This window comes from Streptomyces sp. NPDC047002 (genome assembly GCF_040704505.1).
Taxonomy (GTDB): domain Bacteria; phylum Actinomycetota; class Actinomycetes; order Streptomycetales; family Streptomycetaceae; genus Streptomyces.
On record NZ_JBEYWC010000001.1, the window covers coordinates 564733 to 621128 of the forward strand.

Sequence of the window (56396 nt, forward strand, 5' to 3'; positions counted from 1 at the left end):
GAAGGTCGTCGGGGTGAACTGCTACGAGCAGACGGAGCCGAGCCCGCTCACCGCCGACCTCGGCACGGCCGTGCTGACGGTGGATCCCGAGACGGAGGCCGGGGTGGTGTCGGCCCTCGCGCGCTGGCGCGCCGGACGGGAAGAGGACCGGGTGCGTGCGGCGCTCGCCGCGCTGGAGAAGGCGGCGGCGGGCACGGAGAACCTGATGGAGGCGAGCCTGCGGTGCGCGCGGGCCGGGGTGACCACAGGCGAGTGGGCGGGGGCGCTGCGCGCGGTGTTCGGCGAGTTCCGCGCGCCCACGGGCGTGGGCGGCGTGCCGGTGGGCGAGGCGGCGCCCGCGGGCTCGCCGCTGGCCGCGGTGCGCGCGCGGGTGGAGCGCACCGCGGCGGACCTGGGCGTGGGCCGGCTGCGGCTGCTGGTCGGCAAGCCGGGCCTCGACGGGCACTCCAACGGCGCGGAGCAGATCGCGGTGCGGGCGCGGGACGCCGGGTTCGAAGTGGTGTACCAGGGCATCAGGCTGACGCCCGAGCAGATCGTGGCGGCCGCGCTCGCCGAGGACGTGCACTGTGTGGGCCTCTCGGTCCTCTCGGGCGCGCACACGGCGCTCGTGCCCGACGTGCTGGAGCGGCTGCGCGCCGCGGGGGCCGACGACATGCCCGTGGTGGTCGGCGGCATCATCCCGGCGGCGGACGCCGACGCCCTGCGGGCGGCCGGGGCGGCCGCCGTCTTCACCCCCAAGGACTTCGGCATCACCGAGATCATCGGCCGTATCGTCACCTGCGTACGGCAGGCGAACAGGCTCGACCCCCAGGAGGTTCCCGCATGACAAGCCCCGCTCCCCACGCCCCGGTGGACCGGCTGCGCCCCCGCCGCTCCTGTCTCGCGGTGCCGGGGTCGAGCCCGCGCTTCCTGGAGAAGGCGCAGGGGCTCCCCGCCGACCAGGTCTTCCTCGACCTGGAGGACGCGGTGGCGCCGCTCGCCAAGGAGGGCGCGCGGCACAGCATCGTGGACGCGCTCAACAAGGGCGACTGGACGGGGAAGACGCGGGTCGTCCGGGTCAACGACTGGACGACGAGCTGGACCTACCGCGACGTCATCACCGTCGTGGAGGGCGCGGGCCAGAACCTGGACTGCGTGATGCTGCCGAAGGTGCAGTCGGCCGAGCAGGTGCGGACGCTGGACCTGCTGCTGACGCAGATCGAGCGGACGATGGGCTTCGAGGTCGGCAGGATCGGCATCGAGGCCCAGATCGAGAACGCCGGGGGCCTGGTGGAGGTGGACGCGATCGCCGCCGCGTCGCCGCGCCTGGAGACGATCGTGTTCGGGCCCGCCGACTTCATGGCGTCCCTCAACATGAAGTCGCTGGTGGTGGGCAAGCAGCCGCCCGGGTACGACGCGGACGCGTACCACTACATCCTGATGCGCATCCTGATGGCGGCCCGCACCCACGGCCTCCAGGCCATCGACGGCCCGTATCTGCAGATCCGCGACGTGGACGGCTTCCGCGAGGTGGCGCGGCGCGCCGCGGCGCTCGGCTACGACGGCAAGTGGGTGCTGCACCCGGGCCAGATCGAGGCGGCCAACGAGGTGTTCTCGCCCTCCCAGGAGGACTACGACCACGCGGAGCTGATCCTCGACGCGTACGAGTACTACACGTCGGAGGCGGGCGGCAGGAAGGGCTCGGCGATGCTCGGCGACGAGATGATCGACGAGGCCAGCAGGAAGATGGCGCTGGTCGTCTCCGGCAAGGGGCGGGCCGCGGGGATGCGGCGCACGTCGTCCTTCGAAGCACCGGAGGTGTGAGCCGATGCGGTTCGGCAGGACGTTCGAGGAGTTCGAGGTCGGCGCCGTGTACAAGCACTGGCCGGGCAAGACGGTCACGGAGTACGACGACCATCTGTTCTGCCTGCTCACGATGAACCACCACCCGCTGCACCTGGACGCACACTACGCGGGGACGACCACCGACTTCGGCCGCAACGTCGTGGTGGGCAACTACGTGTACTCGCTGCTGCTCGGGATGTCGGTGCCCGACGTGTCGGGCAAGGCCATCGCCAACCTGGAGGTGGAGTCGCTGCGCCATGTGGCGCCCACCTTCCACGGCGACACGCTGTACGGCGAGACGGCGGTGCTGGCGAAGACGCCGTCGCGCTCCAGGGACGACCGCGGGGTGGTGCAGGTGGAGACGTGCGGCTACACGCAGGACGGCACGGTGGTGTGCGTCTTCCGCCGCAAGGTGATGGTGCCGACGGCGCGGTACGTGGAGGAGCGGGGCGGCGGGCAGCCGGGCCGCCCCGAGCCCCGGAAGGAGAACTGACATGGCACGGCTCGCCGCCACCGCGGGGCTGACCGATGTGCAGCGCGAGATCGTCGCGACGGTGAGGGACTTCGTCGACAAGGAGATCCTGCCGGTCGCGACCGGGCTCGAACACACCGACACGTACCCGTCGGAGATCGTCGACGGGCTGAAGGACCTGGGCCTGTTCGGGCTGACGATTCCGGAGGAGTACGGCGGGCTCGGCGAGTCCCTGCTGACGTACGCGCTGTGCGTGGAGGAGCTGGCGCGCGGCTGGATGTCGGTGTCGGGGATCGTCAACACCCACTTCATCGTCGCGTACATGCTCGGCAAGTACGGCACGGACGAGCAGAAGGACGCGTTCCTGCCGCGGATGGCGGCAGGGGAGGTGCGGGGCGCGTTCTCGATGTCGGAGCCGGGGCTCGGCTCCGACGTGTCGGCGATCGCCACGAAGGGGGTGCGCGACCCGGCGACCGGCGGCTTCGCGCTGACGGGCCAGAAGATGTGGCTGACCAACGGCGGCACCTCCTCGCTGGTGGCCGTGTTGTGCAGGACGGACGAGGGGCAGCCGGCCGAGGCGCCGCCGCACCGCTCCATGACGACGTTCCTGGTCGAGAAGGAGCCGGGGTTCGGCGAGGTCGCCCCGGGGCTCACCATCCCCGGCAAGATCGAGAAGATGGGATACAAGGGCGTCGACACCACCGAGATGATCCTCGACGGCCTGCGCGTACCGGCCGACCGGGTGCTCGGCGGGACGACCGGCCGAGGGTTTTACCAAATGATGGACGGCGTCGAGGTCGGCCGGGTCAATGTGGCAGCGCGTGGTTGCGGTGTCGCACAGCGCGCCTTTGAACTGGGCATTTCGTACGCGCAGCAGCGCCACACCTTCGGCAGGCCCATCGCGCAGCACCAGGCCGTCCAGTTCCGACTGGCCGAGATGGCCACCAAGGTGGAGGCCGCGCATGCGATGATGGTCAACGCGGCACGCAAAAAGGACTCCGGTGAACGAAACGACCTGGAGGCAGGGATGGCGAAGTACCTCGCCTCCGAGTACTGCAAGGAAGTCGTCGAGGACGCCTTCCGCATCCACGGCGGCTACGGCTTCTCGAAGGAGTACGAGATCGAGCGCCTCTACCGGGAGGCCCCGATGCTGCTCATCGGCGAGGGTACCGCCGAGATCCAGAAAATGATCATCGGCCGCCGACTGCTTGAGGAGTACCGAGTGCAGGGATGAGCGCCAGGGCGCACGCCTCACACCTCCGTCCGGTTGACCCCGCTTCGGACCGGTTTTCGATCGGGCCGGCGGGTGGAAGGGGGCGGCCGAGGGCGGACACACCGCACAGAACACGCCATGGAACGCTCGGAACGAGACGTGCGTCCAAGCTCCCAAGAGCCCACCGGTGCACGCGCGCCCGTGGGGGGACGGGGCCCTCAGGGCCCCCGACTGGGCTGCTGGCTTGCCCAGTTGTGGTTCGCTACCGATAGCATCGGTGGAAGGCCGCCGTCCCCCTGTTGCCAGCGCGGCATCATCCGCTACGAAGGTCATCCATGCCCCACAGCCCATCCGGCCCAACCTCCGCACCCCGCGGCCGCGTCCGCCTCGCCAGGGGAGCATCCCCGTGGCTCCTGCCGACCGTCGCCACGGCGGCGCTCGGCCTGGCGCGCGCCCGCAGATCACGAGGTGCGGCCGCCGTAGCAGTGCCCGCCACCGCGCTCGCCGCGGGCATGCTGTGGTTCTTCCGCGACCCCGAGCGCGAGATCGCGCAGGGCCGTCTGATCTCCCCCGCCGACGGCGTGGTGCAGAGCGTCATGCCGTGGAAGGACGGACGCACCCGGGTCGCCATCTTCATGAGCCCGCTCAACGTGCACGTGAACCGCGCGCCGCTGGCCGGCACCGTGACGTCCGTCGAGCACATTCCCGGCGGCTACGTCCCCGCGTTCAACAAGGAGAGCGAGAACAACGAGCGCGTTGTCTGGCACTTCGACACCGAGCTCGGCGACATCGAGATGGTGCAGATCGCGGGCGCGGTGGCCCGCCGTATCGTGCCGTACGTGCCCGAGGGCACCAAGGTCGAGCAGGGTGAGCGCATCGGTCTCATCCGGTTCGGGTCGCGCGTCGACCTCTACCTCCCCGGCGACATCGACGTCGCGGTCGAGGTGGGCCAGAAGACGACCGCGGGGGTGACTCGAATTGACCGTGATTGACCCGGAGACCGGGACCGGTTGGGTGCCCGAGGCCCAGGAGGCGGCGGACGAGGCGGAGAACATGCCGCTGTCCCTGCGGCTCTCGATAGCCGATGCCCTCACCCTCGGCAACGCCACCTGCGGCTTCATGGCGGTGTACTTCACCACCACCGGCATCCTCATCCCCCATCTGACCGGCAGCGACGAGAGCGGCGGCATGGCCCGCCACTCCGCGGCGACCGCCGTCATCCTGATGCTGTGCGCGGCGGTCTTCGACCTCTTCGACGGCCTGGTGGCGCGCAAGCTGCGCAGCTCGCCGATGGGCGCCGAGCTGGACAACCTCTCCGACCTGATCAGCTTCGGCCTCGCGCCCGCCTACTTCGTCCTGGTCTACGGGCTGGTCGAGAGCGACGCCCACCAGCGGTTCTCCGTGGTGGCCGCGGTCGTGGTGCTCCTCGCCGTGGTGCTGCGGCTCGCGCGGTTCTCCTGCGTCACGGTGCGCGACGGGATGTTCCAGGGGATGCCGAGCCCGTTCGGCGCGCTCACGGTCGTCTCGATCGTCCTGCTCGAGCTGCCGTTCGTGCCGACGCTGCTGGCGATCGTGGGCGTGGCCTGGCTGATGGTGAGCCGGGTCGAGTACCCGAAGCCCCGAGGCGTCCTCGCGGTCGCGATGCTCGCCTGGATCGTCTCGGCGATGGCGCTGCTCGCCGCGTGGGCGTTCGACGCGCCCGGCGGCCAGCTGCTGCTCCAGACGGGCTGTGCGCTCCAGGTGGTCACCGGCGCGGTGATCCCGCTGTTCGCCACGGCGCGCCGGGTGAACACCTTCCGTGGCAACCGCCGCGAGGCGCGGGCGGCGCAGCTGCCGTAGCGGCGCCCGCCGTCCTGATCGATCCCACGGGACAGGCCCCGACCTGCGTCAGGTCGGGGCCTGTCCCGTGCCCGGGGTCAGCGCAGGTGGTCGGCCGCGAGGGCGGCCGCCGCGCGTTCGAGGAGGGGACCAGCCTCGGCGATGCAGCGCTCGGGGTCCGGCTCCAGGTCGGTCAGCGCGTAGGCGCGCAGGATCCCGGCGCCCCGCAGCGCGGCCGGGTCGAGGGCCAGCCGGCCGCAGACCGCGACGACGTCGACGCCGCGCGCCCCTGCGGCCGCCGCGACCCCGGCGGGCGCCTTGCCGTGCAGGGTCTGCGCGTCGAGGGAGCCCTCCCCCGTCACCACCAGCGTCGCGCGCTCCAGGGCGGCGGCGAAGCCCAGCACGTCGAGCATCACCTCGATGCCGGGGCGGAAGGCGGCGCCGAGCCCGACCAGGGCCCCGTAGCCGATCCCGCCCGCAGCGCCGGCGCCCGGCGCTGCGGCCGCCTCGGCGGCACGCGGACCGGCTGCCTCGCCGAGCACCTCGGCGAGGCGGCCGAGCGCCGCGTCGAGCGCGGCGACGTCGGCGGGGCTCGCGCCCTTCTGCGGCCCGTAGACGGCGGCCGCGCCCTTCGGGCCGGTCAGCGGATTGTCGACATCGCTGGCGAGCACGATCCGGGTGTCCGCGAGGCGGGGGTCGAGGCCGCTCAGGTCGGCCGACGCGAGGGCCGCGAGCCCGCCGCCGCCCGGCGGTACGGGCCCGCCCGCCGCGTCGAGGAGGCGGGCGCCCAGCGCCGTGAGCATGCCCGCGCCGCCGTCGGTGGTCGCGCTGCCGCCGACACCCAGGACGACCGTGCGGGCGCCCGCGTCGAGCGCCGCCCGCAGCAGCTCGCCTGTGCCGTACGTGGTCGCCGTCAGCGGCGCGAAGACGCCGGGCGGCAGGTGCTGGAGGCCCGAGGCCTCCGCCATCTCGACCACGGCGGTGCCGCCGCGCAGCGCGTACGCGGCGGTGAGCGGCTCGCCGCGCGGCCCGGTGACCCGCTCGGCACGCCGTTCGAACCCCGCGGCGAGCGCCGCCGCGACCGTGCCGTCGCCGCCGTCCGCCACGGGCAGGGCCTCCACCCGCACCCCGGGGACGACCCGGTGGATGCCGGCCGCGACCCGCTCCGCCACCTCGACCGCCGTCAGCGACCCCTTGAACTTGTCCGCCGCGACCAGCACGCTCGCTCGCGCGCCGCCGTCGCCGCGGCCCCCCTTCGCTGCTCCGTCCGTCACGTGCTTCTTCCTTTGCTGTCGAACAGGCAGTCGCGCCGCCCCGACCCTATCCGGCGGCCCGCGCCCTGCCCAGGCCGCGGCCGCGGCGGTCCCCGTTAGGCTGCGGGGGTGACAGTGAGCGACGACTACAGGGCCTACATCGCGGGGCTGCCCCGGATCCTCGCGGGGGCCGCCGTGCTGTTCCGCGACGCCGGGGGCCGGGTCCTCGCCGTGGAGCCGAACTACCGGGACGGCTGGGCGCTGCCCGGCGGGACCGTCGAGTCCGACGAGGGCGAGAGTCCCCGCCAGGGCGCGCGCCGCGAGACGCTGGAGGAGATCGGCCTGGACATCACGCCCGGCAGGCTGCTCGCCGTCGACTGGGTGCGCGGCCCCGGGCGGCCGCCGATCGCCGCGTACCTCTACGACGGCGGGGTGCTGAGCGACGGACAGCTCGCCGCGATCGTGCTCCAGGAGTCGGAGCTGCTGTCGTGGCGGCTGGTGGACCGGGCCGAGATCCGGGCGTACTTCCCCGGCTCGCTGGGCGGGCGGGTGGCGGCGGCGCTCGCGGCGGCGGAGTCGGGCGGCGGTGCGGTGGAGCTGGAGGACGGCCGCCCGGTCGGCTGAGCCGCGCAGGCCCCTCGCGACCGGGGCCGTGTGCGGCCGCCGCTCCCGGTCCCGTGCGCCGCCGCCTACGCTCGGAGGCATGACACTCGTCGCGATCCTGACCGGCGCGGGCATCTCCACGGACTCCGGCATCCCGGACTACCGCGGTCCGAACGGTGTCTGGCGGCGCGACCCCGGGGCCGAGCGGTATGTGACGTACGAGGCGTACATGAGCGATCCCCAGCTCAGGCGGCGCGCCTGGCGGCGGCGCGCGGACAGCCCGACGCTGCGGGCCGAGCCGAACGCCGCGCACCGGGCCATCGCCGACCTCGACCGCTCGGGCACCCCGGTCAGGGTGCTCACACAGAACGTGGACGGGCTGCACCAGCGGGCCGGCCTGCCCGGCGAGAAGGTGCTCGAACTGCACGGCACCGCGCGGGAGATCATGTGCACGGCGTGCCGCCGCAGGTCGCCGGTCGACCGGGCGCTCGCACGGGTCGCGGCGGGCGAGGAGGACCCGCCCTGCGAGGAGTGCGGCGGCATCCTCAAGTCCGCCACGGTCATGTTCGGCGAGCGGCTCGACCAGGCCGTGCTGCGCGAGGCGCTGGCGATCGCCAAGGGGTGCGAGGTGTTCCTCGCCGTGGGCAGCACGCTCCAGGTCCGGCCTGCCGCGTCGCTCGCGGGCGTGGCGGCCGACCACGGGGCGCGGCTGATCGTGGTGAACGCCGACCCGACGCCGTACGACGCGCGCGCCGAGCGGGTGGTGCGGGAGCCCATCGGGACGTCGCTGCCGCCGCTGCTGCGCGCGCTCCACGCCGCCTGACCGCGCCGCCCGTCCCCCGCTCCCCCTGCACGGCAGCACAGGCAGGCGGCGGGCGGCAGCGCTCAGAACAGCGCGTCCTCGGGCGCAGGCGCGTGCCCTGCCTCCAGGGCGAGGAGGCGCCGCTTGTTCGCGAGGCCGCCGCCGTAGCCGGTCAGGCCGCCGGTGGAGCCGACCACGCGGTGGCAGGGCACGACGATGCTGACCGGGTTCCTGCCGTTGGCGAGGCCCACCGCGCGGGAGGCGCCGGGGCTGCCGAGCGCGGCGGCGAGCTCGCCGTACGAGCGGGTCCCGCCGTACGGGATGCGGGTCAGCTCCGACCAGACGCGGCGCTGGAAGGGCGTGCCCTCCAGGTGCAGCGGCAGGTCGAACTCGTGCAGTTCGCCACTGAAGTACGCCGCCAGCTGGGCGGCGGCCTCGGAGAACGGCTCGGCGGAGCGCGCGCCGAAGGTGTCACGGGGCGGCATGTGGCGGTGCTCGTCCATGTAGACGCCGCTGAGGGCGCCGTCGGTCGCCACCAGAGTGAGGGGCCCGAGCGGGCTGTCGATGACGGTGTGCCTGCGTTCCATGGCTTCTCCTGTGGCGCGGGGGCTGTGGTGCGGTCGGTGCTTCATGCGGGCAGGCGGTTGACGGGGTGGTCGCCGGTGGCCCAGAGGTACTGCGTGGCGTAGGCGCGCCAGGGCCGCCACGGCGCGGCGCGGGTGGTGAGCGCGGCGGGGGCCGCGGGCAGGCCGAGCAGGGAGGCGGCCCTGCGGACGCCGAGGTCGGTGGGGAGGAACGCGTCCGGGTCGCCGAGCGCCCGCATCGCGATCGACTCGACGGTCCACGGGCCGAAGCCCGGCAGGGCGGCGAGCGCGGCCCGCGCCTCGGTCCAGTCGCTGTCGGGGCCGAGGCGCAGCGCCCCCGACGCCAGGGCCTCGACCAGGCCGATGAGCGTGGCGCGCCTGGCCTTCGGCAGGGCGAGCGACGCGGGGTCGAGGCCGGCGAGCGCCTCGGCCGCGGGGAAGAGGTGGGTGAGCCCGCCGTCGGGGTCGTCGACCGGGACGCCGTGGGCCGCGACGAGGCGGGCGGCGTGGGTGCGGGCCGCGGCCGTGGACACCTGCTGCCCGAGCACGGCGCGCACGGCGAACTCCGCCGCGTCCACGGTGCGGGGCACCCTGCGGCCAGGGGCCTCGTGCACCAGCGGCGCGAGCCCGGGGTCGGCGGCGAGTTGCCCGTCGACCGCTACGGGGTCGGCGTCCAGGTCGAGCAGCCTGCGGCAGCTGCTGATGGCGACGGTCAGGTCGCGCGGGTCGGTGAGCGAGAGCCGGCAGGCCACGTGGTCCGGCCGGGGGGAGAGCGACACGATGCCGTGGCCGTACGGGAGCGACAGGGTGCGCCGGTAGGCGCCGTCGCGCCACTCCTCGACGCCGGGCACCGCCGTCGCCGCGAGGTGCCCGAAGAGGTTGCCGGGGGTGAGCGGCGCGCGGAACGGCAGCCGCAGCGCGATCGCCCCCGCGGTCCGCGCGGGCGCGGCGGCCCCGGCCCTGCCGCCGGTCCGCGCCGCGCGCTCCCGCAGTGCGCCGGGGGCGAGCGCGAACACCGTGCGCACGGTGTCGTTGAAGGACCGCACGGACGCGAAGCCTGCGGCGAAGGCGACCTCGGCCATCGGCAGCGCCGTCGTCTCGATCAGGATGCGCGCGGTCTGCGCCCGCTGGGCGCGGGCCAGGGCCAGGGGGCCCGCGCCCAGCTCGGCCCGCAGCTGCCGTTCGAGCTGGCGGGCCGAGTAGCCGAGGCGCGAAGCGAGCCCCGGCACGCCCTCCCGGTCCACCACGCCGTCCTGGATGAGCCGCACGGCGCGGGCCACGCTGTCCGCCCGCGCGTTCCAGGCGGGCGATCCGGGGCTCGCGTCCGGCCTGCACCGCTTGCAGGCGCGGAAGCCCGCCTGCTGGCAGGCGGCGGCGCTCGGATGGAAGACCATGTTCTCGGTCTTCGGCGGCACGACGGGGCAGCTGGGCCTGCAGTAGATGCCGGTGGTCAGGACGGCGGTGAAGAACCAGCCGTCGAACCGGGCGTCCTTGGAGCGCACGGCACGCTCGCAGCGTTCCCTGTCGGTGTGCATGCGTCCAGGATCGGCGAAGGGACCGGGGGAAGCTCGCAGAAAAACGACATCAAGGTCGCGGGGAGCGGCGGGGTAGCATCCTGACGTGACGAAGATGCGGGCAACTGCGGCTCTGCTCCGGCGGCTTGGCGAGAACGTGCGCCCAGGGCGCGCGGCGCCCGTGCGCGCTCCCCGGTTGCGGGGTGGCGCATGACGGCCCCCTCGGGGGAGCCGCGGCTCCTCGCCATCAGCGACCTGCACGCCGCGCACGCCGACAACCGCGCGATCATCGAGTCCCTGCGCCCCGGCACGGACGGCGACTGGCTGCTGGTCGCCGGTGACGTCGGGGAGATCAGCACGGACATCGAGTGGGCGCTGACACTGCTCGCCGACCGGTTCGCCACGGTGGTCTGGGTGCCGGGCAACCACGAGCTGTGGACGCACCCCTCCGACCCGCTGACGCTGCGCGGCCGCTTCCGCTACGAGCACCTGGTGTCGATGTGCCGGGGGCTCGGCGTCGTGACGCCCGAGGACCCGTACCCGGTGTGGCGGGGCGCGGGCGGTCCGGTGACGGTCGTGCCGCTGTTCCTGCTGTACGACTACTCGTTCCACGCGCCCGGCGCCTCCACCAAGGAGGAGTCGCTGCGGGTGGCGCACGAGGCGGGCGTGGTCTGCACGGACGAGTACATGCTGCACCCCGACCCGTACGAGACCCGCGACGCCTGGTGCGCCGCGCGCATCGTGGAGACGGAGAAGCGGCTCGCGGCGCTCGACCCCGATCTGCCGACGCTGCTGGTCAGCCACTGGCCGCTGGTGCGGGAGCCGACGGACGTCATGTACTACCCGGAGTTCGCGCAGTGGTGCGGCACGACGCGCACCGCCGACTGGCACACCACCTACCGGGCCCTGGCCTCGGTCTACGGCCATCTGCACATCCCGCGCAGGACGACGTACGACGGGGTGCCGTTCGTCGAGGTGTCGGTGGGCTATCCGCGCGAGTGGCGCGGGCGCGGCGGGCCGCGGCCCGCCCTGCGCGAGATCCTGCCCGACCTGGCAGGGGAGCCCCGGTGATCGCGGAGCTGCTGCCCGCGGCGGTGACGGCGTACGACACGTTCGCCGACGCCTCGGGTGACGTGCTGTTCCCCGAGGAGCAGGCCGTGGTGGCGCGGGCCGTCGACAAGCGGCGCAGGGAGTTCACGACCGTGCGGGAGCTGGCGCGCACGGCCATGGCCGAGCTGGGTGTCGCGCCCGCTCCGCTGCTGCCCGACCGGCGCGGCGCGCCGCGCTGGCCCGAGGGGCTCGTCGGCAGCATGACGCACTGCGACGGCTACCGCGCCGTGGCGGTCGCGCGGGCCGCTGACATCCACGCGGTGGGCATCGACGCGGAGCCCAACCTGCCGCTGCCCGAGGGGGTCCTCGACGCGGTGACGGTACCCGCGGAGCGCGCCAGGATCGCCGAGCTCGGCGCCTCGCACCCGGAAGTGGCGTGGGACCGGCTGGTGTTCAGTCTCAAGGAGACCATCTTCAAGGCATGGTTCCCGCGGACGCGCTACGAACTCGACTTCTCCGAGGCCGACGTGACGCCCGTGCCGGAGGGCGCGGGCGCCGGTACGTTCGGCTTCGCGCTCGCGCTGGAGCGCGAGGGCCCCGACGCCCGCTGGCTGAGCGCGGCGCGCGGCCGGTGGACGACGGGGGACGGCGTCCTCGTCACGGCACTCGCCGTGCCCAGGACGACGCTGCCCGGCCAGCGGCGCGGCTGAGCCCGGCCGTTCCTCAGGCCGCGGGGCGCCGGGCGATCCAGGTGGCGCGCGTGGAGCGCACCACCAGGTCGCCGCGGTGCCTGACGTCCTGCGGGCCGCCGTCGAGCAGCGTGTCGAGCGCCGCGAGGTCGGCGGGGTCCGCGCGGTCCTCGACCACGGCGCGGATCCGGCCGAGCACCAGGTGCGCGTAGCGGCCTGCGCCCTCGGGCAGCGGCGCGCTCAGCGCGAGCCGGTCCGTGCGCTGTTCCTCGACGGCGAACCCTGCGGCGGCGAGCAGCGCGCTCCAGTCGGCACCGAGGTGCGGCACCTGCTCGGCGTGGACGGCGTCGAGCAGCGCGCGGCAGCGCTCCTCGACGCCCGGCCGCGCGGGCACCGCGTCGTCGGGCAGGAAGCGGGGCAGCCCGTCGAGCTCGGCCACCGCGAGCAGGCCGCCGGGGCGCAGGGCCGCGCGCACCACGGCGAGGGCGGCCGCCGGGTCGGCGACATGGTGCAGGGAGGCGGAGGCCCAGACGAGGTCGGCGTCCTCGACGCCGGGGAGGCCGGCGCCCGCGTCCGCCTCCAGGGTGCGCACGCGTGCGCCGAGCCCGCGGGCGTCTGCCGTGGCGGTGATCCTGGCCAGCATGTCCGGGTCGGTGTCGACGGCGGTCACCCGGGCGCCGGGGAAGCGTTCGAGCAGCGCGAGCGTGCCGGCGCCCGTCCCCGCCCCGAGGTCCACGACGCGGGTGACGGGCCCCCGGGCGAGGCGGGCAATCCGGCCGGTCAGGCCGGCGATGTGCGGGGCGAACAGGCCGGCGTCCAGGTCGAGCATCTCCGCGAGCCCGTCGGGCAGGGCCGCGCCCTGCCCTGGGGCAGGGTGGCCGTGGTTGCCGTGGGCGGTCGGTGCGGCGGGGTGGCTGTGCCCGGTGGGCCGGGGTGCGGGGTGGGTCATGCGGCCGACCCTACGGAGCGCTTGCGCACAACGCATAGGATCATGCGTATGACGCAAGAGCCTGACGGTCTCGACGGCCTCGTACGCAAACGCGTCCGGGCCCTGCGCGCCGCGCAGGGCTGGTCGCTCGACGACCTCGCGCACCGCTGCCACCTGAGCCCTTCGACGCTCAGCAGGATCGAGACCGGCGGGCGCAGGATCGCCCTCGACCAGCTCACCGCGATCGCCAGGGCCCTCGGCACCACGCTCGACCAGCTCGTGGAGACGGCCGCGGACGACGTCGTCATCCGGCCCGTACGCGACCGGTCCCGCGGGCTCACGCACTGGCCGATGCGGGGCGATCCCGGCGTGACGGTGGTCAGGATGCGCGTCACCTCTCCCCCGCAGGACAGCCCGGCCGCGCTGCGGGCGCATCCGGGGCGCGAATGGTTCACGGTGCTCGCGGGCACGGCGGAACTGCTGCTCGGGGAGCGCAGGCTGCGGATCGAGGAGGGCGAGGCGGCCGAGTTCCCCACCATGCTCCCGCACGCCCTCGGCGCGGTCGGCGGCCCCGCCGACGTCCTCGGCGTCTTCGACCGCGAGGGCCGCCGCGCCCACCTGCGCGGGCAGGGACGCCGCGGCTAGGGCCTCTCGGCCAGACGCGGGCCCCGGCGACCGGGGCCCGCGCCGTCCCCGGCGGCTAGCCCTGCTCGTACTCCGCGTGGTCCGAGGGGCGCGGGGGCTCAGGGCCCTCGGCGCCCGTGCGGACCAGCCGCTCGACGCGGCACACGCGGAAGACCGTCTCACCGGCCCGCGCCTCGTCGGCGCGGCGCTCGGCGCGGAAGCGGCGGGCGGCGCGGGCGTACCGGTCGCGCTCGGCGGCGTCGGCCGGCCGCGCCCCGGTGAGCTGCTCGTACAGCAGGCGCCGCGCGTCGTGCGGGGTCGGCATGAGGCGGCCGTGCGGGGCCCAGCCGCGGCCGGTGCGCTGCACCACGCCGAAGCCGGTGGGCAGCAGCACCACCTCGGGGTGGGTGCGCACCGCCCGCCGCGAGTCGGCCCTGACCCGGGCGGGGAAGCGTGTGCCAGTGTAGGCGAACCCCCGCAGCGCCAGCCGCAGCGCACCCGCCATCACGCCCTGGTCCTCCGCTTCCGCGTGCTCGGCGTCGAGCCGGACTCCGAGGTCGCGCAAGGCGGGCTCCCACGCGCCCTTCCAGGACGGGTGCGGCGGCTCCTGGTCGGTGGGGCGCGGCGGTTCGAGTCCTTCGGCGCCGCTGCGGGCCAGCTCCTCGCCCCGTACGACCCGGTGGAGCACACCGAGGACCTCGGCCTCGTCGGTCTCGCCCGCGTCGAGCGCCCCGAGCGCGTCGAGGAGCGCGCGGCGCGCCGCGCTCCCCCGCGTGTCGTCCCGCGCCGACTGACGGAGCAACGAAACCAGTGCCTCCCTGGCCTCCCCCGGCGTGCCGCAGGTGACCGGGTGCGTCACGCGCCAGCCGCCGCCCGCCGCCGGGTCGAGGGCCGCGGTCCCGAACACCGGGCCGCGCACGGCGAGATGGGGGTAGGCGACGGACGCCCTGACCGCGTCCTCCTCGGTCACCCACGCCGCGGGGTCGTCGCGCCGCACCAGCCCGGCGTGGAGCCGGTCGAGCTGCCGCATCCAGTCTCCGGCCATGTGCACATTGTCCATGCACGGCGACGGAGAGTACACCGAACGGCGCAAGATCCCCGCCGGGTGCGGCAGGCGCGCCGCGCCCGCGCCGGACAGCCGACCGGCCCTCCGGCCCGCTGTCCGGCGCGGGCGGCGGTCCCGTCCCTGGCCGCCGCCCGCGCCGCCGCGCCCCGCCTTACGCCCCGGCCTGCTGATAGAGGCTCAGGGCCTCGTTGCCGAGGTACGGGTGGTACTCGTTGCCGCCCGCGCTGACGCTGATGTTGCCGACGAGGTAGCCGCCTCCGGTCGACGTGTCGAAGCCGGAGAGGAAGCCGCCGCCGCTGGAGCCGCCGGTCTGCACGCAGTCGATCCCCCACATCGTGGAGCCGGCGCGGCCGGTGTCGAGGAACTCGGTGCCCTCGCAGTGGTTGAGGCGCTCGCCGCCGCCCTCGGCCGCGGAGCCGCCGTAGCCGAAGGAGTGGACGTGCTGGCCCGTGGGCGAGTTGAAGGCGATGCCCTGCGCGCCCACGGTGTCCGCGAGGGTCCTGCCGTTCAGCGGGGACAGCCGGGCGAAGGCGAAGTCGTAGTTGGCGTTGCCGCCGGTCGAGACGTACTCGTCGCGGTGGAAGAGCGCGGAGGCGGTGAACGTGCCGTAGGGGCGGTTCCCGTTGGCGTAGCCCGGGATGAAGACCCAGTTGCGGTAGACCTCGCCGGTCGAGGCGTCGACCACGCAGTGGCCCGCGGTCAGGACGACGGACTTGTTGTCGCTGTTGGCGACGGTCGCCGAGCAGGCGAAGGTGCCGCCTGAGGCGTTCTGGAAGAAGACCTTGCCCTCGGTGGTGGCGATCAGGCCGCCGCCGGTCCACGCCGTCGGGGAGGAGGCGGCGGGCGCGGCGACGGCGCGGGTGGTGGCGGTCCGGCCCGGGGCGGGCCGCGGGGCCACCGTGACGGTCGGGCCGCCGGGCGCGGCGATCGCGCGTCCCGCGGCGGGGACCGCGGCCGTCACGTCCCGCGCGCCGCGCAGCCTTGCCGTGGTCCAGAAGCCGGCGGCGGTCCGCTGCGCCGCGGCCGGCACCTGCGTGGCCGTGGCGCCGGCGTGGGCGGTCGCCGGGGCGCCGGGCGCCGCGAGGGCGGGAGAGGCGCACGCCAGCGCGGCGGCCGCGAGCAGGGCGGCGGCGAGCCCGGAGGTTCTGCGTCGTGGGGTCATCATCGGCTCCTCTTCATGGGGGTGGAGGGCAGCGCGGACCATGGCGCGACACCGCTGGACAACGTTGTCACGAAGGCATCCGCGCCGAGGTCCGTACCAACTCAGCCTGACACGGGGGCCGTTGACTGTCCATGTCCATGACATCAGGGAAACCCGGCTGCCGGTACGGGCGCACGGCGGCCGGCCAGGCTCCCGGCGAGGCCGCGCCGCGGCGCGCGCGTCGGCGCTGCTAGCGTGCGCGGGACCGGGTGTCCGCCGTAGTGCCGGAGGGTTCTCATGCTGCAAGCCGTCGACCTGCGGGCCCTGGAGAACCTCGTCGCGCGGTACGCGGAGCTGGTCGACGACGGGGACTTCGCCGCGGTCGGCGACCTCTTCGCCGACGGGGTGTTCCTCGCCAGTGGGGGCGCCTTCCGCGGACGCGAGGCCGTGGAGGGGATGCTCAGGGACCGCACGATCCTGTACGGCGACGGGACCCCGCGCACCCACCATGTGACGACCAACAGCGTGATCGAGCAGGGCGAGGGCCCCGACGAGGCCACGGCGCGCTCGTACGTGACGGTCTTCCAGGCGCTGCCCGGGCTGCCGCTGCAGCCCGTGGCCGCGGGGCGCTACCGGGACCGCTTCACCCGCGCCGGCGGGGTCTGGCGCTTCGCCGAGCGCCGGTTCGCCATCCGGCTCGTGGGCGACACCAGCCGCCATCTGCGCCCCTGACGGGGCGGTGCGGCGCGCCCGCTGCGCCGGGCAGTGCACCGGTGCAGGAGACCTCTTCGCCGTGCGAGGATGGGTGCGAAATTTTCCGTCGGGTTTCGCGACGCGGGGACGGGGGTCGAGGCAGTGCAGCAGACGGCGTCGCTCGCCGAGGTGGCCGCCGCGGCGGGCGTCTCGGTCGCCACGGCGTCGAAGGCGCTCAACGACCGCCCCCGGGTGAGCGCGGGGACCCGGGCGCGCGTCGCCGCCGCGGCGCAGCGCCTCGGGTACGTCCCGCGGCACGGCGCGAGCCGGTTCAAGCTGCGGGGCACGGTCGGCATCATCGCGAGCGACCTCGCGGGGCGGTTCGCGCTGCCGATCATGATGGGTGCCGAGGACGCCTTCGGGCTCGGCTCGATCTCCCTGCTCATGTGCGACGCGCGCGGTGACGCCATCCGGGAGCGCCATCACCTGCGCGCGCTCGTCGAGCGGAACGTCGACGGGATCATCGTGCTCGGCAGCCTCTCGTCCGCGCGCCCGAGCCTGAGCGGCCTGTTCGGGGTGCCGCTCGTGTACGCCTACGCGCCCTCCGACGCGGCAGGCGACACGTCGGTCGACGCGAGCCACGAGCGCGCGGGGGCGCTGGCCGCCGACCACCTGGTGCAGTCGGGCGCGGCGAAGGTCGCCGTCATCGCGGGCGATCCGCGCGTCCGCGCCACGGCGGAGCGGTCGAGAGCCGCCCGTCTGCGGCTTGCCGAGGCCGGAGTGGAGATCGCCGGCGGGGCGGTGTACGCGGGCGAGTACTCGGAGCCCTGGGGGCGGGCTGCGGCGCGGGCGGTGATCGAGCGGGACGCGGACGTCGACGGCTTCCTCTGCGGCAACGACCAGATCGCCCGCGGCGTCCTGGACGCGCTCAAGGAACTCGGCCGCGACGTACCGGGGCAGGTCCGGGTGATCGGCCATGACAACTGGGCCGCCATGGTCGAGCCCGCACGGCCCGCGCTGACCTCCGTCGACATGAATCTGGAGGAGATCGGGCGGGTCTCCGCCGACCTGCTCCTGCGCGCGATCGACGGGCGCCCGGAGCCCGGGGTGCACCATGTCGAGCCCCGGCTGGTGGTGCGGGGCTCGACCATGCGGACCCACTGAACGGCCCGTCGGCGCACGCGGCCGGCGCGCGGGGCGCCGGCCTGCCGCCGGCGCAGGGGGCTCGGGAGGGAGGACCGTAGGCGGCGGCCGCTGCGAAACCTGAGCGAAACCTTTCCAGGGGTTTGAACCCGCGCGGGCCGCGTTCCTACGCTCCCCCATGAGGCCCCGCACCGGGGCCGTCCACACCACGGCGACCGGGCACGCACATCCGCCGTCCCCGCACCGCCGCGTCGGCCCCGGCCATCCACCGTCGCGCTCGCGGCCGGGCCGACGCGTGGCGATCGCCGTGCACCCCGCAGTGCACCGCTGCCGACGAGAGGAAGACGCCCCGTGCGCCAGAACCCCCTGCGTGAACGGTTCGCCGACGGCCGGCCGACCATCGCCACCCGTGTCATGCTGCCGGACCCCGCGGTCACGGAGGCGGTGGGCCAGACCGGTGTGTTCGACTATGTGGAGTTCCTCGCCGAGTACAACGCGTTCACGCTCCACGATCTCGACAACATCGGCCGTGCGGCGGAGCTCCACGGGCTGGGCACCATGGTCAAGCTCGACTACGAGCACAACCGCTATCTGGCCCAGCGCGCCGTCGGGTCGGGCTTCGGCGGTGTCCTCTTCGCCGACATGCGCACCCGCGACGACGTCCTGCGCGCCGTCGCCTCGGTCCGCCCCGACACCCCGGGGCACGGCGGCACCTACGGCGCGGCCGCCCGGCGCAACGCGCGGCCGGACTACGGCGGCGGCGCCGCCTATGTCAGGAGCGTCGCGGAGACCGTCGTCGGTGTCATGGTCGAGAAGCGGGAGAGCTTCGACGACCTCGACGCACTGCTCTCCGTACCCGGCGTCGACTTCGTGCAGTGGGGGCCCACCGATTTCGGGATGAGCTCGGGAAAGACCGCGGGGGAGATCGACGCGGTGCGCTCCGAGCTGTTCGCCGCGTGCGCCAGGAACGGCGTGCCCGCCCGCATCGAGCTCGCGGGCCTTGACGAGTTCAACGACCTGTGCGCGCAGGGCTTCCGCCACTTCTCGCTGGGCATCGACATCGACATCCTCTTCCGCTCATGGAAGCGGCTGGGTACCGAGGCCCGCGCGCTCCTGCGCACGCCGAAGGCGGTCACGTCGTGAGCTTCCGGGCCGCCTCCACGGTCGCGCTCCCCGCGCGCCCCGCGGCCACGCTCACGGACCTGGGGGTCGACCTGGTGCCCGCCCGTGGCGTGTCGGGACTGCTGGCGCTGCGGGACCTCGACGCGGTGATCACCACCATCACCGACCCCGTCGACGAGGCCGCCGTCGCCGGGCTGAAGGCCCACGGCGTCCGGCTCGTAGCGAACGTCGGCGTCGGGTACAACAACATCGACATCGCGGCCGCGCGCCGCGCGGGCCTGTCCGTGACCAACACCCCCGACGTCCTCACCGATGCCACGGCCGACCTCGCCATGGCCCTCCTCCTCGACGCGACCCGGCGGGTCTGCGAGGGCGACCGGCTCGTCCGCGGCGGCCGGCCGTGGTCGTGGGCGTTCGACTTCATGTGGGGCAGCTCGCTCGCAGGCAAGCGGCTCGGCATCGTGGGATACGGGCGCATCGGCGCGGCGGTCGCCCGCCGGGCCCGCGCCTTCGGCATGGCGATCGCGTCGTCGTCACGCAGGCCGCGCTCCGAGCAGGACGTCGAGTGGATGCCCCTCGACCGGCTGTTCGCCGAGTCCGACGTGGTCTCGCTGCACTGCCCGCTCACCGCCGGGACGCGGCACCTCGTCGACGCCGACCGGCTGCGCTCGATGAAACGGACCGCCGTGCTCGTCAACACCGCGCGCGGTCCGGTCGTCGACGAGGCCGCGCTCGTCGCGGCCCTGGCCGACGGCACCATCGCGGCGGCCGGCCTCGACGTCTACGAGGCGGAACCGCGCATCGCCCCGGGACTTGCCGACCTCGACAACGTGGTCCTCGCCCCCCATCTCGGGTCGGCCACCCGGGAGACCAGGGAGGCCATGGCCGACCTGGCCGTGCAGAACGTGGCAGCGCTCTGCCGCGGCCGCGGACTGCTGACCCCCGTCACGGCCTGACCGCACCGCACCGTCGCGGCCCGATGGATTCACCCAAGGAAGTGTGAGATCACCATGGCCAACTCCCCTGCCCCCGCCGTCCCCTGGTACCGGGAGGTGAGCCGCCGGCAGTGGAAGATGTTCGCGGCGTCGTGGTTCGGCTACCTGCTCGACGGCTTCGACTTCGTCCTCATCTCGCTGGTGCTCACCGACATCACGAAGGAGTTCGGGCTCTCGGGCGTCCAGGCGGCGAGCCTCGTCTCCGCCGCGTTCATCAGCCGCTGGTTCGGCGGGCTCGCGATCGGCGCGGCAGGAGACCGGTTCGGCCGGCGCCCCGCGATGATCATCAGCATCCTGCTGTTCTCCCTCGGATCGCTCGCCTGCGCACTCGCGCCGTCGTACGGCGTGCTGTTCGCCTCCCGGATCGTCATCGGCCTCGGTATGGCAGGCGAGTACGGGGCGAGCTCCACCTATGTGATCGAGGCCTGGCCGAAGCGCCTGAAGAACAAGGCCAGCGGCTTCCTCATCTCCGGGTCCGCCGTGGGCACCATCCTGGCGGGCCAGGTCTTCCGGCTCGTCGTGCCCGAGTACGGCTGGCGGGCGCTGTTCGCCGTCGGCCTCGTCCCGATCGCGATCACCCTCTGGCTCCGCCGCAGCCTGCCGGAGCCCGAGGACTGGAAGAGGGCCCACCGCCGCGGCGGAGCACCCGACGGCGCCGCCGCGCAGAACGTCTTCGCCGTGCTGTTCACCGGGCGGTTCCGGGTCCTCAACACGGTCGCGTCCTTCGCCGCGATGGCGCTCCTGCTGCTCGTCTTCACCGGTCGGCTGCGGGGGCTCGCGGTCGCCGGAGCCGCCGTGCTGATCGGCGCCGTCTTCGTCTCGTTCATGGTGCAGTTCGGGGGGCGGCGGTGGCCGCTCATCGTCACCGTGACGGTCACCGTCCTGGCCGCCTTCCTCTACTCGTGGCCGATGCAGGCTCTCCTGCCCACCTACGCCGCGACCGAGCTGCACTACAACCCGGCGCAGATCGCCGACGTCGTGTTCTTCGCCGGGTTCGGGAACGCGATCGGCTGCTGCGTCGCCGGCTTCAGCGGTGACAGGTTCGGGACGCGGCGGGCGTACGTGGGCAGCCTCCTGCTGTCGCAGGTGCTCATCTTCCCGGTGTTCGCGATCGGCGGCACCCGGCTTGTCGTGCTCGGGGCGCTGCTCCTGCTCCAGCAGCTGTTCGGGCAGGGCATCTCCGGCCTCCACCCGAAGTGGATCAGCGGCTTCTTCCCGGCCGGGCAGCGGGCGGCCGGCCTGGGGTTCACCTACAACGTCGGCGCCCTCGGCGGCGCGATCGCCCCGGTGCTCGGCGCGTCGATCGCGAGCCGGCTCTCCCTCGGCTTCGCGCTGCCCTTGCTGTCGTTCTCGCTGACGTTCGTCGTGATCCTGCTCATCGGATGCAACGTCCCCGCGCTCGTCCAGCGCCGGATCCACCCGGACGCCTCGCTCCCGACGGACTTCACGCGCAACGGCCTGCTCGGCGACGACGACACCGCGCCGGCCTCCGCCCGCGCCCCCGCCTGATCGCCCGCGAAGCCCGGGGGCCCGCCGGGAAGAACACGCAACACGCCCCGGCCGGGGCTACGTTGGACCGGTCAGCAGGCGATCCCCGCGTGGCTCGCGGTGGTGCCCGGGTGGATCGACCCCGCAGCGCTCGCCGGTCCCCGGGACGGCGCTCCGCTCGGGCCGCTGTACTGGCCGGGACTGCGCGTGGTCGGGGGCAGTCGTGGTGGCAGGTGCGGCGGGCCGACCCCGCGGACGCCGTGGCCTGCGGGCGCGTGTTCGGCACCAACCCGCTGTGCGCGCTGCTCGTGCTCACGGCCGTGCTCGCCGGGCGGGTCGGTACCCTCGGCTGAGGGACACGGACCCTGGAGGTACGGGTGGGACTGCGGGAGAGGATCGCGGCAGAGCTCACTGCGGCGACGCACGGCGGGGATCTCCGGCTCGACCGGTACGCGGAGCCGCCCGGCGACCCCGGTCTCCTCGGGATCGCGCCCGGTGACCCGGTGTGGCGCGTGCACGGGCAGGCCACCGGGATGCTGACCGGCGGGTTCGCCGCGCTCATGCTCCAGTCGCTGCACCCGCTCGCCATGGCGGGCGTCGACCAGCACTCCGACTTCCGCGCCGACCCGGTCGGGCGACTCAACGGTACGGTGCGGTTCGTCACCGCGACCACCTTCGGCTCGTCGGCCGCCGCCCGCGAGGCGATCGACCTGGTCCTGCGGATCCACACCCGGGTGCACGGCACCGCCCCTGACGGCAGGCCGTACCGCGCGGACGACCCCGACCTGCTGACCTGGGTGCACACCGCCGAGGTCCGCTGCTTCCTCGCAGGCCACCAGGCCTACGCGCCCCGGCGGCTCCGGCTCGGCCCCGCGGAGTGCGACGCCTACTACCGCCAGGCGGCCCCCGTGGCCGAGGCGCTGGGCGCGCGGGGCGTGCCGCGCACGTCCCACGAGGTGGAGCGCTGTCTGGCCCGGCTGCGCCCCGAGCTCCGCGCGACCCCCGCCGCGCTCGACTCGGTGCTGTTCCTCCGCGGCTTCGGCCGCACGCGCAGGGAACGGCTGGTCGTCGGCCGGCTCATGAACGCGTCGGTCGGGCTGCTCCCCGGCTGGGCGCGCGCCGAACTCGGCATCCGTCGCCCTGCCCCCGTCCGCGCCGGCTGGGACCGGCCGCTCGCGACGGCCGTGGGACGCGTCCTCCAGTGGGGCCTCGGCCCCTCCCGGATCCAGGCGGCCGCGCGGGGGCGGCTCGCCGGGGCGCGGCGGGAGTCGCCCTAGCGGCTCCTGCGCAGGCTGCGCCACACGGCCTTGGCCGCGTTGTGGCCGCTCATGCCGTGCACGCCGGGGCCCGGCGGGGTGGCGGAGGAGCAGAGGAAGACCGCGGGGCGGGGGGTGGAGTACGGCGAGAGCGAGAGCTTGGGCCGCAGCAGCAGCTGGAGGCCCTGCGCGGCGCCGCACGCGATGTCCCCGCCCACGTAGTTGGCGTTGCGCTGGGCGAGCTGCGGGGGCCCCGCCGTGGCCCGCGCGAGCACCAGGTCGCGGAAGCCGGGGGCGAAGCGGTCGAGTTGGCGCTCGACCGCGTCCGTCAGGTCGCCCTTCCAGCCGTGCGGGACATGGCCGTACGCCCAGAAGACGTGCTTGCCCTCGGGGGCGCGCGAGGGATCGGCAAGGGTGGGCTGCGCGGTGATCAGGAACGGGGTCTCGGGGGCCGTGCCGCCGTACGCCTGCTTCAGGGCGCGGCCGATCTCGCCGCTGGTGGGGCCGATCTGGACGGTTCCCGCGCGGCGCGGCGCCTCGGCCGTCCACGGCATGGGCCCTTCGAGCGCGTAGTCGATCTTGAAGACGCTCGGCCCGTACCGGTACGCGTCGTAGTGGCGGCCGAGGCCCGCGATGCGGGCGAGCGCGGTGGGCGAGGTGTCGAAGACGTAGGCGCGGGCGGGCGGCAGGTCGTCGAGGCGCTTGACCTCGAAGTCGGTGTGGACGGCGCCGCCGCACGCACGCAGGTAGCCGGCGAGGGCGTCCGAGATCGCCTGCGAGCCGCCGCGCGCCACGGGCCAGCCGCCCGCGTGCGCGGCGAGCGCGAACATCAGAGCGACGCCGCCCGTCGCGAGGCCGTTGAGCGGGGAGATGACATGCGCGGTGAGCCCCGCGAACAGCGCCTTCGCCCGCTCGTCGAAGAAGCGCCGCACCAGCCAGCCGTACGGCGGCAGTCCGGCGACGGCGAAGCGGGCGAGGGTGGCGGTGTCCCGGGGCAGCCCGCGCGGCGGCAGGGTGAGGAAGTCGGCGGCGAGCGCGTCCCACCGGCCGAGGAAGGGCGCCACGAGCCGCCGGTAGGCGCCCGCGTCGCGCGGCCCGAACGAGGCGGCCGTCTCGGCGACCGACCTGGCGAGCACGGCGGCGGTGCCGTCGTCGAAGGGGTGGGCCATGGGCAGTTCGGGGTGCAGCCAGGTCAGCCCGTGCCGTTCGAGCGGCATGGCGTTGAAGGCGGGCGACCCGGCGCCCAGCGGGTGCACGGCGGAGCACGGGTCGTGCCGGAAGCCCGGCAGGGTCAGCTCCTCGGTGCGGGCTCCCCCGCCGACCGTGGCGGCGGCCTCGAACACCGCGACGGACATCCCGCGCCTGGCGAGCTCGACAGCGGCGGTCAGCCCGTTGGGGCCCGCGCCCACGACGACGGCATCGAGCATCGACGGCACCTTCGGACTCCTTCGTCAGCCGGCGGCTTGGGTCCTCAGGATATTCCGGCGGCCGGGCGGCGGCGGCAGCGGTACGGCCCGGCGCACCCCGCGCCCGGCCGCGGGGGCGCTCCGGCACCGGGGCGCCTCCCCGTCCCGCAGGGGGCGCCCGCCGCTCAGCCGCCCAGCAGGATCCGCCGCACGTGCCGGGCCGTCGCCTCGGTGCGGGCCGCGGTGAACGGCAGGGCGTTGCCGCCGGTGATGCGGTACGGCTCGCCGCTGAGCGTGAGGTGGGCGCCGCCCGCCTCGGTGACGAGCAGCAGCCCGGCCGCGTGGTCCCACGCGTACTCCCAGCTGTACGCGACGGCGTCGAGGCCGCCGGTGGCGACGGCGAGGTAGTCGAGGCCGGCTGAGCCGCTGCCGCGGGTCGTGGCACCGGAGCGTTCCAGGCCGAGCAGGGCCCGCTTCTGCCCGGGCGAGGTGTAGTCGGGGTGGGACATGGAGACCCGCAGCTGCCGTCCCGGCTCGGGCGGCCCCGGCCGCAGCGCGGCGCCGTCGAGGGTGGCGCCCCGGCCGCGCACCGCGACGGCCATCCGGTCGGTCGCGGGGGCGTACGTCCAGGACGCGAGCACCTCGCCGTAGCGGGCGAGCGAGACGAGCGTGCAGAAGTCCGGCCGCCCGGAGACGAACACCCGGGTGCCGTCGACGGGATCGACGATCCACACGGGCGCGTCGCCCTCCAGCGCGTCGTACGCGGCGGGGTCGGCGTGCACGGTCTCCTCGCCGACCACGGCCGAGCCGGGCAGCAGCGCGGTCAGCTCGCGCGTCAGATAGGCCTCGGCGCCCCGGTCGGCGACGGTGACCAGGTCGTGCGGGCCGTTCTTCTCCGAGATGTCGTCGGCCGACAACTGCCGGTAGCGCGGCATGATCTCGGCGGCCGCCGCGGCCCTGACCACCGCCTCGACTGCGCCGCTCGCGGGGACGCGGAAGCCCGGCACGTCAGCGGCCCACCGCGTAGCCCTGCATGCCGCGCGGGTTCGCGGCGGCGGACAGCACCCCGGTCCCCGGGTCGCGTGCGACGGCGCACAGCCTGCCCTCCGACCAGTCGTCGCCGACCGTCACCTCGTGTCCCCTGCGCCGCAGTTCGGCGACGACCTCCGGGTCGGTGCGGCCCTCGACGGTGAGCGATCCGGGGACCATCCCGCGCGGGTAGAAGGAGCCGGGGAAGGCGTCGGTGTGCCAGTTGGGTGCGTCGATGGCGCCCTGGAGGTCGTATCCGCCGCGCACCCGGCCGCGCAGGACGAGCGCGAGGAAGAAGTGCAGCTGCCACTGGTCCTGCTGGTCGCCGCCCGGGGTACCGAAGGCGAGGGCGGGCACGCCGTCGCGCAGGGCGAGCGAGGGGCTGAGGGTGGTGCGCGGACGGCGGCCCGGCGTCAGGGAGTTGGGCAGTCCCTCGTCGAGCCAGGCCATCTGGAGGCGGGTGCCGAGGGGGAAGCCGAGTTCGGGCACGACCGGGTTGGACTGGAGCCAGCCGCCGCTCGGGGTGGCGGAGACCATGTTGCCCCAGCGGTCCACGATGTCGATGTGGCAGGTGTCGCCGCGGGTGGTGCCGTCCTTCGCGACGGTGGGCTCGCCGACGCCCGCCAGGGGCGGCGGCAGGTGCCCGGCCCCGCCGGCGGCGACGGCGGTGGCGTGCGCGCTGATCGCGGGGGTGCGGCCGTCCGGGCTGCCGGGCCGCAGCTCCCGGGAGGCCGACGCGCCGACAAGGGCGCGGCGGCCCGCGTTGTACTCCTCGGAGAGCAGGGCGTCGAGGGGGACGTCGACGGCGTCGCCGTACCAGGCCTCGCGGTCGGCCATGGCGAGCTTGGTGCCCTCGACGAGGCGGTGCACGAAGTCGGCCGAGCCGTGAGCGGGCAGGTCGGCGGCGCGCGGCGGCAGCAGCGCGAGCTGCTGGAGCAGCACAGGGCCCTGGCTCCAGGGGCCCGCCTTGCAGAGGGTCCAGCCGTCCCACTCGTAGGTGGCGGGCTCCTCGTACGCGGCGGACCAGCCGGCGAGATCGGCGGCGGTGAGGGTGGAGGTGTGGCGCTCGCCCGTGGTGTCCATGGTGGGCCGGGCGGCCTGGGCGACGATCGCCTCGGCGACGAAGCCCTCGCGCCAGATCCGGCGGGCGGCGTCGATCTGGGCCGCGCGGTCGGCGCCGCCCTCGGCCTCGGCCTCGGCGGTCAGCCGCCGCCAGGTGGCGGCGAGCGCCGGATTGCGCCACAGCTCGCCGGGGCGTGGCGCGCGGCCGTGGGGCAGGTAGAGGTCGGCCGAGGTGGTCCACTCCGTCTCGAACAGCTCGCGCACGGTCTCGACGGTGGCGCCCACCCGCTCGACCGGGGCATGGCCGTCCTCGGCGTAGCCGATCGCGAAGCGGAGGACCTCTGCGAGGCTCCGGGTGCCGTGGTCGCGCAGCAGGGTCATCCAGGCGTCGAAGGCGCCGGGCACGGCGGCGGCGAGCGGGCCGGTGCCCGGCACCAGGTCGAGGCCGAGGGAGCGGTAGTGCGCGGCGGTGGCGCCCGCGGGCGCCACCCCCTGGCCGCACACCACGCGCACGGGCCCTTCTGCCGGGGCGAGGATGATGGGCGCCTCGCCGCCGGGGCCGTTGAGGTGCGGCTCGACGACGTGCAGCACGAAGGCGCCGGCGACGGCGGCGTCGTAGGCGTTGCCGCCGCCCTCCAGGACCGCCATCGCGCTCTGGGAGGCCAGCCAGTGGGTGGACGCCACCATGCCGAAGGTGCCCTGCAGGGTCGGCCTGGTCGTGAACATGCGCTGTGCACCTCGCCTCTCGTCGTACGGGCCGCGGACGGACCCGGAGGCCGCGGCCGCGACCCGGCCGTCCCGTCCCTCGGCGGGACGCGAACGGGCCGGTCGGCAGCCTATCGACCCGCAGGGTCCGCCCGGCCCCGCGTCCGTACCGCGGGCGGAAGCGGAACAGCGCGGCCGGGGCTGCCGTCCGAGGCGGCGGCCGGGAGGGTGCGGAACCGGGCGCAGGGGCGGAAGGCAAAGACGTGTCCTCCGCGTGGCACGACCGTGTCCCGATCGAGAGATTGTGCGCCCGGGCCCGGGGCAGAAGCTCCCGGATCATGCGCGGATCCATGGGCGAAAAGGCGCAACCGACCATGAAACCCGCCACGCCGTCCCGAGTCGCCCCATCAGGGAAATCCCAGGTCAGAGACTTGATCCCGACTCGGATGAGTGTGTAGGGATGAGAGCCGCACGCAGGCCAGTCAGGCACAGGGAAAAGAGAAGAACGCATGACCACGATTGAGAAACCGCCGGAGGGGAGCGCGGAACAGCCGCGGCTGCGCCGGGACATGGGCCGGGTCAGCCTGCTGTTCGCCGGCGTGGGATCCATCATCGGCTCCGGCTGGCTCTTCGGTGCCCTGAACGCCGCCAAGCTCGCGGGGCCCTCGTCCATATTCTCGTGGGCGATAGCCGCGGTGATGATCGTCCTGATCGGGCTGTGCTTCGCCGAACTCGGCACGATGTTCCCGCTGTCGGGCGGGGTGGTGCGCTTCCCGCACCTCTCGTTCGGTTCCTTCGCGAGCTACACGATGGGCTGGATCACCTGGATCGCGGCGGCCACGGTGGCGCCGATCGAGGTGGAGGGCGCGCTCCAGTACGCCACGAAGTGGGCCCACTTCACCGACTACCACCCGGCGAACGGCGCCTACACGCTCACCGGCCTCGGCTATGTGATCGCCGTCCTCGCCATGGCGTTCTTCGTCGCGCTGAACTACTACGGCATCCGGTGGTTCGCGCGGGTGAACAACGTCCTGGTGTGGTGGAAGCTCGTGGTCATCCTCGTGGTGATCGTGGCGTTCCTGGTGACCGCGTTCCACGGGCACAACTTCGGCGCCAAGGAGTACGGCGGCTTCGCGCCCGGCGGCGCCAAGGGCATCTTCACCGCCATCTCCACGGCCGGTATCACCTTCTCGTTCCTCGGCTTCCGGCAGGGCGTCGAGCTGGCGGGCGAGACGGACAACCCGAAGCGCAACGTGCCCTTCGCCGTGATCGGCTCCGTGCTGCTGACCGGCGTCATCTACGTGCTCCTCGAAGTCGCCTTCATCGGCGCCGTACCCAAGCACGACCTGACGTCCTCGCACGGCTGGCTCAACCTCGCCTTCGCCAACGACTTCGGCCCGCTCGCGGCCATCTCCAGCGCGATCGGCCTCGGCTGGCTCGCGTACGTGCTGTACGTGGACGCGGTCATCTCCCCCGCGGACACGGGCCTGATCTACACGACGGTGACCGCCCGCATCTCGTACGCGATGGCCCGCAACAAGAACGCGCCCGAGGGGCTGGCGAAGGCGACCAGGCGCGGTGCGCCGCTGGTCAGCCTGATCGTCACGTTCGTCATCGGCCTGATCGTGTTCCTGCCCTTCCCGAGCTGGCAGGAGCTGGTCGGGTTCATCACCTCGGCGACGGTGCTCTCCTTCGGCTCGGGCCCGGTCGTGCTGGCCGCGATGCGGCGCCAGATACCCGAGCACCAGCGGCCGTTCAAGGTGCCCGGCGGGGACGTCATCCCGTTCCTCGCGCTGTACTCGGCGAACCTGATCGTGTACTGGGCCGGCTGGAACACCAACTGGAAGTTGTTCGCCACGATCGGCATCGGCTTCGTCTTCCTCGCCGCGTTCGAGATCCTCGACAAGGGCAGCGCCCCGAAGATGGACTGGAAGGCCGGCGCGACCTGGGTCATGCCGTGGCTGGTGGGGCTCGCGATCATCAGCTGGGTCGGCGACTACGACGGCGGCCTCGGCTGGATCGGGCTCGGCTGGGGCTTCGTGGTCAACCTCGCGCTCGCCGCGATCGTCTACCTGATCGCCCTGCGGGTGAAGCTGCCGCAGAACCGCGTCCTCGAACACATCGAGGAGGCGCGCGAGGAGAGCCGCATCGAGGAGGAGGAGCTGGGCACGGCCCACTGACACCTCCCCCCTCGGCACCACCCCGCCGACCGGACTGTGCGCGGCACCCCCTGCGGGTCGCCGCGCACAGCCATGCGGGGCCGAGCCGGGGCACCTGTCGGATGGTTCACGGTTTCCTGAATTCAAGGTTTCGTGTACCGTCGTTGCCATGCTGACGCTCGCCCCCGAGGTCGAGGTGCTCGCGCGCTTCGGCCGGGCACTCGCCGACCCGATCCGCTGCCAGCTGCTGCTCGCCCTGCGCGAGGCGCCCCGGCACCCCTCCGAACTCGCCGAGGCGATCGGCACCTCGCGCTCCCGGCTCTCCAACCACCTGGCCTGCCTGCGCGACTGCGGCCTCGTGGTGGCCGTGCCCGACGGGCGCCGCACGCGCTACGAGCTGGCCGACGCGCGCCTGGGGCAGGCGCTCGACGCGCTGCGCACAGCCGTCGTCGCCGTCGAGTCCGACCGCACCTGCGCCGCCGCGGAGACCGAGGGCTGCTGCTGATGGCCGCGCCCGCCTCCCCCGCCTCCCCCGCCGCCGTGCCCACCGCCCGCCGCGAGGCGCTGACCCGGCGGGTGCGGCTCCTCGTCACGGCGACGATCGCCTACAACGTCGTGGAAGCGGCCGTCGCGCTCACGGCCGGCGCCGCCGCCTCGTCCGCCGCCCTCGTCGGCTTCGGCCTCGACTCGGTCGTCGAGGTCTCCTCCGCGGCCGCGGTGGCCTGGCAGTTCTCCGCTTCCGAGCACGCCGTGCGCGAGGCGCGCGAACGCACCGCGCTGCGCGTGACGGCGTGGTCGTTCTTCGCGCTCGCCGCCTATGTCGCCTTCGACTCCGTGCGCGCGCTCACCGGCGCGGACACCGCGGGGCACTCCCTGACGGGGACGGTGCTCGCGGCCGTGTCCCTCGTCGTCATGCCGCTGCTCTCCACGGCGCAGCGCAGGGCAGGGCGCGAACTGGGCTCCGCTTCCGCGGTGGCCGACTCCCGGCAGACCCTGCTGTGCACCTGCCTGTCGGCCGTGCTGCTGGTGGGGCTGCTCGCGCACAGCCTCGTCGGCTGGTGGTGGGCCGACCCGGCCGCGGCGCTCGTGATCGCCGCCGTCGCCGTCAAGGAGGGACGCGACGCCTGGCGCGGCGACGCCTGCTGCCCGCCGCTCGGGGCGGTCTCCGCCCCCGCGGCCGGCTGCGGGCCGGGCTGCGCCTGTTGCTGACCCGGCGCACGCGGCCCGCCGCCGCGAGGCCGGCCCGCCGGTGCGGGAGGCGCCGAGGCCGAGATCGTCCTGCGCTCGGTCCTCGCCCGCTTCCCCGGCATCCGGCTCGCCGTGCCGCCGCGTGAGCTGTGCAGGCGCCCGACCCGCCTCGTGCGCGGACTCGTCGCGCTGCCCGTGCTGCTGTGATCCGGGCCGTGTGCGGGGGCCGGGCGGTCGGGCGAGGTCAGGGCGCCTGGCCGCTCTTGTCCTGTCCCTGTCGACCGGATTAAGGTTGCCGCCTTCGCGCCGCGTCCGTCGGCCTCTCCACCCCGTACGGGAGTGCACGTGTCCGCTGTCCGCACCGCCCGCCGCCCGCGCCGCGGCCCCGCGAGGGCCGGCCGCGCCGCCGCCGCGGCCCTGGCGCTCGCCGCGCTCGTCCTGTCGTCGGGCCCGGCCCACGCGGCGGCCCCCGGCCCTGCGGGGGCGCCCGGCCAGGGCGACCCGTACTTCCCGCTGTCGGGCAACGGCGGCTACCGCGTCGGCCACTACGACCTCGGCCTCCGCTACGACCCCGCGACCCGGCACCTCGCCGGCGACGCCGTGGTCACCGCGCGCGCCACGCAGGACCTCGGCAGGTTCGACCTGGACCTGTCGGGCCTCACCGTCAGCCGCATACGGGTGGACGGGCGGACCGCGCACTGGTCGCGGCACGGCCAGGAGCTCGTCGTCACCCCGGCCCGCCGGCTGCGCGCGGGCTCCGCTTTCCGCGTCGAGGTCGGGTACGGCGGCGTGCCGCAGTACGTCACCGATCCGGACGGCTCGGCCGACGGCTGGATCGCGACCGACGACGGCGCGTTCGTCGCCGGGGAGCCGCAGGGCGCCATGTCGTGGTTCCCCTCCGACAACAACCCCAGGGACAAGGCCTCGTACGCGTTCCGTGTCACCGTGCCCGCCGGGTACACCGCGGTCTGCAACGGCGTGCTCCTCGGGCAGCGCACAGCGGGCGGCAGCACGACGTTCCGCTGGCGGCAGGACCAGCCGATGGCGAGCTACCTCGCGACCGCCACCGTGGGGAAGTTCGACGTCACGCGCTCCACCACGCGCTCGGGCATCCCGGTGTACAACGCCGTCGATCCGCGCGAGGCCGCGGACGCGGCGCCCGCGCTCGCGCGGATCCCTGACGTACTGGACTGGGAGAGCAGGCTGTTCGGCCCGTACCCGTTCTCCGCCGCGGGGGCGATCGTGGACGACGCGCACGACGTCGGCTACGCCCTGGAGACGCAGTCGCGGCCCCTGTACGACCGGGCGCCCGACATCGGCACGGTCGTCCACGAGACGGCGCACCAGTGGTTCGGCGACTCCGTCAGCCTGACCAGCTGGCAGGACATCTGGCTGAACGAGGGGTTCGCGACCTACGCCGAGTGGCTCTGGCAGGAGCAGCACGGCGGCCCCACCGCGCAGGCGGCGTTCGACCGCTTCTACGCGCAGCCCGCGACGAGCGGCCTGTGGGCGTTCCCCACGGCCGACCCGGGCGACGGCGCGCACATCTTCGCCTCCCCGGTGTACACGCGCGGCGCGATGGCGCTCCAGGAGCTGCGTACGGCCGTGGGCGACCGCGACTTCTTCGCCATCCTCAAGTCCTGGGCGGGCGAGCACCGTTACGGCCACGGGACGACGGCGCAGTTCGTCGCGCTGAGCGAGCGGGTCTCGAGCAGGCGCCTCGGGCCGCTGCTTCGCACCTGGCTCTACACGGCGGGCAGGCCCGCGGCGCCGTGAACGGTGGTCACGGCAGCAGCGGGAGCCGTTTGACCAGCTTGTCGACGCGGCCCCGCGGGCCGACGACGCTCACCGCGCAGTAGTCGAGCGCGGCGCCGGCGCCGACCTCTTCGAGGTAGTCGGCGTAGACGCGGGTGCGCTGGGCGGCCGCCGGCATGTCGGCGACGAAGGTGCCGGGGGCCGCGGCCGCCTTGTCGCGCACCGCGCGCAGGGTCGCGGCGTCGGCGGCGAGCACGGTGCAGCCTGCCCAGGGCAGCCCCGGGTGCGCGCTGCCGTCGGCGTCGACGGCGGCGTCGCCGAGGAGGCCGCCGACCGCGTCCGCTGTGGCGGCTGCCACGCAGACCGCCGCGTTGACCGCGCGGCCGCCCGGGAGGCTCTCGTCGACCACGACGACCCACTTGAGGCGGGCGGCACGTGTCGGTGCGTTCTGGTCGATCTCGTCAGGGGCGAAGCCGACGGCTTCCGCCTCCGTAATTTCAGCGGGCACGGGCACGACTCCTGCTCGGATGTACGGATTTTCCCCGGCGAGCTTACTGATCGTTTCTGCCCGTGGGACTGCTGCCGTACATCGTCCGGCAGGAGGTTGTGCAGCGGCGGCGGGCCCGTGGTTCGTGCGGCGATCGGCCGCCCCGGCCCGCACATCTGCGGGCGGGCGCCGGCCGGGCCGCACGGCCCCCGTGGCCGGTCAGGCGGTGACCCGGCCGACGAAGGCCGTCAGGTTGCGCCGGATACGGGCGATCTTGGCGTCGAGGGACAGGGTCTCGTCGAGGCCGCGCCCGGCCGCCGTGCGCTTCTTGCCCCGCACGTAGAGCGAGCAGGCCAGGTCGGTGCAGAGGTACTGGCCGACCGTGTTGTTCTGCCGTCCCGCCTCGCCGGTCCTGCGCGCCGTCATCAGCGCGACGCCGCCTCCGGTGTGGGTCGTCACACACAGCGAGCACATGCTGCGCGCGGTGAAGCCGCGTGCGGCGCCGGAGGACGAGCGCAGCGCGAGGCCGAGCAGCCGGCCGTCCAGATCGGCCACCAGACAAGCGCGTTCGGGTGCTCCGGGGTCGCGCCAGCCCAGGAAGTCGAGATCGTCCCACGGGCGCTCGGCAAGGTCCGGCGGCATGTCCATGCGCTTCACCTCGCCCTTGGAGCAATTGACGAACGACGCACGGATCTCGGTTTCTGTCAGGGATCGCATGAGGAGCGAGGCTAACTCGCCTAATATGTCTAGGCAAAATATTTAATCGATTAGGAAGCGGACGGGAGACCCCATGGCACGCGCGGGCATCACCCCCGAGCGCCTCACCCGGGCGGCGGCGGAGCTGGCGGACGAGGAGGGCTTCGAGCACCTGACGGTCTCGGCGGTCGCCAGGCGGCTGGGCGTCCGGGACCCGAGCCTGTACGCGCACATCCGCAACGCCCGGGAGCTGAAGGAGCGGGTGGCGCTGCTCGCCCTGGAGGAGCTTGCGGACGCGGCCGCCGCCGCGGTGGCGGGGCGGGCCGGCAGGGACGCGCTGGTGGCGTTCGCCGACGCCTACCGCAGCTATGCGCTCAGCCACCCGGGCAGGTACGCGGCGGCCCGCTTCGAGCTGGACATCCGCACGGTCGCGGGCAGCGCGGCACCCCGCCACTCCGAGCTGACCCGCGCCGTCCTGCGGGGCTACGGACTGCCGGAGCCCGACGAGACCGACGCGATCCGCTTCCTGCACGGGACCTTCCACGGCTATGTGACGCTGGAGGCGCAGGGCGGTTTCCGGCACACTCCGCGCTCGGCCGACGCCTCCTGGGCGTGGCTGCTCGACACCCTGGACTTCGCCCTCAGGAACCGGCCGCGGCCCTGAGGGGCCGTGCGCGACCGGCCGCGGCGGCGCGGACGGAATGATCCCGGAGGGCGCCTGGTTCGGTTCTGCTGGAACGTGGAGGCATGGCCATGCATGGTGAGTACAAGGTGCCCGGCGGGAAACTCGTCGTCGTGGACCTCGACAGCGCCGAAGGGGCGCTGCGCGGGGTGCGGGTGGCGGGTGACTTCTTCCTCGAACCCGACGAGGCGCTCGACGCGGTCGACGCGGCCCTGGAGGGCGCGCCGGCCGACACCGACGCGGCGGGCCTCGCCGCCAGGATCGACGCCGCGCTCCCGGCAGGCACCCGCATGCTGGGCCTCACCACGGAGGGCGTCGCCGTCGCCGTGCGCCGTGCGCTCGCCCAGGCGACCGAGTGGCGGGACTACGACTGGCAGCTCGTCCACGAGCCGCCGCAGCCGCCCGCCCTGCACATGGCGCTCGACGAGGTCCTCACCGCCGAGGTGGCGGCCGGGCGGCGCCCGCCGACGCTGCGGGTGTGGGAGTGGGCGGCACCCGCCGTCGTCATCGGCAGCTTCCAGTCGCTGCGCAACGAGGTCGACTCCGCGGCCGCGCGCCGGCACGGCATCGCGGTGGTGCGGCGGATCTCGGGCGGCGGTGCCATGTTCGTGGAGCCGGGCAACACCGTCACGTACTCGCTCTCGGTGCCCGAGTCGCTGGTCAAGGGGCTGACGTTCGCAGACAGTTACCGCTATCTGGACGACTGGGTGCTCGGCGCGCTCGACGACATGGGCGTGGCAGCGTGGTACCAGCCGCTCAACGACATCGCCACCGAGGTGGGGAAGGTCGCGGGGGCCGCGCAGAAGCGGATCGTGGACGGGCGGGGCGCCGTGCTGCACCACGTGACGATGGCGTACGACATCGACGCCGACAGGATGACCGAGGTGCTGCGCATCGGCGGCGAGAAGCTCTCGGACAAGGGCACCCGCAGCGCGAAGAAGCGGGTGGACCCGCTGCGCCGGCAGACCGGGCTGCCGCGCGAGGAGGTCATCGACCGCATGATCGGCTCCTTCCGGGACCGGTACGGACTGACCGCGGGCGGAGTCACCGACGCGGAGCGGGCGCGCGCGGAGGGACTCGTCCGCACGAAGTTCGCCACACCGGAGTGGACCGCCCGCGTGCCGTGAAGCGCCGTGACGCCCGCGGTGCCCCGGCCCTTCGCGGGCCGGGGCACCGGTTCACGTCCCGTGGGCTGCGCTGCGGGCCGCGGCCTGCACCTCCGCGTCCGTACCGCCCCACCGGGCCGCCGGGGGTTCAGGCCCCGGTCGTCACGCCGTTCACACGCGGATCGTCGGGTTGTAGGCGGCGAACCACGCGCCGAGGTCGAGCGCGCGCTCCAGGACCGTGCGCTGCCGCTGGGTGATGTCCTCGGGCGCCGCCGCGGTGGCGCCGCGCAGGACCTCGCGGTCCAGCAGCCCGACGGCCGGGTGGTCGTCGGCGAGGAGTTCGGCGGCCTGGTCCTGGATGGCCGTCACATAGTTCGGGTCGAAGGTGCCGGGGTAGCCGCTCTTCTTGCGGTTCGCCACGACGTCCGGCAGCAGTTCGCGGGTCGCCGCGCGCAGCAGGCTTTTCTCCCGGCCGTCGAACGTCTTGATCGACCAGGGGGTGTTGAAGACGTACTGCACCAGACGGTGGTCGCAGAACGGGACCCGGACCTCAAGGCCGACCGCCATGCTCATCCGGTCCTTGCGGTCGAGCAGCAGCTGGACCATGCGGGTCAGGTGGAGGTGGCTGACGACGCGCATGCGGGCGTCGAGCCCGGTCTCGCCGGAGAGCGTGGGGGTCTCGGCGACGGCCGCGTGGTAGGCGTCGGCGACGTACCGGTCGAGTTCGAGCGTCTGCGCCAGTTCGCGGTCGACCTGGCGCGCGTCCCCCATCAGCGAGGGCCCGCCCGCCATCCAGGGGAAGGTGTCGGCCTCGCGGCGCTCGTCGTGGAACCACGGGTAGCCGCCGAAGACCTCGTCGGCCGACTCGCCCGACAGGGCGACGGTCGAGTGCTTCCGTACGGCGGAGAACAGCAGGTAGAGCGAGTTGTCCCGGTCGCCGATGCCGACCGGGAGGTCCCGGGCGCCGACCGCGGCCCGCCGCACGGCGGGCGCGGAGAGCGCGGCGCCGTCCAGGACGATGTCCTGGTGCGCGTTGCCCAGGTGCTCGGCGACGGCGTGCACATAGGGGGTGTCCTGGGTCGGCGAGACGTCCATCGCCTGGAAGTGCTTCTCCTGGTCGGGGAAGTCCACGGCGAAGCTGCGCACCGTCTCCCCCGCCGGTGCCAGGTGGAGTGCGGCGAGCGCGGTCAGCGCCGACGAGTCGAGCCCGCCGGAGAGCAGGGTGCAGCGCGGCACGTCGGCGACGAGCTGCCGCTTGACGATGTCGTCGAGCAGCTCCCGCACATGGGTGACGGTCTGCTCGATGCTGTCGGTGTGGGGTTCCGACCGCAGCCGCCAGTAGGTGCGGCGGTGCAGCCCCTTGCGGTCGAGCGTGATGATCTCGCCCGGCCTGACCTCGGCCATGCCCTCCCAGACGGCGGCGCCGGGTGACTTGAGGAACGAGAACAGCTCGCGCAGCCCGTCGGCGCCGACGACCGGCGACACCAGCGGGTTGGCGAGTATCGCCTTGGGCTCGGAGCCGAAGACGACGCCGTCGTCCGTCGGGTAGTAGTAGAACGGCTTGATGCCCATCCGGTCGCGGATCATCACCAGTCGCTCGGTGCGCGCGTCCCAGATTGCGAACGCATACATTCCGTTGAGCCGGTCGACCAGGGCGTCGCCCCATTCGAGGTAGCCGTGGAGGACGACCTCCGTGTCCGAGTCGGTGTCGAACCGGTGGCCCGCCGCGCGCAGTTCCTCGCGGAGTTCGGTGAAGTTGTACGCCTCGCCCGAGTAGACCATCGTCACGTCGCCCTCGGGCGTCCGGACCGTCATGGGCTGGGCGCCGCCGGGGAGATCGATGACCGCGAGCCGCCGGTGGCCGAGGGCCGCGTGGTGGTCGAGCCAGGTCCCGGAGGCGTCAGGGCCACGGCAGGACATGGTCTGGGTCATCGCGTCGACTTCGGCGCGGTTGAGGGTCAGGTCACGCTGGTACGCGACCCATCCCGTGATGCCGCACATGGTGCACCTCGTTTCCGTCGCAAAGGTTGCCTGAGGGAACCACTTCCCGTGCCGACGGGGTACCCACACTCTTTGCGAGCAGTCGCCTACGTGGCGTTCCTAACAGCAAAGTTCTGGTCAGGCGATATTGACCCGGGCCCCGGCGGGTGCAAGCGCGCAGCCCGCCGAGAGCCTCATGAGGCGTGCGTGGCAGGCGAGTTGGGGCGACCCGTCAGCCGAGCACGGGGACGACCAGGTCGCCGTACGCGTCGATGGTCGCCTCCTTGGCGTCGTGCATCGCGTAGAGCGCGAACTGGTCGACGCCGAGGTCCGCGAGGGCGCGCAGCTTCGCGCGGTGGGCCGCGGCGTCGCCCAGCACGCAGAAGCGGTCCACGACGGCGTCGGGCACGAAGTCGGCCGAGGGGTTGCCCGCCCTGCCGTGGTGCGCGTAGTCGTAGCCCTGCCGCTGCTCGATGTAGTCGGTCAGCTCGGCGGGGACGGCGCCGGAGCGCGCGCCGTACCGTGCGACCAGGTCGGCGACGTGGTTGCCGACCATCCCGCCGAACCAGCGGCACTGCTCGCGCGCGTGCGCCAGGTCGTCGCCGACGTACGCGGGGGCCGCGACGCACACGGTGAGGGCGGCCGGGTCGCGGCCCGCCTCGGCGGCCGCGGCCCTGGCCGCCCCGATCATCCACTCCGCCAGATACGGGTCGGCGAGCTGGAGGATCAGCCCGTCGGCGACGCGCCCCGCGAGCGCCAGCGCCCGCGGCCCGTACGCGGCCATCCACACCGGCAGGCGGCCGTCGCGCACCCAGGGCAGTCGCAGCGCACGCCCGTCCACCCGGGCCTCACGGCCCTCCGCGAGGTCGCGGATGGCGCCGATCGCCTCGCCGAGCCTGGCCAGGGTCTCGGGGGCGCGGCCCGCGACGCGCACCGCCGAGTCGCCGCGGCCGATCCCGCAGACCGTGCGGTTGCCGTACATGTCGTTGAGCGTCGCGAAGGTGGACGCGGTCACCTCCCAGGCCCTGGTCGCCGGGTTGGTCACCATCGGGCCCACCACGAGGTGCCGGGTCTCGGCGAGCACGCGGCTGTGGATGACGAACGGCTCCTGCCACAGCACGGCGGAGTCGAAGGTCCAGCCGTACCGGAAGCCGGCCGACTCGGCCCGGCGCATCAGGTCGACGACGGCGCGGGCCGGCGGGTCCGTCTGAAGGACGAGTCCGAAGTCCATCGGGGTGCCTCCCGGGTCCGGCAGCGGTGGGCTGCGGGCCGGGACCGCGGCGGCCCCGGCCTGCGGAGAGCCTGCCACACGGGACAGCGGACAACCGTCCGGTTTCCGCCGTTTTCCGCCGTTCGGGGCACGGCACGCGTACGGGCGGTGCGGCGGGGCATCCCTCCCCGCCGCACCGCCCGCGGGCGCGGGGCGCGCATCCCGCCCGCACCCCGCGCCGTGAGCCCCTGGGCCGCCGCCCGGAGGGCGGACACGCGCACCCGGGCGGCCTCCTCAGGCCCCGGCGACCACCGCGTTCTCGTCGGGCACGCAGTGGGTCATGACCAGGCCCGCCACGTCGCGGCTGCCGTTGCGGCCGAGGTGCGCGGCGCGCCGCGACTCCTCCTCGCTCAGGGGCCTGCCGGGCAGCGGGCCGAGGTGGCGCACGTCGTCCGCGGTCATGCCGAGCCGCTCGCCGACCCTGCGGCCGTACTCGTCCTCGGCCATGAACAAGTGCCACACCATCCGCTCCCGCACCACCTGGTCGCACTGGGCGAGCGCGTCGGCCAGATTGCGCACGAGGTCGTCGCGCTCCCACTCCTCGCAGAGCAGGAAGCGCTCGCCCGCCTGGCGGTAGTCGTCCGTGCGCTCGATCCTCGCCCGGGTCAGCCTGCCGGCGATCTCGGGCCCCTGCACGTCCTCGTGCGGGGAGGGCGCCTCGCGCAGCCCGCCGCGCACCGAGGGCTCGTAGGTGATCGACAGGTCGCTGCCGCCCCGGTCCACCGCGTAGGCCATGGCGCCGTCGCGCTGGTTGGTGTGCACCGCGGCGTGCGCCGGTGCGTTGACCGGGAGTTGGAGGTAGTTCGGGCCGACCCGGTGGCGCTGCGCGTCGCTGTAGGCGAAGGTCCTGCCCACCAGCATCTTGTCGTCGGAGAAGTCCAGGCCGTCGACGAGCACACCGGTGCCGAACGCGATCTGCTCGCTCTGCGCGAAGAAGTCCTCCGGGGCCCGGTCGAGCACCATGCGCCCCACCGGCAGCGGCGGGTAGTCGTTCTCCGGCCACACCTTGGTGTCGTCCAGCGGGTCCCAGTCGAGCTCGGGGTGGTCGTGGTCGTCCATCAACTGGACCCGCAGCTCCCACTCGGGGTGGTCGCCCCGGGCGATCGCGTCGTACAGGTCCTTGGTGTGGCTGCCCAGTTCGTGCGCCTGGACGCGGGCGGCCTGCTCGGCCGTCAGCGACTTCACACCGGCCTTGGGCACCCAGTGGTACTTGACGAGCTTCGTCGCGCCCTCCGCGTTCACCCACTTGTAGGTGTTCACACCGAAGCCCTGCTGGTGGCGGTAGGAGGCGGGGATGCCCCGGGGTCCGAAGACCAGTGTGTACATGTGCAGGGACTCGGGGGACGCGGCGGCGAAGTCGAACACCCTGTTGGGGATCTGCCGTTCGAAGGTCACGGGGTCGGGCTTCTGGGAGTGGATCACGTCGGGGAACTTGATGGCGTCCCGGATGAAGAACACCCCGAGGTTGTTGCCGACCAGGTCCCAGTTGCCGTCCTCCGTGTAGAACTTGACGGCGAAGCCGCGCGGGTCGCGGGCCACCTCGGAGGAGTCGCGGCCGCCCGCCACCGTCGAGAACCGCACGGCGACATCGGTGCGCCTGCCCGCGGTCTGGAACAGCTTCGCCCGTGTGTACCGGGCGATCGGCTCGCCGCCGACCGTCCCGTACGCCTCGAAGTAGCCGAAGGCCGTCGCGCCGCGCGCGTGCACGACCCGCTCGGGCACCCGCTCACGGTCGAAGTGGGAGATCTTCTCCAGGTACTGGTAGTTCTCCAGCGTCGCCGGGCCGCGGGAGCCGACCGTGCGCTGGTTCTGGTTGTCGTGTACCGGATGCCCCTGCCGGTTCGTCAGGACGGCGCGGGTGTCGCCGTGCGGCGCGTTGGCTGCCATGGGTGGGGGTGCTCCTCGGTTCGTACGGTTCAGGGCCTGCCGGTCACGGGCGTGTTGGCGCGCAGCATCCAGGCGTGCTTCTCCAGCGCCTCGACGGCCGTGGTGACGAGGTCGGCGCTCGCGGCGTCCCGGCCTTCCAGGTCGGCCAGCGCGGAGCGGAGCGTGTCGGCCGCGGTGTGCAGCCGTCCGGTGATCCCGCGGGCGGCCGCGGTGTCGGCGAGCACGCCCGTGGGCAGCGCGGGCAGCGTGGTGGTGGCCGCGACGGTGTCGCTCGTCCCGTCGGGCGAGGCGCCCAGCGCGCGCAGCCGCTCGGCGAAGGTGTCGGCCTGGGCGCGTGCGGTGGCGGCGATCTCGTCCAGCTGGAGGTGGAGGCCGTGGAAGGCGGCGCCCACGACGTTCCAGTGGGCCTGCTTGGCCTGGGTCTGCAGCTCCAGCAGGTCGACGAGGACGGCCTGCAGCGCAGCGGCGGCGCGCGGGTCGGCGGCGGCGGCGTGGGCGTCGCCCTCGCGGCGCCGGCCGGCGAGCGCGGTACCGGAGTAAGTGGTGATCACAGCGTGTCTCCGTTCCATCGGGGTGCCGGATCGCGGTCCGTGCGGGTGTGCTCGTACACCGCCTCGGACCTGGGCAGTCGGCGTACCGCCCGGCGACCGGACGACTGCCACACTACACCTTGTTTTGACTGAGTCAATTCTAGACGGGACGGCATTCCGCGCCGCCCGCCCGTCACGGGTGGCCGCCACCCCGGCGCTACAATTGACAGAGTCAACTTAAGCCGGGAAGGTGGCCGCGCCACTCCCCCGCCCCCCGCCTCTGCCGCCAGGAGCCGTGAAGATGCCCGAGCAGTCCCCGACCGCACCGCACCCGTCCGCGCCGGCCGCGGCCCGCGCCACCGCACCCGCCTACGAGGACGGCGTCGTCGCCCTGGCCGGCACGCTCTTCGGCCTCGCCCGCGCCGGCGACGACGCGCTGCTCGCCAGGTACCTGGCCGCGGGCGCCCCGCCCAACCTCACCAACACCGGCGGCGACACCCTCCTCATGCTGGCCGCCTACCACGGCCACGCCGACACGGTCGCCCTGCTGCTGCGGCACCGCGCCGACCCCGACCGCGTCAACGACCGGGGCCAGAGCCCGCTGGGGGCCGCGGTGTTCAAGGACGAGCCGGAGATCGTCGGCCTCCTGCTGGACGCGGGCGCCGACCCCGGCCTCGGGTCGCCGTCCGCCCGCGGCCTCGCGGAGTTCTTCGGCCGGGACGCCTTCCTCCGGCGGTTCGCCGGTCCCGCCGGGGGCGGGACCGGCTGACCGGTGCCGCGGCGCCGGGGGCCGACGCCGCGGACCGCCGCCTCACACCTCGCGGTTCTCGGAGCTCACCATCCAGGCGTACTGCTCCAGCTTGTCGATGATGCCGTGCAGGAGGTCGGCCGACGAGGGGTCCTCCGCGTCCACGCCGTCGTGCACACGCCGCAGCGTGGCCGTGGCCGCGTGCAGACGCGTCGTGACCAGGTCGACCACCGCCGCCACGCTCAGCTCGCCCTCGGGGAAGGCGGGCAGTGTCGTGGAGGCGACCACGGTGTCGGACCTGCCGTCCGGCACGGCGTGCAGGCTGCGCATGCGCTCCGCGATGGTGTCACCGGCGTCGCGCGCGTAGTCCACGATGTGGTCGAGCTGTTTGTGCAGGTCGCGGAAGTTGTGACCGACCAGGTTCCAGTGGGCCTGCTTGCCCTGGAGGTGGAGTTCGACCAGGTCGACCAGGACCGCCTGCAGGGACTCCGCGAGCTGCCTGGACGCCGTGAATCCGACGGCGGCGTCCTGCTCGGAGATCCGGGATGTGCGGGAGACAGTGTCGGACGTCATGCGTACGCTCCTTGGGAATACGCCCTGCCCGCACGGCGAGCGCAGGCAGGAGCCACGTGCGGCCGTTCACACTCCAGTGTCGACCCGCAGCGCACGGCCCGCAGCCCGGCGGGCGGCAGCCGCGTCCACAACGCCGCGGGTCAATACAGCTAGCGGCCCTGCGCCACGGGCGGTCGGCCCGCGCCGTGCCCGTAGAGCTGCTCCTCGACCTCCTCCAGGCTGCGCCCCTTGGTCTCGGGCACGAGCACCGCGGTGAAGGCCAGGGCGAGCAGGGAGATCCCGGAGAAGAGGTAGAAGGTGGCGGACGAGCCGATCCCGGAGACGAGGACGGGGAAGAACTGCGAGACCAGGTAGTTGCCGCCCCAGAGGGCGAAGGTCGCGACGGACGCCGCCACGCCCCGCACCCGGGTGGGGAAGATCTCGGAGATCACCACGTAGGCCACGGTGCCGAACGACACCGCGAAGAAGGCGACGTAGCCGAGGATGAGGACAAGCAGCAGCGGTCCTTCGGGGTGGGCGGCGCGGAAGACCGTGCCGGTCGCGGCGAGCAGGACGGTCATGGCGGTGGCGCCGACCAGCAGGAGCGACCTGCGGCCCACCCGGTCGATCAGCCACATGGACAGCAGGGTGGCGAGGACGAGCACGACACCGATCAGGACGGTGCTCGACATGGCGTCGTCGGAGCCGAGGCCGGCGGACCTGAAGACCTCGGGGGCGTAGTAGAAGATCGCGTTGATGCCGGTGATCTGCTGGAACAGCGCGACGCCGAAGCCGATCAGCAGGGTCTTGCGCAGGCGCGGTGTCAAAAGGTCGCGCAGGCGCGCGCCCGGGGCGCCCGACGCGTCCTCGATGGCGGCGAGTTCGGCCTCCGCCTCGGCGGGCGAGGCGTTGATGCGGTGCAGGACGGCGAGCGCCTCGGCGCGGCGGCCCGCGCGGGCCAGCCAGCGCGGGCTCTCGGGCACCAGGAAGAGGAGCAGGAAGAACGCGACGGCGGGCACGACGCCGACGGCGAAGGTCCAGCGCCAGCCGGTGCTGATGTTCCACGCCTCGCTGTTCATCCGGGAGATGAGCGCGCTGACCGTGAACACCACCAGGTTTCCCACGGTGTTGAACAGCTGGTTGAAGGAGACGAGCCGGCCGCGCACCCGGGCGGGCGCCACTTCCGCGATGTAGAGCGGCGCGATGGTGGTCTCGGTGCCGATGCCGACGCCGACGAGGATGCGCGCGGCCACCAGCCAGCCGGAGGAGGGCGCGAGGGCCTCGCCTATCGCGCCGGCGACGAACACGACGGCGATGGCGAGCATGACCTTCTTGCGGCCCACCGCGTCGCTGAGGCGCCCGGCGAGCACCACACCGGCGATGCAGCCGACGATGATGCTGGACGTCACCCAGCCGAGGCCGCCGGGGCCGAGGTGGAACCGGTCCTGGATGAAGCCGGCCGACCCCGAGATGGCCCCGTTGTCGAAGCCGAAGAGGAAGCCGCCCACGGCGGTGACGAAGGTGATGAGGAGGACGCTCCTCATGTGGCCGGTGGACGGCCGGGACGTGGTGGTGACCATCAGAACCTCCGTGGTTCGGGGCGGCGACGGCGGTGTCGCGGCCCGTGCCCGCCTGTGCGGGCCGTTCTGTCGGGGCCCGGCCGCTCGACCGGGCCCCGCGGGGTCAGCCCCTGGCGGTGCCGGCCCGTGGGGTGCGGGGTGCGCGGGTGCGCACCCCGGCCTGGTCGAGCAGTGCGCGCGGCGGGAGTCCTGCGGAGAGGCCCGCCGTCTCGCTCGCCGCGTTGGAGGCTCCGCAGGCGGCAGCGGCGCGCAGGTGCCGCGGCCAGCCTGCGCCGGGGGCGCCGAGCATGCTGTGCACGAGTCCTGCGCAGAAGGCGTCGCCAGAGCCGACCGCGCTGCGCACCGGCACGCGCGGCGGCGCCACCTCGAACTCGGCGTCCCGGGTGGAGACGCGGAAGGGGCCGCCGCCGTCGGTGACGACGACGCACCGGACGCCGCCCTCCAGCCAGGCGCGTACGGTCGCCGCGGCACCGCGCCCGCCGGGCACCGCTTCGAGCTCGTCCCTGTTGACCTTGACGACGTCGGGGGCCGCGGCAGCCCCGGCGGCGAGCGCGGGGCCGTGCGCGTCGAGCACGGTGGCGGCACCGCGCGCGCGAGCCCGCTCGATCCACCGCGCGTACTGCGCGTCCGGCATGCCGGGCGGGATGCTCCCGGTGCACACCAGGGCGTCGGCCTCGGCCAGGGTGCGGGTGAACACCTCGTCGAGCGAGGCGAGTTCGGCTTCTGTGACGGTGGGGCCCGCCGCGTTGTACACCGTCGCGCCGTCCGGGGCCGAGCGGTCGACAAGGACCTCGTTGACCCGGGTGGCGTCCGCGGTGTCCGCGAGGTCGCAGCGGAGGCCCTCGGCGCGCAGCAGGTCGTGGAAGAGGCGGCCGGTCGCGCCGCCGCGCAGCCCGAACAGCAGCGGGGGCGGCACGGCGCGCTCCCCGCCGCCGCCGAGCGCCCCGGCGTCCGGGCCGAGCGCGGCGAGCACGCGGGCGACGTTGACGCCCTTCCCGCCCGCGAGGGTCTCGCTGCGCACCAGGCGGTGCACGGTGCCGGGGCGGTGCGCGGCCACCACGAGCAGCCGCTCGACGGCGGAGTTGGCCGAGGCGATGGCGATGGTCACGGTGTCTCCTGCGTCGTGCGGGCGGCCGGGGGCCGCGGCGGTGCGGGCGGGGCGGTGAGGGCGTCGCGGGCGAGGAGGGCCGCGCCGTGGGCGACGGGCTCGGCGAGCGGCAGCACGCGCAGCGGGACGTCCCAGCGCCCGGCGCGGTGCCCGGCCATCTCGGGGCGGCGGAACAGCGATCCCATGAGGGCCACGGACTCGGCCCGGATCCCGGCGAGTACGCACATCCGGTCTGCCGCCTCCCGTACGGCGTCCGACAGCTGGTCGAGGCAGCGCCGTACGACGTCGCCGGGGCGGGCGCCCGCGGGCAGGCCGTCCAGGGTGAGCAGTCCCGCGCCGGCGGCCGACGCGTCGTGGAGGCGTACGGACAGGCCGGGCAGCGCGCCGGGGCGCGCGGCGGCGAGCCCGGCGAACAGGGCGTCGAAGTCGCCCCCGTAGCAGAGTTCGGCGAGCAGCTGGACGACCTTGCCGGTGGGCACGGGGTGGCCGAGCACGAAGCCGTCGGCGGTCCAGGACCGTTCCCAGTCGACGCCGAGCTCCCAGGCGCCGCGGTCCGGGCGGCAGGTGTCGGCGAGGACCATCAGGTACTCGGAGGTGCCGATGGAGTCGAGGACGCGGGCGCCGTCGGCCGCGTGCGCCTGGCGGGCGGCGACGACCTGGTCGTGGCCGCCGACGACGGCGCGCGCGCCCGGCGCGAGCGGCACGCCGGGCAGCGCGTCCGGCCTGATGGCGCCCGCGTCGGCCCCCGCGTGCAGGGCGGGCGCGAACATGCCGGGGTCCATGCCGAGGCGGTCCATGAGCCGGCTGTCGGGGGCGAGGGTCGCCACGTCGAAGCACTGGCTGTGGGTGATCTGGGAGGCGGCGGCGGTCCACTCGCCGGTCATGCGGTGGGTCGCGAAGGTGCAGAAGTCGACCCAGCGCGCGGTGTCGCGCCACACCTCGGGGTGCGCGCGCCTGAGGTGCGCCGTCCGCTCGGGGGTCTGGTCGGGCCTGTGCGTGATGCCGGAGGCGCGGTAGTGCTCGAAGGAGGAGACAAGATCGGCGGTCGCGGTGTCGAGCGCGGGCTCCGGCCAGGTCTCCCACCAGGCGAGCGAGGGGTGCAGGGGGTTGCCGTGCCGGTCGACGGGCACGGACTCCTCCTGGCCGAACGAGGCGACGGCGACGCCCGCGAGCCGCCCGTACGGCGCGGCGGTGGTGCGGGCGTAGCGCGCCACCAGGTCGGCGGCGGCCCGCCAGACCTCCTCGGCGTCGTGGCAGGCAAGGCCGTCGACCGTGCCGGTCGGGGTGCGCACGCGCCCGGGTTCGAGCAGTGTGCCGTCGTCGGTGACGCCGGCGGCCTTCACATGGGTGGTGCCGATGTCGATGCCGAGAAACCACATCGTCTCCTGGCCTCTCCTCGCGGGGTCGGGTGGGTGGGCGGCTGGTTCAGAGACCGAGCTTGCCCGGGTTGAGCACGCCGTCCGGGTCGAGGGCGTGCTTGAGGCGGCGCAGCAGCAGGTGCGAAGTGCCCAGGGAGCGCCGGGTGTACGGGGAGCGGGCGAGGCCGCCGCCGTGGTGGTGGGAGAGCTCGGCGCCGTGCGCGAGCGCCGTGTGCATCGCGGTCTCCCAGATCCGTTCGAGGCGGGCGACGGCCTCCTCGTCGGTGGGGGCGGTGCCGCGCAGGATGAGGTAGAGCGACGTGCCCTGGGTGTAGACGTGGGAGAAGTGGGCGAGCACCTCGTCGGCGAGCGGCGCGAGCTCGGCCGCGAGGGCGCGGTAGAGGGGCACGATGCCGCGCCAGGTGTGGGCGACCTCGATGGTCTCGGCGTAACCGCCGTCCTGGGCGAGGAGGTTCTCGACCGAGGAGAAGTCGAAGCGCCGCGCCATCCACCTCTCGGCGCCGCCGGGGCCGAGGGCGCGCCCGCCGTGTTCGCGCACAAGGGCGTCGAGGACGTCGGCCTCCGCCCGGGCGACGGCGTCGGGGCCCTGGGTTCCGGTGAACAGCACGGGCGCGGTGAGGGTGTCGTCCTGGAGGGCGTGCCGGGCCTCGGCGGGGTCGTAGAGCCGCAGCAGGAAGGGGCGCAGCCCGGCGGCCGCCTGGGCGCGCAGCACGGCGACGCCCTCCTCGACGCCGGGCAGCTCGTAGGTCTGGAGCAGCCGGGTCTGCGGCAGGGGGAAGACCTTCAGGGTCACCGAGGTGATGACGCCGAGGGTGCCCTCGGAGCCGAGGAACAGCTGCCGCAGGTCGGGCCCCATGGCGGCGCGCGGCGACGCCTTGAGGCGGAGGGTCTCGCCGGTGGCGAGGGTGACGGTGTAGCCGGTGACGAGGTCCTCTATGCCGCCGTAGTACGAGGAGAACTGGCCGGTGGCGAGGGTGGCGAGCCAGCCGCCGACGCTGGAGCGGTACAGCGACTGGGGCGAGTGGCCGAGGGTGAGGCCCCGGGCGTTGAGCGCGTCCTCCAGGGCGCCGCCGTTGTGGCCCGCGGTGACGCGGACGGTGAGGTTCTCGGCGTCGACCTCGTACGCGTCGGGCAGCGCGGACAGGTCGAGGACGATGCCCCCGCGCACGGGCAGCGGCTGGCCGGTCACGGAGGAGGCGAGGGCGCGGACGGTGACGGGCACGTCGTGGCGTGCCGCGGCGGACAGCACCGCGCGGATCCCCCGCTCGTCTCCGACGCCGACCACGGCGTCGGCGCGGTGGCGGTGGCTGCCGAGCCGGTCGAGCTTGGCCGAAAGGGGCCAGGAGTCGTGGCTGGAGCGGTCGAGGGCTTCACCGTCGGTGCGCACGGCGTCGGGACCGAGCGCCTCCGACAGCTCGGAGAGGGCGGCGGCGAGGTCGGCCATGGGGGGCTCCCGGGGTCGTGGTTCGTGGCCGGTGGCGGTACGGACCGGCCGGAGCGGCTCGATTGACAGCCGCCTGCCGGGATCCTAGGCTCAAAATGCAATTCTCTGCAAGCTGCATATTGGAGTTCTCATCGTGGATGCACGGACCGGCAAGAAGATCCGGCTCGGACGCCTGGTGCGCCCGGAGAGCGGGCGCGCGGTGGTCGTGGCGACCTCGCACGGCGTGACGGGCGGCCCGCCCGCAGGCCTGCGGACCGGGGACGAGATCCGCGCGGTCTTCGGCAGGCTGCGCGGCGCCGACGGCATCATGGTCACGCCCGGGATGGTCCCGCTGGTGGAGGACACGTTCACCGGACGCGACCGGCCGGGTCTCGTCCTCCATCTGGACTGGAAGAACCACGCGCGGGGCGTCTACACGCCGGGCTCCGACGGGCGCGCCGAGGGCGTGCTCGCGCCCCTCGCCGACCTGGAGCCGGTTGCCGCGGCGGGCGTGGACGCGGTCATGACGTACCTCTACGTCGGGCAGCGCGACACCCGCCTCGAACGCGCCGAGATCGAGCGCAACGCCCGTATCGCGCGCGACTGCGAGCGCCTCGGCCTCGGGCTGATCGTCGAGCCGCGCTCCGCGCTGGAGGGCGACGACCCCGACGCGCTGTCCGCGCGCGTGATGAGCATGTACTGCCGGATCTCGGCGGACATCGGCGCGGACCTGGTGAAGGCGCTGTGGCCGGGCTCGCCCGAGGCGTTCGCCGAGGTCGCGGAGAGTTGCTACGTGCCGATCCTGCTGGCCGGCGGCAAGGGCGGCGAGGACAGGCGCGGGACGTTCGGCCTCGCCGCCGACGCGGTCGGCGCCGGGGCGGGCGGCGTGATGTTCGGCCGGCGCGTCTTCCGGGCCGACCGCCCGGAGGACGTGTTGTCCGGCCTCTCGGCGATCGTCCATGATGGGGTGTCCGCCGACGAGGCCGAGCGGGCGCTCGCCTGACGGGCGCTCACGGCCGGCCGCAGGACCCCTGTACGCATCCGGACCCCGAAAGCACCGCGTGACCGATGGCAGCGACGACCTCCACGACCGACCAGGCAGGCACCGGCGATCCGGTGGAGGCCATCGCGCGGGACGCGCTGCGGCTCGGGGTCGGCGGCCGGCTCCCGACCACCACCCACTATCAGGCGGTGCTCGGCGTCGGCTCAGGCACCGTCCAGAAGGCGCTGCGCAGGCTGCGCTCCGAGGGCGCGCTCGCGCTGACGGCGCGCGGGCACCAGGGCACGTTCGTCACCGCGGCCGACACCGCCCTGCTGTGGGCGGCGGCCCGGATGCCCCCGGTGCACCTGCTGCTGCCGCCGAGCGCGCCGCCCGAGCCGCTGCGCGTCGCGGTGGCCGTGGCGCGGGCGTTCGCCCGCATCGGGGCGCTGACCACGGTCGGCACCCTGCGCGGCGCCGAGCCCCGGCTGCGGGCGCTCGGCGAGGGCGGCGCCGACATCACGCTGATGTCCGCGGGCGCCGCCGCTGACCTGCTGCCCGCCCCGGAGTCCGGAGACCCGGCCGCAGCGGCGCCGGGCGACGGCCGCCCGGGGCACCGGGCGCTCGCCCTGGGCAAGGGCAGCTACTACGCGCCGGGCAGCCTCGTCGTCGTCGGCAGGAGGGACGGCGCCAGGCCGTGTGCCGGGGACGGCACGCTGCGGGTGGGCATCGACCCGCGCTCCGACGACCACCGGCGCCTGACCCACGCCCAGTTCCCGCCGGGCACGGTGCGCTACGTGGAGACCGACTTCACCCATGTGCCACGCGCCGTGCTCCTCGGCGGGATCGACACGGGCGTGTGGCACACCGTCGACTCCCTCATCCCGCTGGACGCGGCGGGCCTCGCCGTCGCCCCGCTCAGCGCGCCCGGCGCGCTCGCCCTCGCCGACGCCGTCTCCCCCGCCGTCCTCGTCGCCGCCGCGGACAACATCCCCGGCGTCCTGCTGGAGCGCGCCGTGGCGCAGGGCGCGCTCGACCCGCTGCCCGGCACCGCGGCGGCGGCCGGACTCCCCCTGGTGGAGGAGCCGTTGCGGGTGCGGCTCGACCGGCCCGCCGGCTGAGGCGGCGGCGCCGGGACAGGGCCCTCGCCTCAGGCCCTGCGCCTCAGGCGCCGCCCGTACGTGCCGGTGTGCGCAGCGCGATCACGGCCATGTCGTCGTGGCCGTCGCTCGGATGGTGCCCAGAGAGCGCCCTGCACAGCTCCTGAGGCGGCCGCCCCGCGTACTGGGAGGCGACGACCGCGAGCGCGTCGAGCCCCCGGTCGAGCGATTGGCCGGGCACTTCCACCAGGCCGTCGGTGTACAGCACGACCGTGCTGCCCACCGGCACGTGCCTGGCGTGGTCGGGGCGCGGCAGGTCGCCGAAGACGCCGAGGGGCACCCCCGGCTCGCCGTCCAGGTACTCAGCGGTGCCGTCCGGCAGCAGGAGCAGCGGCGGCGGATGCCCCGCGGTCGACCAGTGCAGCCGCCAGGCGTCGCCCGCCGGTTCGAGGCGGGCGAGCAGCGCGGTGGCGACGGGCCCCTCGCCCAGGGTGTGCAGGATGCGGTCGAGCCGCGCGAGCGAGGTGCCCGGCGGGACCTCGCGGTCGAAGGAGAGGGCGCGCAGCATGTTGCGGATCTCGGACATGTCGGCGGCCGCGCGCAGGTCGTGCCCGACGACGTCGCCGATCACGGCCACGCAGGACCCGTCGGACAGCAGCATCGCGTCGTACCAGTCGCCGCCCACCGCCGCCGGGCGGCTCGCGGGCCGGTAGGCGGCCCCGGCGGCGAAGGGGCTCAGGTCGGGCAGCCGGGGCAGCAGCAGCCGCTGGAACTGCTCGGCGCCCGCCCGCACCCGCTCGTAGAGACGGGCGTTCTCGATCGCCACGCCCGCGGTGCCGGCGAGCGCCCTGACGACCGCCTCGTCGTGCTGGTCGAAGGGCTGCCCGTCCTTGCGCTCCGAGAGGTAGAGGTTGCCGTAGACGCGTCCGCGCACGCTGATCGCGACGCCGAGCAGGGTCCGCATGGCCGGGTGGCCCTGCGGGAAGCCCGCGGACTCCGGGTGGCGTGCGATGTCCTCGACGCGCAGCGGCTCCGGGTGGCGGATGAGGTGGCCGAGCAGTCCGCGCCCGCGCGGCAGCTCCGTGCCGTCCAGGTCGGTGAGCTCCTTCGCGGTGAGCCCGAGGGGGATGAACTCGGCGAGGAAGCTGCCCTCCTCGTCGAGCACGCCCATCGCCCCGTAGCGCGCCCCGACCAGGTCCATCGCCGTGCGGACGATGCGGCGCAGCACCACGGGCAGCTCCAGCTCGCCGGTGATGTCCACCACGGCCTGGAGCAGTTCCTGGAGCGTCCCCTGGGCGCGCGCCAGGGCGTGCAGCTGCTCGCCGATGCGGTCCAGGTCGGAGCTGAGCGGCAGGTCGAGCAGCGACATGTACGGCACCTCGCCCGGACGGGCGTCCGGGTCCTGGGCGTCGTAGCCCCGCGGCTCCTGCCGGTCGTCCGCCATGTGCCTGCCTCGCTTCCGCCGTACGCGCCCGGTACCGCGCCGCCCCGCGTGCGGGAGCCGCTGCCGCCATCCCAACCCGCTTCGCGGCCCTCTTCCCAGTGCACAGCCGCGCGCCGCCCCGCGCCATCCGATCGGCGCAACGCCGGGCCCGCCCCGTAACCTCTCGGGCCGCCGTCGGCGGGGCCTCGGCACGTACCATGGCCGCCGTCACCTCGCAACCCTGTGCGAGGGGGAAACGCTTGCGTTTCACCCGGGCAGGCTCTACGGTCTTATCGGTACGCAACAGTTTCGCTAGCGTGTCCGACGAGGGAGCCGGCCGCGCGTGCGGGTGCGGGGAGAGGGGGCGGCGGTGGCCATGACCGCGCCGGAGGCATACCGGTCCGAGGACCGTACCGGCCGTACGGACGGTGGCGGCGCACCCTGCCCGCGCCGCAGGCGGAGCCGGATCTCCGCCGAGCGCGAGGCCGAGATCCACGAGGGCGTGCTGTCCCTCCTCCGCGAGGTGGGGTACGAGGCGCTGACGATGGACGCCGTGGCGCTCGCCACGCGGTGCAGCAAGGCCACGCTCTACCGCAAGTGGTGCGGCAAGCCGCAGCTCGTCGCCGCGTCCCTGCGCCACAACAGGCCCTTCGACTTCGAGGGCCTCGACACCGGCAGCCTCGCCGGCGACCTCCACGAGCTGGCACGGCGCATCGGAGAGGCCAAGAAGGACACCGACCTGATGCGGGCGGTGGTGCCGGCCGTGGCCAGGAACCGCGAGCTCGCCGCGGCCTTCGGCGAGACGCTGCGCCAGGACCACGAGGCACTGCACCGCATGGTCGACCGGGCCGCGGCGCGCGGCGAGGTCGCCCCCGACTGTCCGGCCCGCGCCTATCTGCCGCACCTCCTGATCGGCGGTGTGATGGCGAGGTCGCTCATCGACCTCAGGGAGCCGGACCCCGACTACCTGCGGCAGTACGTCGACGCCGTCGTACTCCCCGCCCTGACTCGGCGCTGAACCACGAGTCGACCAGGCGCCGTTCCACCGCAGCGCCCGCGGGCGTCCGCGGCGGCGTCGCTCATCCCCTTGAAAGACCTGGAGGACCCCGGCGTGTCAGTCTCCGCCGTCGACGGACCCGTAGATGCCACCCCTTCCCGGGCGCCCACCCCGGAGGAGGCCGCGAACGACGAGGCCAGGCGCCACCCGCCGCGGCGCTGGTGGGCGCTGGCCGTCATAGGGCTGGCCCAGCTGATGGTCGTGCTCGACGCGACCATCGTGAACATCGCCCTGCCCTCCGCCCAGCAGGACCTGGGCTTCTCCAACGACGGCCGGCAGTGGGTCATCACCGCCTACTCGCTGGCCTTCGGCAGCCTGCTGCTGCTCGGCGGGCGCCTCGCCGACCTGATGGGCCGCCGCAGGACGTTCCTGATCGGCCTGGTCGGCTTCGCCGCCGCGTCCGCGCTCGGCGGCGCGGCGAACGGCTTCACCATGCTGGTCGTGGCCCGCGCGCTGCAGGGGCTGTTCGGCGCGGTGCTCGCGCCGTCCGCCATGTCGCTGCTGACCACGACGTTCGTCGACCCGAAGGAGCGGTCGAGGGCGTTCGGCGTCTTCGGCGCGATCGCCGGTTCGGGCGGCGCCATAGGGCTGCTGCTCGGCGGTGTGCTCACCGAGCACCTCGACTGGCGCTGGACGCTGTACGTCAACGACGCCATCGCGGTGTTCGCCGTGATCGGCGCCGCGATCTTCGTGCGCGGGGCGGCTCCCGCGCAGCGGCCGCGGCTCGATCTGCTGGGCACCCTGCTCGTCGCCTCCGGTCTGTTCGGGGTGGTGTTCGGCTTCGCCAACGCCGAGACCCACGACTGGAGCAACTGGATGTGCTGGGTGTTCCTGGCCGCGGGCGGTGTGCTGCTCGTGCTGTTCACCCTGTGGGAGCGGCGCGCCGCACACCCGCTCCTGCCGCTGCGGGTGCTCGCCGACCGCAATCGCGCGGCCTCGTACATCAGTGTGTTCATCTCGGGCGCCGGGATGTTCGGCGTCTTCCTGTTCCTGACGTACTACCTCCAGCAGACGCTGCACTACACACCGGTCCAGACCGGTCTCGGCTTCCTGCCCATGGTCGGGATGCTGATGCTCACCGCGCAGCTCGCCACCAATCTGCTGATCCCGCGGATCGGCCCGAAGCCGGTCGTGCCGGTCGGCATGGGCCTCGCGGGCGCCGGCCTCGTCTACCTGACCGCGCTCGACCTGGACAGCACCTACCCGGCGCACGTCCTGCCCGGGCTGCTCCTGCTTGGCCTCGGCCTCGGCCTGGTGATGCCGCCGGCGATGAGCCTGGCGACCCTCGGGGTGCAGCCGCGGGACCAGGGCGTCGCCTCGGCGACCGTGAACACCATGCAGCAGGTGGGCGGTTCGATCGGCACCGCGCTGTTCAACACGATCGCGGCCACCGCGGCGAGCACCTACGCCAAGGGCCACATCGGCCAGCCGGGCCTCGCCGTGCAGGCCGCCCTGCACAGCTACGCGCGCGCCTACTGGTGGGCGGCGGCGTTCTTCGCCGCGGGCCTGCTCGTCTCGGTGCTGCTCTACCGCAGGGGCAGGCCGTCCGCGCTCGCCCCCGCGGCGCCCGAGGCGGCCCCGGCCGCGGCCGAGACTCCGAAGGCCGCGGCTGAGGGCCTGGTGCCAGGACAGGCCGACGAGGCGGGCCTCCCCCACACCCCGGCCCACCACGCCAGGGGCACGGCGCCCGCCGAGGACCGGCTGCCCGGTGTGCTCGGGCAGGTGCGCGACGGCTCGGGCAGGCCGGTGGAGGGTGCCTCCGTCACCCTGATCGACGTGGCGGGCCGGCAGGTGGCCAGGTCGGTCGCCGACCACAACGGCCGCTACGCGCTCACCCACCCGGGCCCCGGCACGTACGTGGTGATCGGCTCGGCCGCGGGCCTGCAGCCGCACGCGGTGACCGTCACGGTGGGCGAGACGAACCTCGCCGCCGACCTGGCGCTCACCGCGTCGGGCGGCCTCACCGGCACGGTGCGCTCCGCCCTCGGCCCCGTCGCGGGCGCCCTCGTGGTGGTGGCGGACGAGCGCGGCGACGTCGTCGGCACGTCCACCACGACGGACGCCGGGGCCTACGACCTGCCGGACCTGCCGGCCGGTCTCTACACGCTGGCCGTCAACGCCGAGGGCCACCGGCCGTGCGCCCTGGCCGTCGAGCTGTCCGACGGCGGGCCCACCGCGTACGACGTGGACCTGCACCCGGCGGCCCGGCTGCGCGGCACCGTGCGCAACGGCGAGGGCGCGGCACTCGCCGACACGCTGGTCACCCTCATGGACCCGGCGGGGAACGTGCTCAAGCGCCGGCTCACCGACGAGGCGGGCGGCTACGACTTCACCGGCCTCTCCACCGGTGACTACACCGTCGTCGCGAGCAGCTACCCGCCCCGGGCCGTGCCCTTCTCGGTGGCCGACAGCGGCCGGGCCGAGGTCGACATCGACCTCGGCCACGAGGACCCGGGTGCCCCGGCCGCCCCCGCCGACCGGGGCGGCCTCTCCGGCCTCTCCGGCTGAGACGAGGGCCCCGGCGGCGCGCCTACGCCGCCGGGGCCCTCGCGCGGGGTGCGAGACCTCCACCCCGGTTCGCTTTACGGAACGGACCGGGGTTCCCAGTCCCGCCCGGTTACGGTCGCGTTTCCCGCAAAAGACCGTGCCACGCGGCCCGTTGACACGGAGGCAGGGTCGCCCTACGCTCCGAGCGTTCGACTTACGGAACGTCGACACACGGAAGGCAGTGCCACGTGAGGTCACGCCCGATCGGCCGGAGCAGCAGGAACACCCGCAGGACGAGAACACTGGCGGTGGCGACCGCAGCCCTCGCGGCGCTCGTCGTGGGCAACGCCTTCGCCTCGCCGGGGAGCCCGGCGGGCCCCGCGCCCGCCGCGGCGCGCACCGGCGGCGCCTTCACCCCCATCGATCCGCAACACCCCGAAGACCAGCAGGACATGACCTGGAGCGACTACCACAAGGTGCCGGGCACCGACTGGGCCGACCCGGATCTGCAGCCGACCGGGAAGAAGCTGAAGATCGCGCTCCTGGCGGTCGACTTCCCCGACCAACCATTTGTCATGACCATGTCCAAAAAGAGCGATCCGTTCGGCAACCCGCAGATCGACCCCGTGGGGCGCGGGGACATCGCGAAGTTCTACGCGGACTTCTACAACAAGCCGAGCGCCCTCAACCACGGCCACACCGTCAACGAGTACTGGATGGAGCAGACGAACGGCCGCATCGGCGTGGAGTTCGTCCCCTTCGGGCCGTACGGGGCGCCGCGGCCGTCGTACGAGTATGGGCTCAACGACATCGGCCAGGAGGGCGCGGGCTGCCCGAGCGGGCACACCTGCGACGGCAGCGTCGAGAGGGACATCGACCCAGTGTGGGAGAAGGAGGCCGGCGCCGGACAGGCGAAGTCCTTCGACCGGGTGATGCGGATCTACGCCGGATACGACGAGACCTCCGTCTGGCAGGAGTTCGGCGAGATGAAGTTCCAGACGCCCGACGACGTGCCCGACGCCTGGGGGCCGCCCGACCCGTCCCTGCCGAACGCCGTGCGCAGCCGCTACACCGGCTTCACGTCCTGGCTCGCCGGGTCGCAGCTGTGGGGCGACTCCGGTATCCGGCAGGGCGAGAGCTCGGGCACAATCACCCACGAGATCACCCACACCTTCGACATCGGCGACAACAACAACAATCCGTACGCCGAGCCCTACCACCGCGCGGGCACCGGGCCCTTCGACGTGCTCGACCGCGGGTCCTTCAACGGGCCGGGCGGGCCGCACAACAGATGGGAAGTGCCCGCGACCGAGGGGGCGTCCATGCCCGCGGGGCAGACGGTGCGCACCAGGACGAAGCTCGGCTTCATCGACGACGACCAGCTGCTGACCCTGTCGCCGCGCTCGCTCGCCGACCACGGGCTCGCGGTCTTCGACGTACGCGCCAGGTCCGCGAAGGTGGAGAAGCACGCGATCCAGGGCGTCCGCGTCGACCTGGGCACGGACACGACGCCCGCCTGCGACGTCGACAAGGACCCGCTGTGCTCGGGCCCGGGCTTCACGGACTACACCATCGAGACGGTGCAGCGGATCGGGGCGGACTCCTTCACCCCCGACCACGGGGTGATGCTCACCAAGAACAAGCCCTTCGACGACGAGGGCGACAGCTGCGGCTACCTCTGCTTCAGCTGGATGATCGACGCCAATCCGCAGGACATCCGCATGGTGGACTTCACCCGTCCTGACGGCACGAAGGTGATGCGCTCGATCGGCGACTACCGCCAGCTCAACGACGGGCTGTTCCACGCGGGCACCCGCTCGGGCAGCGCGTACGAGTACACCGACAAGGCCAACAGGCTCCAGTTCTCCGTGATCGGGCTGAAGAAGACCGCCGCGGGCGAACTCTCGTACACCGTGGCGGTGCGCTCCCTCGACGGCTCGGGGCCGCAGGCGAGGGGCGTGGCGCTGACCCGCGGCGCGGCCGGCGGCGACGCCGGGGGCAAGGGCGCGGTCTGCACTTTCGGGCTCGCCAACACCGGCCAGGGCGCGCACGGCGCCCCGGGCAAGGCGGCCTCCTACGAGAACGCCGACGTCTACCGCCTGACGGCGGCGGCGCAGGGCCGCGGCTGGCGCGCCGAGCTGCCCAGCGCGCTCGCCACGGCGAAGGCCGGGGGCCGCACCGCGGTGGACGTCGCCGTGGCGGCGGGCCACGGCGCGGCGCGCACCGGAAAGGTCACACTGACGGCGCGCTCGGAGAGCGACCCGCACAAGACGGCCCGCGCGACGTGCACGGTGCGCCGCTGAGCCGCGGCCGTCCCGCCGCACGCACGGGCGGCTACCA

The 56396-nt window shown here is 74.3% G+C and carries 51 protein-coding genes and 1 pseudogene (2 of these 52 only partly in view); 30 read left to right on the forward strand and 22 right to left on the reverse strand.

Annotation, left to right across the window (positions count from 1 at the left end; translation table 11 throughout):
- The 6 genes from AB0910_RS02485 to pssA all read left to right on the forward strand — a co-directional run.
- A protein-coding gene (locus tag AB0910_RS02485; RefSeq protein ID WP_366742608.1) for a protein meaA crosses the window boundary here: on the forward strand, positions 1-826 show its end. Its footprint begins 1190 nt before the window's first position; 826 of the gene's 2016 nt are visible here — the last part of the coding sequence; the start codon falls outside the window, past its left edge; the stop codon is at positions 824-826.
- Positions 823-1803: a CoA ester lyase gene (locus tag AB0910_RS02490; RefSeq protein ID WP_366742609.1), complete on the forward strand. Its 981-nt coding sequence runs from the start codon at positions 823-825 to the stop codon at positions 1801-1803. The genes AB0910_RS02485 and AB0910_RS02490 overlap by 4 nt, the downstream gene beginning before the upstream one ends.
- A gap of 4 nt (positions 1804-1807) precedes the next feature.
- The gene (locus AB0910_RS02495; protein WP_366742610.1) at positions 1808-2317 is read left to right on the forward strand and encodes a MaoC family dehydratase; all 510 of its coding nucleotides are present in this window, start codon (positions 1808-1810) and stop codon (positions 2315-2317) included.
- 1 nt (position 2318) lies between these two features.
- Positions 2319-3530: an acyl-CoA dehydrogenase family protein gene (locus AB0910_RS02500; RefSeq protein ID WP_366742611.1), complete on the forward strand. Its 1212-nt coding sequence runs from the start codon at positions 2319-2321 to the stop codon at positions 3528-3530.
- Between the two features lie 314 nt (positions 3531-3844).
- Positions 3845-4501, forward strand: a complete 657-nt coding sequence (locus tag AB0910_RS02505; protein ID WP_366742612.1) for a phosphatidylserine decarboxylase — start codon at positions 3845-3847, stop codon at positions 4499-4501.
- On the forward strand, positions 4488-5348 hold the full coding sequence (gene pssA, locus AB0910_RS02510) for a CDP-diacylglycerol--serine O-phosphatidyltransferase (protein WP_366742613.1): 861 nt from the start codon (positions 4488-4490) through the stop codon (positions 5346-5348). The genes AB0910_RS02505 and pssA overlap by 14 nt, the downstream gene beginning before the upstream one ends.
- A 77-nt stretch (positions 5349-5425) precedes the next feature.
- Here pssA and AB0910_RS02515 read toward each other — a convergent pair whose 3' ends face one another.
- Complete coding sequence (locus tag AB0910_RS02515; protein WP_366742614.1) at positions 5426-6601, reverse strand: glycerate kinase; 1176 nt, start codon at positions 6599-6601, stop codon at positions 5426-5428.
- 108 nt (positions 6602-6709) lie between these two features.
- Here AB0910_RS02515 and AB0910_RS02520 point away from each other — a divergent pair, with 108 nt between their 5' ends.
- Both AB0910_RS02520 and AB0910_RS02525 read left to right on the forward strand, forming a co-directional pair.
- Positions 6710-7204 carry an NUDIX hydrolase gene (locus tag AB0910_RS02520; protein WP_366742615.1) on the forward strand — a complete coding sequence of 165 codons (495 nt, stop codon included), beginning with the start codon at positions 6710-6712 and terminating at the stop codon, positions 7202-7204.
- A gap of 79 nt (positions 7205-7283) precedes the next feature.
- The gene (locus AB0910_RS02525) at positions 7284-8006 is read left to right on the forward strand and encodes a Sir2 family NAD-dependent protein deacetylase (protein ID WP_366742616.1); all 723 of its coding nucleotides are present in this window, start codon (positions 7284-7286) and stop codon (positions 8004-8006) included.
- A gap of 62 nt (positions 8007-8068) precedes the next feature.
- On the opposite strand, the gene AB0910_RS02530 is transcribed toward AB0910_RS02525, so the two are convergent.
- The gene (locus AB0910_RS02530) at positions 8069-8572 is read right to left on the reverse strand and encodes a methylated-DNA--[protein]-cysteine S-methyltransferase (protein ID WP_366742617.1); all 504 of its coding nucleotides are present in this window, start codon (positions 8570-8572) and stop codon (positions 8069-8071) included.
- Between the two features lie 41 nt (positions 8573-8613).
- Positions 8614-10104 (reverse strand): AlkA N-terminal domain-containing protein, encoded by a 1491-nt coding sequence (locus AB0910_RS02535; protein WP_366742618.1) that lies wholly within the window; start codon positions 10102-10104, stop codon positions 8614-8616.
- A gap of 189 nt (positions 10105-10293) precedes the next feature.
- Between AB0910_RS02535 and AB0910_RS02540 the strand changes: the two genes are divergently transcribed.
- Both AB0910_RS02540 and AB0910_RS02545 read left to right on the forward strand, forming a co-directional pair.
- The gene (locus AB0910_RS02540; RefSeq protein ID WP_366742619.1) at positions 10294-11154 is read left to right on the forward strand and encodes a metallophosphoesterase; all 861 of its coding nucleotides are present in this window, start codon (positions 10294-10296) and stop codon (positions 11152-11154) included.
- Positions 11151-11843 (forward strand): 4'-phosphopantetheinyl transferase superfamily protein, encoded by a 693-nt coding sequence (locus AB0910_RS02545; RefSeq protein ID WP_366742620.1) that lies wholly within the window; start codon positions 11151-11153, stop codon positions 11841-11843. Before AB0910_RS02540 ends, AB0910_RS02545 begins: the two co-directional genes overlap by 4 nt.
- Positions 11844-11856: 13 nt before the next feature.
- Here the strand turns inward: AB0910_RS02545 and AB0910_RS02550 are convergent, their stop codons facing one another.
- Positions 11857-12771 carry a methyltransferase gene (locus AB0910_RS02550; RefSeq protein ID WP_366742621.1) on the reverse strand — a complete coding sequence of 305 codons (915 nt, stop codon included), beginning with the start codon at positions 12769-12771 and terminating at the stop codon, positions 11857-11859.
- Between the two features lie 48 nt (positions 12772-12819).
- Here AB0910_RS02550 and AB0910_RS02555 point away from each other — a divergent pair, with 48 nt between their 5' ends.
- Positions 12820-13395 carry an XRE family transcriptional regulator gene (locus tag AB0910_RS02555; protein WP_366742622.1) on the forward strand — a complete coding sequence of 192 codons (576 nt, stop codon included), beginning with the start codon at positions 12820-12822 and terminating at the stop codon, positions 13393-13395.
- Positions 13396-13450: 55 nt separating this feature from the next.
- Here AB0910_RS02555 and AB0910_RS02560 read toward each other — a convergent pair whose 3' ends face one another.
- Positions 13451-14419, reverse strand: a complete 969-nt coding sequence (locus AB0910_RS02560) for a DUF5954 family protein (protein ID WP_366742623.1) — start codon at positions 14417-14419, stop codon at positions 13451-13453.
- Positions 14420-14591: 172 nt separating this feature from the next.
- Positions 14592-15602 (reverse strand): trypsin-like serine protease, encoded by a 1011-nt coding sequence (locus AB0910_RS02565; RefSeq protein WP_366742624.1) that lies wholly within the window; start codon positions 15600-15602, stop codon positions 14592-14594.
- 276 nt (positions 15603-15878) lie between these two features.
- Here AB0910_RS02565 and AB0910_RS02570 point away from each other — a divergent pair, with 276 nt between their 5' ends.
- The 6 genes from AB0910_RS02570 (at position 15879) to AB0910_RS02595 (ending at position 22299) form a co-directional block, all read left to right on the forward strand.
- The gene (locus tag AB0910_RS02570; protein ID WP_366742625.1) at positions 15879-16313 is read left to right on the forward strand and encodes a nuclear transport factor 2 family protein; all 435 of its coding nucleotides are present in this window, start codon (positions 15879-15881) and stop codon (positions 16311-16313) included.
- A gap of 123 nt (positions 16314-16436) precedes the next feature.
- On the forward strand, positions 16437-17438 hold the full coding sequence (locus tag AB0910_RS02575; protein WP_366742626.1) for a substrate-binding domain-containing protein: 1002 nt from the start codon (positions 16437-16439) through the stop codon (positions 17436-17438).
- A gap of 330 nt (positions 17439-17768) precedes the next feature.
- Positions 17769-18560, forward strand: a complete 792-nt coding sequence (locus AB0910_RS02580; RefSeq protein ID WP_366742627.1) for an aldolase/citrate lyase family protein — start codon at positions 17769-17771, stop codon at positions 18558-18560.
- Entirely contained in the window at positions 18557-19495 is a 939-nt protein-coding gene (locus AB0910_RS02585) for a D-glycerate dehydrogenase (RefSeq protein WP_366742628.1), read from the forward strand. Before AB0910_RS02580 ends, AB0910_RS02585 begins: the two co-directional genes overlap by 4 nt.
- Before the next feature lie 54 nt (positions 19496-19549).
- Positions 19550-21043: a sialate:H+ symport family MFS transporter gene (locus AB0910_RS02590; protein ID WP_366742629.1), complete on the forward strand. Its 1494-nt coding sequence runs from the start codon at positions 19550-19552 to the stop codon at positions 21041-21043.
- Between the two features lie 356 nt (positions 21044-21399).
- Complete coding sequence (locus tag AB0910_RS02595; protein ID WP_366742630.1) at positions 21400-22299, forward strand: oxygenase MpaB family protein; 900 nt, start codon at positions 21400-21402, stop codon at positions 22297-22299.
- On the opposite strand, the gene AB0910_RS02600 is transcribed toward AB0910_RS02595, so the two are convergent.
- From AB0910_RS02600 to AB0910_RS02610, 3 genes are all read right to left on the reverse strand, one after another.
- Positions 22296-23714 (reverse strand): NAD(P)/FAD-dependent oxidoreductase, encoded by a 1419-nt coding sequence (locus AB0910_RS02600; protein ID WP_366742631.1) that lies wholly within the window; start codon positions 23712-23714, stop codon positions 22296-22298. The genes AB0910_RS02595 and AB0910_RS02600 overlap by 4 nt on opposite strands.
- A 155-nt stretch (positions 23715-23869) precedes the next feature.
- Positions 23870-24691: an inositol monophosphatase family protein gene (locus tag AB0910_RS02605; RefSeq protein ID WP_366742632.1), complete on the reverse strand. Its 822-nt coding sequence runs from the start codon at positions 24689-24691 to the stop codon at positions 23870-23872.
- A 1-nt stretch (position 24692) separates the two neighbouring features.
- Positions 24693-26501 (reverse strand): gamma-glutamyltransferase, encoded by a 1809-nt coding sequence (locus tag AB0910_RS02610; RefSeq protein WP_366742633.1) that lies wholly within the window; start codon positions 26499-26501, stop codon positions 24693-24695.
- Positions 26502-26989: 488 nt separating this feature from the next.
- Between AB0910_RS02610 and AB0910_RS02615 the strand changes: the two genes are divergently transcribed.
- From AB0910_RS02615 to AB0910_RS02635, 5 genes and pseudogenes are all read left to right on the forward strand, one after another.
- Positions 26990-28660, forward strand: a complete 1671-nt coding sequence (locus AB0910_RS02615; RefSeq protein WP_366742634.1) for an APC family permease — start codon at positions 26990-26992, stop codon at positions 28658-28660.
- Between the two features lie 148 nt (positions 28661-28808).
- Positions 28809-29144 (forward strand): metalloregulator ArsR/SmtB family transcription factor, encoded by a 336-nt coding sequence (locus tag AB0910_RS02620; protein WP_366742635.1) that lies wholly within the window; start codon positions 28809-28811, stop codon positions 29142-29144.
- On the forward strand, positions 29144-29848 hold the full coding sequence (locus AB0910_RS02625; RefSeq protein WP_366742636.1) for a cation transporter: 705 nt from the start codon (positions 29144-29146) through the stop codon (positions 29846-29848). The genes AB0910_RS02620 and AB0910_RS02625 overlap by 1 nt, the downstream gene beginning before the upstream one ends.
- A gap of 51 nt (positions 29849-29899) precedes the next feature.
- Positions 29900-30034, forward strand: a pseudogene (locus tag AB0910_RS02630) (cytochrome P450); the annotation flags it as partial.
- 210 nt (positions 30035-30244) lie between these two features.
- The gene (locus AB0910_RS02635) at positions 30245-31603 is read left to right on the forward strand and encodes a M1 family metallopeptidase (protein ID WP_366742745.1); all 1359 of its coding nucleotides are present in this window, start codon (positions 30245-30247) and stop codon (positions 31601-31603) included.
- A 7-nt stretch (positions 31604-31610) separates the two neighbouring features.
- Here the strand turns inward: AB0910_RS02635 and AB0910_RS02640 are convergent, their stop codons facing one another.
- Both AB0910_RS02640 and AB0910_RS02645 read right to left on the reverse strand, forming a co-directional pair.
- Entirely contained in the window at positions 31611-32090 is a 480-nt protein-coding gene (locus tag AB0910_RS02640) for a DUF2000 domain-containing protein (protein WP_366742637.1), read from the reverse strand.
- 198 nt (positions 32091-32288) lie between these two features.
- On the reverse strand, positions 32289-32786 hold the full coding sequence (locus AB0910_RS02645) for an FBP domain-containing protein (RefSeq protein ID WP_366742638.1): 498 nt from the start codon (positions 32784-32786) through the stop codon (positions 32289-32291).
- A gap of 73 nt (positions 32787-32859) precedes the next feature.
- On the opposite strand from AB0910_RS02645, the gene AB0910_RS02650 reads away from it, so the two are divergent.
- Positions 32860-33429: a WHG domain-containing protein gene (locus AB0910_RS02650; RefSeq protein WP_366742639.1), complete on the forward strand. Its 570-nt coding sequence runs from the start codon at positions 32860-32862 to the stop codon at positions 33427-33429.
- An 89-nt stretch (positions 33430-33518) separates the two neighbouring features.
- Positions 33519-34574: a biotin/lipoate A/B protein ligase family protein gene (locus AB0910_RS02655; RefSeq protein ID WP_366742746.1), complete on the forward strand. Its 1056-nt coding sequence runs from the start codon at positions 33519-33521 to the stop codon at positions 34572-34574.
- Between the two features lie 150 nt (positions 34575-34724).
- On the opposite strand, the gene asnB is transcribed toward AB0910_RS02655, so the two are convergent.
- The 4 genes from asnB to AB0910_RS02675 all read right to left on the reverse strand — a co-directional run bounded on the left by asnB (position 34725) and on the right by AB0910_RS02675 (position 40241).
- Positions 34725-36554: an asparagine synthase (glutamine-hydrolyzing) gene (asnB, locus tag AB0910_RS02660; RefSeq protein ID WP_366742640.1), complete on the reverse strand. Its 1830-nt coding sequence runs from the start codon at positions 36552-36554 to the stop codon at positions 34725-34727.
- Positions 36555-36765: 211 nt separating this feature from the next.
- Positions 36766-37764 carry a TIGR03842 family LLM class F420-dependent oxidoreductase gene (locus AB0910_RS02665; protein WP_366742641.1) on the reverse strand — a complete coding sequence of 333 codons (999 nt, stop codon included), beginning with the start codon at positions 37762-37764 and terminating at the stop codon, positions 36766-36768.
- A gap of 273 nt (positions 37765-38037) precedes the next feature.
- Positions 38038-39690: a catalase gene (locus tag AB0910_RS02670; protein WP_366742642.1), complete on the reverse strand. Its 1653-nt coding sequence runs from the start codon at positions 39688-39690 to the stop codon at positions 38038-38040.
- A 29-nt stretch (positions 39691-39719) separates the two neighbouring features.
- Positions 39720-40241, reverse strand: a complete 522-nt coding sequence (locus AB0910_RS02675; protein ID WP_366742643.1) for a DNA starvation/stationary phase protection protein — start codon at positions 40239-40241, stop codon at positions 39720-39722.
- A 280-nt stretch (positions 40242-40521) separates the two neighbouring features.
- On the opposite strand from AB0910_RS02675, the gene AB0910_RS02680 reads away from it, so the two are divergent.
- Entirely contained in the window at positions 40522-40989 is a 468-nt protein-coding gene (locus tag AB0910_RS02680) for an ankyrin repeat domain-containing protein (RefSeq protein ID WP_366742644.1), read from the forward strand.
- A 42-nt stretch (positions 40990-41031) separates the two neighbouring features.
- Here AB0910_RS02680 and AB0910_RS02685 read toward each other — a convergent pair whose 3' ends face one another.
- From AB0910_RS02685 to AB0910_RS02705, 5 genes are all read right to left on the reverse strand, one after another.
- A complete protein-coding gene (locus AB0910_RS02685) occupies positions 41032-41541 on the reverse strand; it encodes a DNA starvation/stationary phase protection protein (RefSeq protein ID WP_366742645.1) in 510 nt (169 codons plus the stop codon).
- A gap of 149 nt (positions 41542-41690) precedes the next feature.
- A complete protein-coding gene (locus AB0910_RS02690) occupies positions 41691-43100 on the reverse strand; it encodes a sugar porter family MFS transporter (protein WP_366742646.1) in 1410 nt (469 codons plus the stop codon).
- A gap of 103 nt (positions 43101-43203) precedes the next feature.
- Entirely contained in the window at positions 43204-44208 is a 1005-nt protein-coding gene (locus AB0910_RS02695) for a PfkB family carbohydrate kinase (protein ID WP_366742647.1), read from the reverse strand.
- The gene (locus AB0910_RS02700; protein WP_366742648.1) at positions 44205-45587 is read right to left on the reverse strand and encodes an FGGY family carbohydrate kinase; all 1383 of its coding nucleotides are present in this window, start codon (positions 45585-45587) and stop codon (positions 44205-44207) included. The genes AB0910_RS02695 and AB0910_RS02700 overlap by 4 nt, the downstream gene beginning before the upstream one ends.
- A 46-nt stretch (positions 45588-45633) precedes the next feature.
- On the reverse strand, positions 45634-47031 hold the full coding sequence (locus AB0910_RS02705; protein WP_366742649.1) for an FAD-binding oxidoreductase: 1398 nt from the start codon (positions 47029-47031) through the stop codon (positions 45634-45636).
- Positions 47032-47164: 133 nt separating this feature from the next.
- On the opposite strand from AB0910_RS02705, the gene AB0910_RS02710 reads away from it, so the two are divergent.
- Positions 47165-48013 (forward strand): hypothetical protein, encoded by an 849-nt coding sequence (locus tag AB0910_RS02710; RefSeq protein ID WP_366742650.1) that lies wholly within the window; start codon positions 47165-47167, stop codon positions 48011-48013.
- Positions 48014-48078: 65 nt separating this feature from the next.
- Positions 48079-49110 (forward strand): YhfZ family protein, encoded by a 1032-nt coding sequence (locus tag AB0910_RS02715; RefSeq protein WP_366742651.1) that lies wholly within the window; start codon positions 48079-48081, stop codon positions 49108-49110.
- Between the two features lie 43 nt (positions 49111-49153).
- Here AB0910_RS02715 and AB0910_RS02720 read toward each other — a convergent pair whose 3' ends face one another.
- Positions 49154-50458, reverse strand: a complete 1305-nt coding sequence (locus AB0910_RS02720; RefSeq protein WP_366742747.1) for a GAF domain-containing SpoIIE family protein phosphatase — start codon at positions 50456-50458, stop codon at positions 49154-49156.
- Between the two features lie 430 nt (positions 50459-50888).
- Here AB0910_RS02720 and AB0910_RS02725 point away from each other — a divergent pair, with 430 nt between their 5' ends.
- The 3 genes from AB0910_RS02725 to AB0910_RS02735 all read left to right on the forward strand — a co-directional run bounded on the left by AB0910_RS02725 (position 50889) and on the right by AB0910_RS02735 (position 56359).
- Positions 50889-51530 carry a TetR/AcrR family transcriptional regulator gene (locus AB0910_RS02725; RefSeq protein WP_366742652.1) on the forward strand — a complete coding sequence of 214 codons (642 nt, stop codon included), beginning with the start codon at positions 50889-50891 and terminating at the stop codon, positions 51528-51530.
- Positions 51531-51737: 207 nt separating this feature from the next.
- Positions 51738-54077, forward strand: a complete 2340-nt coding sequence (locus AB0910_RS02730) for a DHA2 family efflux MFS transporter permease subunit (RefSeq protein WP_366742748.1) — start codon at positions 51738-51740, stop codon at positions 54075-54077.
- A 227-nt stretch (positions 54078-54304) separates the two neighbouring features.
- Entirely contained in the window at positions 54305-56359 is a 2055-nt protein-coding gene (locus AB0910_RS02735) for a peptidase M6 (RefSeq protein WP_366742653.1), read from the forward strand.
- A gap of 31 nt (positions 56360-56390) precedes the next feature.
- Here the strand turns inward: AB0910_RS02735 and AB0910_RS02740 are convergent, their stop codons facing one another.
- A protein-coding gene (locus AB0910_RS02740; RefSeq protein WP_366742654.1) for a cytochrome P450 crosses the window boundary here: on the reverse strand, positions 56391-56396 show its 3' end. It continues 1224 nt past the right edge of the window; only the last 6 of its 1230 coding nucleotides appear in the window; the start codon falls outside the window, past its right edge; the stop codon is at positions 56391-56393.

Excerpts from the sequence above, each read along its gene's own strand:
- AB0910_RS02680 (WP_366742644.1), top strand. The coding sequence starts at position 40,522 with ATGCCCGAGCAGTCCCCGACCGCACCGCACCCGTCCGCGCCGGCCGCG.
- AB0910_RS02590 (WP_366742629.1), top strand. The coding sequence starts at position 19,550 with ATGGCCAACTCCCCTGCCCCCGCCGTCCCCTGGTACCGGGAGGTGAGC.
- AB0910_RS02690 (WP_366742646.1), bottom strand. The coding sequence starts at position 43,100 with ATGGTCACCACCACGTCCCGGCCGTCCACCGGCCACATGAGGAGCGTC.
- asnB (WP_366742640.1), bottom strand. The coding sequence starts at position 36,554 with ATGTGCGGCATCACGGGATGGGTCGCGTACCAGCGTGACCTGACCCTC.
- AB0910_RS02500 (WP_366742611.1), top strand. The coding sequence starts at position 2,319 with ATGGCACGGCTCGCCGCCACCGCGGGGCTGACCGATGTGCAGCGCGAG.
- AB0910_RS02560 (WP_366742623.1), bottom strand. The coding sequence starts at position 14,419 with ATGGCCGGAGACTGGATGCGGCAGCTCGACCGGCTCCACGCCGGGCTG.
- AB0910_RS02555 (WP_366742622.1), top strand. The coding sequence starts at position 12,820 with ATGACGCAAGAGCCTGACGGTCTCGACGGCCTCGTACGCAAACGCGTC.
- AB0910_RS02715 (WP_366742651.1), top strand. The coding sequence starts at position 48,079 with ATGGCAGCGACGACCTCCACGACCGACCAGGCAGGCACCGGCGATCCG.
- AB0910_RS02565 (WP_366742624.1), bottom strand. The coding sequence starts at position 15,602 with ATGACCCCACGACGCAGAACCTCCGGGCTCGCCGCCGCCCTGCTCGCG.
- AB0910_RS02670 (WP_366742642.1), bottom strand. The coding sequence starts at position 39,690 with ATGGCAGCCAACGCGCCGCACGGCGACACCCGCGCCGTCCTGACGAAC.
- AB0910_RS02525 (WP_366742616.1), top strand. The coding sequence starts at position 7,284 with ATGACACTCGTCGCGATCCTGACCGGCGCGGGCATCTCCACGGACTCC.
- AB0910_RS02685 (WP_366742645.1), bottom strand. The coding sequence starts at position 41,541 with ATGACGTCCGACACTGTCTCCCGCACATCCCGGATCTCCGAGCAGGAC.
- AB0910_RS02540 (WP_366742619.1), top strand. The coding sequence starts at position 10,294 with ATGACGGCCCCCTCGGGGGAGCCGCGGCTCCTCGCCATCAGCGACCTG.
- AB0910_RS02720 (WP_366742747.1), bottom strand. The coding sequence starts at position 50,458 with ATGTCGCTGCTCGACCTGCCGCTCAGCTCCGACCTGGACCGCATCGGC.
- AB0910_RS02650 (WP_366742639.1), top strand. The coding sequence starts at position 32,860 with ATGGCACGCGCGGGCATCACCCCCGAGCGCCTCACCCGGGCGGCGGCG.
- AB0910_RS02625 (WP_366742636.1), top strand. The coding sequence starts at position 29,144 with ATGGCCGCGCCCGCCTCCCCCGCCTCCCCCGCCGCCGTGCCCACCGCC.
- AB0910_RS02535 (WP_366742618.1), bottom strand. The coding sequence starts at position 10,104 with ATGCACACCGACAGGGAACGCTGCGAGCGTGCCGTGCGCTCCAAGGAC.
- AB0910_RS02645 (WP_366742638.1), bottom strand. The coding sequence starts at position 32,786 with ATGCGATCCCTGACAGAAACCGAGATCCGTGCGTCGTTCGTCAATTGC.
- AB0910_RS02495 (WP_366742610.1), top strand. The coding sequence starts at position 1,808 with ATGCGGTTCGGCAGGACGTTCGAGGAGTTCGAGGTCGGCGCCGTGTAC.
- AB0910_RS02505 (WP_366742612.1), top strand. The coding sequence starts at position 3,845 with ATGCCCCACAGCCCATCCGGCCCAACCTCCGCACCCCGCGGCCGCGTC.
- AB0910_RS02615 (WP_366742634.1), top strand. The coding sequence starts at position 26,990 with ATGACCACGATTGAGAAACCGCCGGAGGGGAGCGCGGAACAGCCGCGG.
- AB0910_RS02665 (WP_366742641.1), bottom strand. The coding sequence starts at position 37,764 with ATGGACTTCGGACTCGTCCTTCAGACGGACCCGCCGGCCCGCGCCGTC.
- AB0910_RS02530 (WP_366742617.1), bottom strand. The coding sequence starts at position 8,572 with ATGGAACGCAGGCACACCGTCATCGACAGCCCGCTCGGGCCCCTCACT.
- AB0910_RS02700 (WP_366742648.1), bottom strand. The coding sequence starts at position 45,587 with ATGTGGTTTCTCGGCATCGACATCGGCACCACCCATGTGAAGGCCGCC.
- AB0910_RS02705 (WP_366742649.1), bottom strand. The coding sequence starts at position 47,031 with ATGGCCGACCTCGCCGCCGCCCTCTCCGAGCTGTCGGAGGCGCTCGGT.
- AB0910_RS02610 (WP_366742633.1), bottom strand. The coding sequence starts at position 26,501 with ATGTTCACGACCAGGCCGACCCTGCAGGGCACCTTCGGCATGGTGGCG.
- AB0910_RS02655 (WP_366742746.1), top strand. The coding sequence starts at position 33,519 with ATGCATGGTGAGTACAAGGTGCCCGGCGGGAAACTCGTCGTCGTGGAC.
- AB0910_RS02620 (WP_366742635.1), top strand. The coding sequence starts at position 28,809 with ATGCTGACGCTCGCCCCCGAGGTCGAGGTGCTCGCGCGCTTCGGCCGG.
- AB0910_RS02550 (WP_366742621.1), bottom strand. The coding sequence starts at position 12,771 with ATGACCCACCCCGCACCCCGGCCCACCGGGCACAGCCACCCCGCCGCA.
- AB0910_RS02570 (WP_366742625.1), top strand. The coding sequence starts at position 15,879 with ATGCTGCAAGCCGTCGACCTGCGGGCCCTGGAGAACCTCGTCGCGCGG.
- AB0910_RS02490 (WP_366742609.1), top strand. The coding sequence starts at position 823 with ATGACAAGCCCCGCTCCCCACGCCCCGGTGGACCGGCTGCGCCCCCGC.
- AB0910_RS02725 (WP_366742652.1), top strand. The coding sequence starts at position 50,889 with ATGACCGCGCCGGAGGCATACCGGTCCGAGGACCGTACCGGCCGTACG.